At 68.8% G+C, this 56,325-nt stretch carries 54 protein-coding genes and 1 tRNA gene (2 of these 55 running past the window's edge); 30 read left to right on the top strand and 25 right to left on the bottom strand.

Annotation, left to right across the window (positions count from 1 at the left end):
* The 12 genes from ACLM5J_RS02965 to ACLM5J_RS02910 all read right to left on the bottom strand — a co-directional run.
* Positions 1-1,554 carry the 5' portion of a cation acetate symporter gene (locus ACLM5J_RS02965; RefSeq protein ID WP_413654512.1) on the bottom strand. It extends 72 nt beyond the left edge of the window, so the window shows 1,554 of its 1,626 coding nt (coding positions 1-1,554); its start codon is at positions 1,552-1,554; its stop codon lies beyond the left edge, outside the window.
* Position 1,555: 1 nt separating this feature from the next.
* Positions 1,556-1,897, bottom strand: coding sequence for a DUF485 domain-containing protein (locus ACLM5J_RS02960; RefSeq protein WP_413654511.1), 342 nt, complete (start codon positions 1,895-1,897; stop codon positions 1,556-1,558).
* Positions 1,898-2,048: 151 nt separating this feature from the next.
* Complete coding sequence (locus tag ACLM5J_RS02955) at positions 2,049-3,530, bottom strand: hypothetical protein (protein ID WP_413654510.1); 1,482 nt, start codon at positions 3,528-3,530, stop codon at positions 2,049-2,051.
* Positions 3,527-4,231, bottom strand: a complete 705-nt coding sequence (locus tag ACLM5J_RS02950) for a hypothetical protein (RefSeq protein WP_413654509.1) — start codon at positions 4,229-4,231, stop codon at positions 3,527-3,529. The genes ACLM5J_RS02955 and ACLM5J_RS02950 overlap by 4 nt, the downstream gene beginning before the upstream one ends.
* Before the next feature lie 107 nt (positions 4,232-4,338).
* The gene (locus ACLM5J_RS02945; RefSeq protein ID WP_413654508.1) at positions 4,339-5,010 is read right to left on the bottom strand and encodes a response regulator; all 672 of its coding nucleotides are present in this window, start codon (positions 5,008-5,010) and stop codon (positions 4,339-4,341) included.
* The gene (locus ACLM5J_RS02940; RefSeq protein ID WP_413654507.1) at positions 5,007-7,025 is read right to left on the bottom strand and encodes a sensor histidine kinase; all 2,019 of its coding nucleotides are present in this window, start codon (positions 7,023-7,025) and stop codon (positions 5,007-5,009) included. The genes ACLM5J_RS02945 and ACLM5J_RS02940 overlap by 4 nt, the downstream gene beginning before the upstream one ends.
* Positions 7,026-7,086: 61 nt before the next feature.
* Entirely contained in the window at positions 7,087-7,590 is a 504-nt protein-coding gene (locus tag ACLM5J_RS02935) for a hypothetical protein (RefSeq protein ID WP_413654506.1), read from the bottom strand.
* On the bottom strand, positions 7,587-8,870 hold the full coding sequence (locus tag ACLM5J_RS02930) for a hypothetical protein (protein ID WP_413654505.1): 1,284 nt from the start codon (positions 8,868-8,870) through the stop codon (positions 7,587-7,589). The genes ACLM5J_RS02935 and ACLM5J_RS02930 overlap by 4 nt, the downstream gene beginning before the upstream one ends.
* 118 nt (positions 8,871-8,988) lie before the next feature.
* A complete protein-coding gene (locus ACLM5J_RS02925; protein WP_413654504.1) occupies positions 8,989-10,476 on the bottom strand; it encodes a cation acetate symporter in 1,488 nt (495 codons plus the stop codon).
* Positions 10,473-10,847: a hypothetical protein gene (locus tag ACLM5J_RS02920; protein WP_413654503.1), complete on the bottom strand. Its 375-nt coding sequence runs from the start codon at positions 10,845-10,847 to the stop codon at positions 10,473-10,475. Before ACLM5J_RS02920 ends, ACLM5J_RS02925 begins: the two co-directional genes overlap by 4 nt.
* The gene (locus tag ACLM5J_RS02915) at positions 10,844-11,560 is read right to left on the bottom strand and encodes a LytR/AlgR family response regulator transcription factor (protein ID WP_413654502.1); all 717 of its coding nucleotides are present in this window, start codon (positions 11,558-11,560) and stop codon (positions 10,844-10,846) included. Before ACLM5J_RS02915 ends, ACLM5J_RS02920 begins: the two co-directional genes overlap by 4 nt.
* 10 nt (positions 11,561-11,570) lie before the next feature.
* Positions 11,571-12,683: a sensor histidine kinase gene (locus ACLM5J_RS02910; protein WP_413654501.1), complete on the bottom strand. Its 1,113-nt coding sequence runs from the start codon at positions 12,681-12,683 to the stop codon at positions 11,571-11,573.
* Positions 12,684-12,769: 86 nt separating this feature from the next.
* Here ACLM5J_RS02910 and ACLM5J_RS02905 point away from each other — a divergent pair, with 86 nt between their 5' ends.
* Positions 12,770-13,723 carry an EamA family transporter gene (locus tag ACLM5J_RS02905; protein WP_413654500.1) on the top strand — a complete coding sequence of 318 codons (954 nt, stop codon included), beginning with the start codon at positions 12,770-12,772 and terminating at the stop codon, positions 13,721-13,723.
* On the opposite strand, the gene ACLM5J_RS02900 is transcribed toward ACLM5J_RS02905, so the two are convergent.
* Entirely contained in the window at positions 13,694-14,482 is a 789-nt protein-coding gene (locus tag ACLM5J_RS02900; RefSeq protein WP_413654499.1) for a hypothetical protein, read from the bottom strand. The two genes, ACLM5J_RS02905 and ACLM5J_RS02900, sit on opposite strands and share 30 nt — an antisense overlap.
* Positions 14,483-14,599: 117 nt before the next feature.
* On the opposite strand from ACLM5J_RS02900, the gene ACLM5J_RS02895 reads away from it, so the two are divergent.
* Entirely contained in the window at positions 14,600-15,322 is a 723-nt protein-coding gene (locus tag ACLM5J_RS02895; protein WP_413654498.1) for an oxidoreductase, read from the top strand.
* Between the two features lie 307 nt (positions 15,323-15,629).
* Here ACLM5J_RS02895 and ACLM5J_RS02890 read toward each other — a convergent pair whose 3' ends face one another.
* Positions 15,630-16,421 (bottom strand): HAD family hydrolase, encoded by a 792-nt coding sequence (locus ACLM5J_RS02890; RefSeq protein WP_413654497.1) that lies wholly within the window; start codon positions 16,419-16,421, stop codon positions 15,630-15,632.
* Positions 16,422-16,577: 156 nt separating this feature from the next.
* Here ACLM5J_RS02890 and ssd point away from each other — a divergent pair, with 156 nt between their 5' ends.
* The 9 genes from ssd (at position 16,578) to ACLM5J_RS02845 (ending at position 23,027) form a co-directional block, all read left to right on the top strand.
* Positions 16,578-17,627: a septum site-determining protein Ssd gene (gene ssd, locus ACLM5J_RS02885; protein ID WP_413654496.1), complete on the top strand. Its 1,050-nt coding sequence runs from the start codon at positions 16,578-16,580 to the stop codon at positions 17,625-17,627.
* Complete coding sequence (locus ACLM5J_RS02880) at positions 17,611-18,798, top strand: TadA family conjugal transfer-associated ATPase (protein ID WP_413654495.1); 1,188 nt, start codon at positions 17,611-17,613, stop codon at positions 18,796-18,798. The genes ssd and ACLM5J_RS02880 overlap by 17 nt, the downstream gene beginning before the upstream one ends.
* On the top strand, positions 18,798-19,592 hold the full coding sequence (locus ACLM5J_RS02875) for a type II secretion system F family protein (protein WP_413654494.1): 795 nt from the start codon (positions 18,798-18,800) through the stop codon (positions 19,590-19,592). Before ACLM5J_RS02880 ends, ACLM5J_RS02875 begins: the two co-directional genes overlap by 1 nt.
* On the top strand, positions 19,589-20,314 hold the full coding sequence (locus ACLM5J_RS02870) for a type II secretion system F family protein (RefSeq protein WP_413654493.1): 726 nt from the start codon (positions 19,589-19,591) through the stop codon (positions 20,312-20,314). The genes ACLM5J_RS02875 and ACLM5J_RS02870 overlap by 4 nt, the downstream gene beginning before the upstream one ends.
* Before the next feature lie 193 nt (positions 20,315-20,507).
* A complete protein-coding gene (locus ACLM5J_RS02865; protein WP_413654492.1) occupies positions 20,508-20,684 on the top strand; it encodes a DUF4244 domain-containing protein in 177 nt (58 codons plus the stop codon).
* A 92-nt stretch (positions 20,685-20,776) separates the two neighbouring features.
* Positions 20,777-21,100 carry a TadE family type IV pilus minor pilin gene (locus ACLM5J_RS02860; protein ID WP_413654491.1) on the top strand — a complete coding sequence of 108 codons (324 nt, stop codon included), beginning with the start codon at positions 20,777-20,779 and terminating at the stop codon, positions 21,098-21,100.
* A complete protein-coding gene (locus ACLM5J_RS02855; protein ID WP_413654490.1) occupies positions 21,097-21,531 on the top strand; it encodes an Rv3654c family TadE-like protein in 435 nt (144 codons plus the stop codon). The genes ACLM5J_RS02860 and ACLM5J_RS02855 overlap by 4 nt, the downstream gene beginning before the upstream one ends.
* Before the next feature lie 130 nt (positions 21,532-21,661).
* The gene (locus ACLM5J_RS02850; RefSeq protein ID WP_413654489.1) at positions 21,662-22,333 is read left to right on the top strand and encodes a hypothetical protein; all 672 of its coding nucleotides are present in this window, start codon (positions 21,662-21,664) and stop codon (positions 22,331-22,333) included.
* Positions 22,334-22,415: 82 nt separating this feature from the next.
* Positions 22,416-23,027 carry a hypothetical protein gene (locus tag ACLM5J_RS02845; protein WP_413654488.1) on the top strand — a complete coding sequence of 204 codons (612 nt, stop codon included), beginning with the start codon at positions 22,416-22,418 and terminating at the stop codon, positions 23,025-23,027.
* 47 nt (positions 23,028-23,074) lie between these two features.
* Here ACLM5J_RS02845 and ACLM5J_RS02840 read toward each other — a convergent pair whose 3' ends face one another.
* Positions 23,075-23,371, bottom strand: coding sequence for a hypothetical protein (locus tag ACLM5J_RS02840; protein ID WP_413654487.1), 297 nt, complete (start codon positions 23,369-23,371; stop codon positions 23,075-23,077).
* Positions 23,372-23,410: 39 nt separating this feature from the next.
* Positions 23,411-25,765, bottom strand: a complete 2,355-nt coding sequence (locus tag ACLM5J_RS02835) for a DEAD/DEAH box helicase (protein WP_413654486.1) — start codon at positions 25,763-25,765, stop codon at positions 23,411-23,413.
* 226 nt (positions 25,766-25,991) lie between these two features.
* Between ACLM5J_RS02835 and ACLM5J_RS02830 the strand changes: the two genes are divergently transcribed.
* The 5 genes from ACLM5J_RS02830 to ACLM5J_RS02810 all read left to right on the top strand — a co-directional run bounded on the left by ACLM5J_RS02830 (position 25,992) and on the right by ACLM5J_RS02810 (position 31,154).
* On the top strand, positions 25,992-26,327 hold the full coding sequence (locus tag ACLM5J_RS02830; RefSeq protein ID WP_413654485.1) for an anti-sigma factor antagonist: 336 nt from the start codon (positions 25,992-25,994) through the stop codon (positions 26,325-26,327).
* 84 nt (positions 26,328-26,411) lie between these two features.
* A complete protein-coding gene (locus tag ACLM5J_RS02825; protein WP_413654484.1) occupies positions 26,412-26,915 on the top strand; it encodes an RNA polymerase sigma factor in 504 nt (167 codons plus the stop codon).
* On the top strand, positions 26,908-28,122 hold the full coding sequence (locus ACLM5J_RS02820) for a hypothetical protein (RefSeq protein WP_413654483.1): 1,215 nt from the start codon (positions 26,908-26,910) through the stop codon (positions 28,120-28,122). Before ACLM5J_RS02825 ends, ACLM5J_RS02820 begins: the two co-directional genes overlap by 8 nt.
* 42 nt (positions 28,123-28,164) lie before the next feature.
* Complete coding sequence (locus ACLM5J_RS02815; RefSeq protein ID WP_413654482.1) at positions 28,165-29,634, top strand: methyltransferase; 1,470 nt, start codon at positions 28,165-28,167, stop codon at positions 29,632-29,634.
* A 47-nt stretch (positions 29,635-29,681) separates the two neighbouring features.
* A complete protein-coding gene (locus ACLM5J_RS02810; protein ID WP_413654481.1) occupies positions 29,682-31,154 on the top strand; it encodes a DUF2510 domain-containing protein in 1,473 nt (490 codons plus the stop codon).
* A gap of 33 nt (positions 31,155-31,187) precedes the next feature.
* Here the strand turns inward: ACLM5J_RS02810 and ACLM5J_RS02805 are convergent, their stop codons facing one another.
* Positions 31,188-31,532, bottom strand: a complete 345-nt coding sequence (locus tag ACLM5J_RS02805; RefSeq protein WP_413654480.1) for a DUF1330 domain-containing protein — start codon at positions 31,530-31,532, stop codon at positions 31,188-31,190.
* Positions 31,533-31,657: 125 nt separating this feature from the next.
* Here ACLM5J_RS02805 and ACLM5J_RS02800 point away from each other — a divergent pair, with 125 nt between their 5' ends.
* The gene (locus tag ACLM5J_RS02800; protein ID WP_413654479.1) at positions 31,658-32,416 is read left to right on the top strand and encodes a helix-turn-helix domain-containing protein; all 759 of its coding nucleotides are present in this window, start codon (positions 31,658-31,660) and stop codon (positions 32,414-32,416) included.
* A gap of 49 nt (positions 32,417-32,465) precedes the next feature.
* Here the strand turns inward: ACLM5J_RS02800 and ACLM5J_RS02795 are convergent, their stop codons facing one another.
* From ACLM5J_RS02795 to ACLM5J_RS02770, 6 genes are all read right to left on the bottom strand, one after another.
* Positions 32,466-33,071 carry an energy-coupling factor transporter transmembrane component T family protein gene (locus tag ACLM5J_RS02795; RefSeq protein ID WP_413654478.1) on the bottom strand — a complete coding sequence of 202 codons (606 nt, stop codon included), beginning with the start codon at positions 33,069-33,071 and terminating at the stop codon, positions 32,466-32,468.
* The gene (locus ACLM5J_RS02790) at positions 33,068-33,751 is read right to left on the bottom strand and encodes an energy-coupling factor ABC transporter ATP-binding protein (RefSeq protein ID WP_413654477.1); all 684 of its coding nucleotides are present in this window, start codon (positions 33,749-33,751) and stop codon (positions 33,068-33,070) included. Before ACLM5J_RS02790 ends, ACLM5J_RS02795 begins: the two co-directional genes overlap by 4 nt.
* Positions 33,745-34,884, bottom strand: coding sequence for a thiolase family protein (locus tag ACLM5J_RS02785; protein WP_413654476.1), 1,140 nt, complete (start codon positions 34,882-34,884; stop codon positions 33,745-33,747). Before ACLM5J_RS02785 ends, ACLM5J_RS02790 begins: the two co-directional genes overlap by 7 nt.
* The gene (locus ACLM5J_RS02780) at positions 34,881-35,888 is read right to left on the bottom strand and encodes an AMP-binding protein (RefSeq protein WP_413654475.1); all 1,008 of its coding nucleotides are present in this window, start codon (positions 35,886-35,888) and stop codon (positions 34,881-34,883) included. Before ACLM5J_RS02780 ends, ACLM5J_RS02785 begins: the two co-directional genes overlap by 4 nt.
* A gap of 8 nt (positions 35,889-35,896) precedes the next feature.
* Positions 35,897-36,499 (bottom strand): biotin transporter BioY, encoded by a 603-nt coding sequence (locus ACLM5J_RS02775; RefSeq protein WP_413654474.1) that lies wholly within the window; start codon positions 36,497-36,499, stop codon positions 35,897-35,899.
* A 78-nt stretch (positions 36,500-36,577) separates the two neighbouring features.
* Positions 36,578-37,561 (bottom strand): YeiH family protein, encoded by a 984-nt coding sequence (locus tag ACLM5J_RS02770; protein WP_413654473.1) that lies wholly within the window; start codon positions 37,559-37,561, stop codon positions 36,578-36,580.
* A gap of 70 nt (positions 37,562-37,631) precedes the next feature.
* Between ACLM5J_RS02770 and ACLM5J_RS02765 the strand changes: the two genes are divergently transcribed.
* From ACLM5J_RS02765 to ACLM5J_RS02730, 8 genes are all read left to right on the top strand, one after another.
* Positions 37,632-38,546 carry a LysR family transcriptional regulator gene (locus tag ACLM5J_RS02765; RefSeq protein ID WP_413654472.1) on the top strand — a complete coding sequence of 305 codons (915 nt, stop codon included), beginning with the start codon at positions 37,632-37,634 and terminating at the stop codon, positions 38,544-38,546.
* A gap of 172 nt (positions 38,547-38,718) precedes the next feature.
* Positions 38,719-41,484 (top strand): type I DNA topoisomerase, encoded by a 2,766-nt coding sequence (topA, locus tag ACLM5J_RS02760; protein ID WP_413654471.1) that lies wholly within the window; start codon positions 38,719-38,721, stop codon positions 41,482-41,484.
* Between the two features lie 309 nt (positions 41,485-41,793).
* Positions 41,794-42,444 (top strand): dTMP kinase, encoded by a 651-nt coding sequence (gene tmk, locus ACLM5J_RS02755; RefSeq protein WP_413654470.1) that lies wholly within the window; start codon positions 41,794-41,796, stop codon positions 42,442-42,444.
* Positions 42,441-43,589, top strand: a complete 1,149-nt coding sequence (locus tag ACLM5J_RS02750) for a DNA polymerase III subunit delta' (RefSeq protein WP_413654469.1) — start codon at positions 42,441-42,443, stop codon at positions 43,587-43,589. Before tmk ends, ACLM5J_RS02750 begins: the two co-directional genes overlap by 4 nt.
* Positions 43,586-45,187 (top strand): alpha/beta hydrolase, encoded by a 1,602-nt coding sequence (locus ACLM5J_RS02745; RefSeq protein ID WP_413654468.1) that lies wholly within the window; start codon positions 43,586-43,588, stop codon positions 45,185-45,187. Before ACLM5J_RS02750 ends, ACLM5J_RS02745 begins: the two co-directional genes overlap by 4 nt.
* Before the next feature lie 88 nt (positions 45,188-45,275).
* A tRNA-Thr gene (locus ACLM5J_RS02740) sits at positions 45,276-45,351 on the top strand.
* Between the two features lie 951 nt (positions 45,352-46,302).
* On the top strand, positions 46,303-46,533 hold the full coding sequence (locus tag ACLM5J_RS02735) for a hypothetical protein (RefSeq protein WP_413654467.1): 231 nt from the start codon (positions 46,303-46,305) through the stop codon (positions 46,531-46,533).
* On the top strand, positions 46,530-46,925 hold the full coding sequence (locus ACLM5J_RS02730; RefSeq protein ID WP_413654466.1) for a TA system VapC family ribonuclease toxin: 396 nt from the start codon (positions 46,530-46,532) through the stop codon (positions 46,923-46,925). The genes ACLM5J_RS02735 and ACLM5J_RS02730 overlap by 4 nt, the downstream gene beginning before the upstream one ends.
* A gap of 35 nt (positions 46,926-46,960) precedes the next feature.
* Here ACLM5J_RS02730 and ACLM5J_RS02725 read toward each other — a convergent pair whose 3' ends face one another.
* Complete coding sequence (locus ACLM5J_RS02725; RefSeq protein WP_413654465.1) at positions 46,961-47,755, bottom strand: CPBP family intramembrane glutamic endopeptidase; 795 nt, start codon at positions 47,753-47,755, stop codon at positions 46,961-46,963.
* Positions 47,752-48,087, bottom strand: coding sequence for a cupin domain-containing protein (locus ACLM5J_RS02720; protein ID WP_413654464.1), 336 nt, complete (start codon positions 48,085-48,087; stop codon positions 47,752-47,754). Before ACLM5J_RS02720 ends, ACLM5J_RS02725 begins: the two co-directional genes overlap by 4 nt.
* Positions 48,088-48,282: 195 nt before the next feature.
* On the opposite strand from ACLM5J_RS02720, the gene ACLM5J_RS02715 reads away from it, so the two are divergent.
* The 5 genes in view from ACLM5J_RS02715 to ACLM5J_RS02695 are tightly spaced (at most 5 nt apart) and all read left to right on the top strand, a layout consistent with a single transcriptional unit that may run on beyond the window.
* Complete coding sequence (locus tag ACLM5J_RS02715; protein ID WP_413654463.1) at positions 48,283-52,017, top strand: nitrate reductase subunit alpha; 3,735 nt, start codon at positions 48,283-48,285, stop codon at positions 52,015-52,017.
* Positions 52,017-53,711, top strand: a complete 1,695-nt coding sequence (gene narH, locus ACLM5J_RS02710) for a nitrate reductase subunit beta (RefSeq protein WP_413654462.1) — start codon at positions 52,017-52,019, stop codon at positions 53,709-53,711. Before ACLM5J_RS02715 ends, narH begins: the two co-directional genes overlap by 1 nt.
* A gap of 5 nt (positions 53,712-53,716) precedes the next feature.
* Complete coding sequence (narJ, locus tag ACLM5J_RS02705; protein ID WP_413654461.1) at positions 53,717-54,379, top strand: nitrate reductase molybdenum cofactor assembly chaperone; 663 nt, start codon at positions 53,717-53,719, stop codon at positions 54,377-54,379.
* Positions 54,376-55,122: a respiratory nitrate reductase subunit gamma gene (gene narI / locus ACLM5J_RS02700; RefSeq protein ID WP_413654460.1), complete on the top strand. Its 747-nt coding sequence runs from the start codon at positions 54,376-54,378 to the stop codon at positions 55,120-55,122. The genes narJ and narI overlap by 4 nt, the downstream gene beginning before the upstream one ends.
* Positions 55,119-56,325, top strand: the 5' portion of a protein-coding gene (locus tag ACLM5J_RS02695; RefSeq protein WP_413654459.1) for an MFS transporter. It continues 47 nt past the right edge of the window; the window shows 1,207 of its 1,254 coding nt (coding positions 1-1,207); its start codon is at positions 55,119-55,121; its stop codon lies beyond the right edge, outside the window. The genes narI and ACLM5J_RS02695 overlap by 4 nt, the downstream gene beginning before the upstream one ends.

The raw sequence follows: 56,325 nt of genomic DNA, 5'->3' as shown, positions 1-56,325 counted from the left end.
GCTGGCCGGCTCACGCGAGGTGACCGTGCCGAGCCAGCCGAGGAAGAAGGCCAAGGGCACCGAGACGATCGCCGGGTTCTCCAGGGGGAACCAGGAGAAGTCGATCCCCTTGGGGAGCAGGGCCAGGTTCGTGCCGTCGGCGGCGACCTTGCCGGAGACGACCGGCGAGAAGAAGACCAGGCCGACCGACGAGATCAGGCCGCCGTAGATGCTCCAGACCGCGCCGCGGGTGTTGAACCGCTTCCAGAACATGTTGTAGACGATCGAGGGCAGGTTGGCGGAGGCCGCCACCGCGAACGCCAGCGCCACCAGGAAGGCGATGTTGAGGTTGCGGGCCGGGATGGCCAGGGCGATCGCGATCAGGCCGATCACGCCGGCGGAGATCCGAGCGACCTTCAGCTGCTCGGCGTCGGAGGCCTGGCCCTTGCGGAAGACCGAGTTGTAGAGGTCGTGGGCGACCGAGGCGCTCGAGGTCAGGGTGAGACCGGCGACCACCGCCAGGATGGTGGCGAAGGCGACCGCTGCGATCAGGGCCAGCAGGATCGCGCCGCCCGCGCTGCCTTCGCCGCCGCCGACCTCTTCGGCCAGGAGCACCGAGGCGAGGTTGCCGCCGGAGGCGACGACGTCCTGCATCTTGTCGGTGCTCAGCATGGCGGTCGCGCCGAAGCCCAGCACCAGGGTCATCAGGTAGAAGGCGCCGATCAGGCCGATCGCCCAGAGCACCGACTTCCGGGCATCGCGCGAGGTCGGCACGGTGTAGAAGCGGATCAGGATGTGCGGCAGGCCCGCGGTTCCCAGCACCAGCGCCAGGCCGAGGGAGACGAAGTCGATCTTGGAGGTGGTGTCGATGCCGTACTTGCCGCCGGGGTTGAGGAACTCGGGGTTGCCGGAGTTCGAGGCCGCGGTGCCGAGCAGGTCGGAGATGTTGAAGCTGAAGTGGGCGAGCACCAGCAGGATGATCAGCAGTGAGCCGAACATCAGGAGCACGGCCTTGATGATCTGCACCCAGGTGGTGCCCTTCATCCCGCCGACGGTGACGTAGAAGATCATCAGGGCGCCGACCACGAAGATGGTGACGTTCTTGATGAACTCGCTCTCGACACCCAGCAGCAGGTTGACCAGCAGACCGGCGCCGACCATCTGGGCGAGCAGGTAGAAGATCGAGACGACGACCGTCGAGGTGGCCGCCGCCGTCCGGACCGGTCGCTGCTTCATTCGATAGGCGAGTTGGTCGGCCATCGTGTACCGGCCGGAGTTGCGCAACATCTCGGCGACCAGCAGCAGCGCGATCAGCCAGGCGACCAGGAACCCGATCGAGTACAGGAAGCCGTCATACCCGTACATGGCGATCGTGCCGGAGATGCCCAGGAAGGAGGCGGCCGACATGTAGTCGCCGCCGATGGCGAGGCCGTTCTGGAAGCCGGAGAACGATCGGCCTCCGGCGTAGAAGTCGTTGGTTCCGCTGCTGCTTCGGCTGGCCCGGAAGGTGATGAAGATGGTCAGCAGGACGACGGCGAGGAAGAGCCCGCCGGTGAGGAGCTGGTCGGAGTCCATGTCACTTCTCCTGCTCGTAGCGGTCGTTGAGGACCTGGGCCAGTGGGTCGAGCCGCTTGGTCGAGTAGTTGCTGTAGAGCCACGCGATGGCGAAGGTGGTGACGAACTGCAGCAGGCCGAAGACGAGCGCCACGTTGATGTTGCCGATCACCTTGTGCGCCATGAAGTCGCCGGCCCACATCGACAGGACCACGTAGAGCAGGTACCAAGCCAGGAAGGCTGCGGTGGCTGGGAGGACGAAGCCGCGGTACCGCGAGCGGAGCTCGGCGAACTCGGGGCTGGCGTGCAGGTGGTCGTAGACCGGATTGTGCCGGTCGGCCTGGTCGTGGGTTGGAGATGACACCGCAGTCTTCCCTTCGCGTGGAGTGGTTCTTGCACGCTAGAAGTGACGCCCGTCACTTCGGCAGGGGTCGGTGCCGGAAGAGCGCTCAGTGGTGACGACTGCGCGCCGAGCGGTCGCCGAGGCGCGGCGAACGGTCGGCGCGCAGCTGCGCTCAACGTAGGGTGGTCCGGCGCTGCTTCGCGCTCAGGTGCCGGTTCCCGAGATAGCGGATCTGGAGCACTAGGCGTCCGCGCCCTGGCCGGGTCACCTTCACGGTGCCGGTACCGCCGCGCAGGATCGCCCGGCCCACGATCCGCCCGCCCGCCCGGACGACTACCCGGCCGCTGACCTTCGCCGGACCGGTGACCCGGACCCTGAGCTGAGCACTCCGTGCGGTGCCTCTGGTGATCCGCGCAGTGAGGACGGGGCTGGCCTTGGCCACTCGCCCTGTGGTGGCCCGCAGCGTCACAGGGTCGAAGCCGGGACGGCGCACCGTCGCCTGCACGGTGATCCGGGCACCGACGTCCGAGGCCTGCAACTGGTAGCCGGACGCCGTCGCCCCCGGGATCGGTCGCCCGTTGCGGTACCAGCCATAGTCGACCGGATCCGCGCCGCGCACCGCGACGAGATTCTCCGGCGGGACCGGTTCGGCCAGGGTTGGGAGTACCGCGGTGAGGCGACCGCCGACCTGGGCCTTGCCGCGCACCCGCAGCGGCCCTTGAGCCGCATAGGGGCGCGAGACCCTTACCGGGCTGGAGGTCGCCTCCGCGTCCGCGTGGCGATCCAGCCGTCCGACAGCGACGTAATGGATCTCGGCGCCGGAGTCGGCCGGCTGCAGCCGGTAAGTCGGTCCGTTGGCGTCGTCGAGGCGGAAGCCGTCGCGGTACCAGCGGTGCTCGATCGTGCTGGGGGTGGGTGTGAACGCTGTCCCCTCAGCGCGGAGCACCGCACCCACCCGGGGTTCGCCGATGAGACGGGGCGGAGTGCTCACACCCATCGCGCCGGGCCGCACTCGATAGGTGACGAGCTGATTACGTAGGTTGCCGACGTTGTCGCGGGCCTGAACCTGCAGGGCGTAGACGCCCGGCGTGCTGGTGTCGATCAGGCTCCCTAGCGCCTGGTCGCCAATGCAGGAGGCGACGCCGGAGTGGGCGTCACCGCAGGTAAAGCCGACCACGACCTGGGAGTCGAGGGCGAACTCGGCTCCGTTGGTCGCCAACGCGCCGGTGAAGTTCACCGTCGGCCTGGTCCGGTCGACTCCTACCCAGAGCCGCATCGGCGTGTGGTTTCCGTTGCCGTCGTAGGCGGTGAGGTCGATCTGGGTCGACCCTTCCGTGGTGATTGTGAACGAGCCGCGCGTGGTTCCTTCGAGCACACCCTGATCGGTGGTCGCCCCACTGAGCTGGTATTCGATGTGGGAGACCCGCGACGAGACGCCGCCGTTGGTACCGTCGTCGGTGACCACGAAGGAGACGGTGCGGGTGTCGGGGAACCAGCCCTCGAACCCGCCCTCGGGGTAGACGAGGGTGATGACCGGCGGGGTGCGGTCGTACTTCGTCGGGTCGGGCTCCGGTTCTGCGCCGACGGCGTAGCCGGGACCGGGAAGCAGCAACGCGGCGCTGGTGAGACCGGTGAGGAGGTGACGGAACTTCATCGCTCGCCTCCCTGGATCGCGACACTGCGACCGAACGAGAGCCAGATGCCGGCGATGCTGAGGCCGATCATCGAAACGAAGGGGAGCCCGGGGACGCCGGTCACCCCGACCGCGCCGAATGCGGCGATAGCGAAGAGGGCGGCGCAACCGGAGACGCCTCGGGCGACCAATCGCTCGCGGAACCCCATCCAGGCGATGCCGCCCAGCGCGACCGCGACCGGAAGCCAGCCTAGGTAAGGGCTGAAGTCGTTCATCACGTAGTAGGAGTAGAGGCCGGCATCGTCGTAGGTTCCCTCCTCCATTGCGCCGTGTAGGTAGTTGCCAAGGGCGCCCTTCCAGCCATAGGCGAGGGTTAGCGCACCGGCCGCGGCGACCAGGCCGAAGGTCACCACGGGGGCCCCGATCGACCACTTGAAGCGTTGATCCACCCGGCGGTGCCAAACGGCCGCAGCGATCAGAAGGGCCGCCACACAGAGGAATCCGGCGAATCCGCCGATCGGGAATGGCAGGTGGTCGAGCGCAGACATGTCAGCGGCCGAAACCGTGTAGTCGTCGCGGTTCCGCTCGCCTTCGGGACGTCGATCGGTGGCCAGGGTGGCGACGGCACCCAGAAGACCGGCGGCGGTCAGCCACAGGGGCCAGGGGGCCGGGCGCTGGGTGTTGACCTCCTCGGGGGGAGGGGCAAGGTTCGGGAGAGACATTGGCGGTTCACTTTCAACTTGCGACGTAGGACGTCGGTCGCGGCGAAGCGCTCGCGACCGTTCCACCGTCGCGGCGTCGATGGCCCGGGAGGTAGGGACCGGTGACCTCAGTTGGCCGGGCTGTCGCTGCCCACCCCGGCGTCGCGTGCCTTGGCGACGAGAGCCGCACGATCGTTGACGTCGAGCTTGGTGAAGATCGCGTAGACGTAGTTGCGGACCGTCTTGCTGGTCAGTACGAGCATCCGCGCGATGGTCGCGTTGTCGTGTCCACGAGCGACCAGCTCCAAGACGTCGCGCTCGCGGTCGGTCAGTTCGGCGAACGCTCCCGAACGGGCGTTACGCGAGTTGGTCAGAAACTCCATTGCGCGGGGTGCGACCTGGGGGCCGAGCATCACCGCGCCGGAAGCGATCGCGCGGATCGCGCTCTCGATCTCCTCGGGTTCAGCGCCCTTCACCAGATAGCCTCGGGCCCCGGCTCTGAGCGCGCCGAAAAGCGCTTCGTCGTCGCCGAACATGGTGATCACCAGGACGCCGGTGCCGGGGCTCTCGGCGAGGATCGACCGGGTGGTCTCGGTGCCGGACTCGCCGCCGAGATCGAGGTCCATCAGGACGACGTCCGGTCGGCTCAGGGTGACCAGTTCGCGGGCCTCGGCCTGGTCGGCGGCCAGCCCGACGACCTGGAAGTCACCGATCTCATCGAGGAGCGCGGCCATACCGATCCGGAAGACGGGATGGTCATCGACGATCACGATCCGGATCATGGGGTCCTGACTTGTCATCTCAGCTCCATCCGAACTCGGGTTCCCGCGCGATCGGTCGGTGCCTGCACGCTGAGTTGGGCGCCGAGTGCGTCGGCCCGCTCGCGCATCGAGGTGAGCCCGACGCCGCGTCGAGGCGCGGGTGCGATGCCGATCCCATCGTCGTGGATCTCCAGCACCGTTCGGTCCTGGCTCTGACTGACCGCGATCTCGACCCGGGTGGCGCGGGCGTGCCGGTGGGCGTTCATCAGCGCTTCCGAGGCGACGTGGTAGATCGCGATCTGTTCCCGCGTGGTCAGCTGACGATTGGTGGTGATGGCGACGTCGACGCAGAGGCCGGCATTGGTGAAGCGCTCGGCGAGGACCACCAGTGCGCCGTGAAGGTCGGCGTCGTCGAGCTGAGCGGGTAGGAGGGAACGAGCGAGCAGCCGGACGTCCTCAGTACGCCGGTTGACCTCGTGGCGCAGGTCGTCAAGCAGCTGTTCTGCGCCCTCAGGATCGTGTCGAAGTCGGCGTCCGGCGGCCGCCAGGCCCAAGGAGATTCCGGCGAGTGCCGGGCCCATGCCGTCGTGTAGATCCCGGCGCAGCATGCGGCGCTCCTCGTGGCGTACCTCGCCGAGCCTGCACGAGGCGTCGCGGAGCCGTAGCCGGGTCTGTTCCAGGTCGAGGCTGAGGGCTATCACGTCGCTGAGCTGCGCCAACGCGCGCAGGGTGCGCTCGTCGAGCCGCTGCCCTACAGTGGCTTGGGCGCGCATCGTCCCCAGGAGGCGGCTGTCGGTCTTCAGGACGACCTCCGCGCGCTGCGCCGTCCGTGGCTCGGTGAGTGGACGCCCGGCCGCGGCGATGACCTGCGGGGGTTCCGTGGAGCGGACCTCGAGCCATCCGAGGCGGAGGCCGTGGCGCACCTTCGCCAACACTGCTTCGAGCCCGGCCGCCTGGTTCTGCATACCTTGGCCGAGCTCGGCCAGGATCCTGACCGGGTCGGCGGCGTCGCCGTAGACCACGCGATCGACCCGGTCCTGCAACCAGCGCCGCAGCGGATGGGCGAGCAGCGCCACTACCGCGACCATCACCGTGCGGGCGCTCTGGTCGCTGATCGGCAGGAGCACGCCGAGCGCCGTCACGCAAGCTACGTAGATGCCGACCACGATCGATGAGAGCAGGCCGAAGACGACGGCGCGAGGTACCGCACCTGCAATCCGGCGGGGCCCGAGAATGACCACCACCACGCTCAGGGTGAGCAGGAGTTGTGCGGCGACCAGGAGCGCGAGCAGCGCCTGTTCGAGCGTGGCGCGATGCCAGGCGGAGGGCCAGAACTGGAGAGCAGCGGCCACGCCGAAAAGCAGGGTGACGGCGGTCGCCATCACGCCATATGCACGTGCCCGGTCCGGGGGCTCCCGACGCCAGTGCCGGATCACCGAGCCGACGCCGAGCAGCCCGACCAGGCTGTTGAGCAGGAGCATGGGCGAGGCAACAGCCGCGAGCACCTCCAGCACGCTGGCGGCCGGGGCGAACGGATTGGTGGGGCTGTCGGGCTGTTGGTAGGTGAGGCTGATCAGGCCGATCACCACACTGCCCAGCGTGCCGATGATGGCAGCCCCACGCGCGAACCCACGTGGCGACTCGGCGCGAAGCAGCCAGGGTAGGACCGACATTGCGAGGAAGGCGCCGGCGCTGGAGAGGCCCGCGGCCAGGGCGATGCCAGTGCCGATGCCGGGGAGATCGTGGCGCCAACCGAAGAGGGACCAGCCGAGCGCGAACTCCGACCAGGCGAAGCAGAGCGCGATCGCCGCGGTGATCCAGCCGGCGGGGTGGCTGCGCCGGTTGAGAATGACCGCGGAACCGGCGCCCGCGGTCACCGCGATCACCAGGTAGATCAGGTAGAAGTCGCGTTCGGCGTACCAGGGCACCGCGCTGAACTGCGTCGGTGCGGCGACGACGAGGATCAATGAACTCAGCGCCAACGCCCAGGTGGAGCCGCCGATCACCCAGGCGGTGATCGGTCGGCTCCGGGTGCCGCTGGGCTCCTGCTCCATGGCCGCCATTGTGGGCGAACCTTGGCGGAGATGGTCGAGGTTCGCCCAACTACGCGTCCGGTCAGGGGGCAGCAAGGAGGATCCGGTAGCCGCCGTCGCGAGGCTCGATCTCGAAGCCGACGTCGCCTGCGGTGCCGGTGATCACCTCGCGCCCCAGCTCAGCGCGCTCCTCCCGGCTGAACTCGGTTGCTTCGACGCCAGTCAGAGCCGTTGCGTAGTGGTCCAGGACCGTGGTGCTCGGCGTGGCCAGGGCGTACTCGACACTCTGGATGCTGCCTGAGGTGTATCCAGCGTTGCAGAGCACGGCGTCGGCCGGTGGCTGCGGCCAGCCGCTGGGCAGCAGGTCGGCATCGGCCAGGTCGGGTGTGCCCCAGGCATAGGGGAAGACATCGGTGCATTCTGGGGGCAGCCCCGAGCTGACCTGCTCGTCGGCGACGTCGTCCTGGACCTGCTCCAGGTTGTCCTTCGTGCGGGGCGCGTCGGAGTCCGACCCGGAGCACCCCGCCACCAGCGTGAAGGTGGCGACCAGGGCAAGCAGGGTGGAACTGGAGCGGGCGTTACTCATCGACGTACCTTCCGAGTGGCTGGGCTGGTGACGGTGACCGATAGATGTCCGTTCCGGCTGGCGGTGATTCGTAGCTGGATCCGGCAGCCGCGGTCCTTGCGCGTCAGCCGGTAGTTTCGGGTGGTGGCGGAGCGGATGGGGTTGCTGTTGCAGAGCCACCGGTAGCCGATCCGTTGGGCCGACGGCGTGAATAACGGCGATCTCGAGGTGAGCCGGCGCCCGACCCGCGCGGTGCCCTTGACCGTAGGCCGGCCGCTGGCCTCCAGCCGCCGGGGTGCCGGCGCCAGCGGTGCCGCCGACCAGTCCGGTTCGCTGGCGTTGGGGATGATCCGGGTGGGATCGGTGCATGGCTGCGCGGCGGTGGTGGCCCAGATTCCGTCCGGTTCCTGCCAGGCGAAGTGGAGGCTGTCCGGTGCCCAACTCGGCGAGGAGAGCCCATCCAGCGCACTCGTCATGCAGGTCCACACGGGCGGCCCTGGTGGGGCACCCACACGAGGGTCGCCGATCACCTCGTACCAGGTGATCCGGGTGTCATCTCCCCAACCGCGGACCGCAGCAAGGCGGGTTCCGTCCGGAGAGAGCTCAGCATCGGAGAGGTCGGTGGAGGCGCCCGGCGGGACATTGCTGAGTTCGTGATCGTCGAACCAGTGCACGGGCGCGCTTCCGAGGTCCTTCACCATGATCTGGTACAGGTAGCCGCCGGAGGCCAGAAGTCGGGTATTGCTCGCCCAGGAAGGTGACCAGTGCGGCGTGATCCCATAGGTGGTCGCCGGCGTCGGCGTCTCGGCCCGGGTCACCGACGACGCCACACTGGGCCGGCAACCTGGTGTGCCGAGGTCGCACTGGTGGGCGATCAGGCTGTAGGCGATGTGGCGACCGTCAGGGGAGATGGCGACGTCACCGGCCGGGGTGTTCGGTCCACCGACCAACGGTGGCGGGTCGATCGTATTGAGCATGGTGCCGTTCTGGGTCATGCGGATGATCAGGTGTCGACGGCTGACGGCGATCACGCCTGTGTCGGACTGTGACGGAGACCGGTAGGGCGCCGTGGCGGTACCGTCCCGGGTTACCCGATAGGCCCCGGTGCCGTCACCGCGGGCCAGCCAGACGTTGTGGTCGCGGATGAAGACGATGGAGCCTGGGGCGGCGATCGCAGCAGATGCCCGGGGGCCATCTGCGCGCGCTGAGGGACTCGGATCGGCTGCTGCCGGTGCGCTCTGCAGCGTGCCGGCGCAGAGCGCACCGGCCAGAAGGGCAGCGGCGCGTTGACGTGACGACAAGGAACTCTCCTAGGCTCGGACCTTCGATAGGTACAAGCAGCATCGAGTGCACGGCGGCCCGGGCAGCAGGGGCCACCGTCCTTGATCAGCCGGGTCGATCGGTACGCGCGCCTACGGCTCAGCCGCGGTCCAGGACGACCGTCTCCGGGGTGTGCAGCCTGACCATGAACTGGTTGACGGTGGCCGGTCGGCGGCCAGGGGTGGCGCGGCTGAGGAGGATCATCGTCGCGAAGGCCAGCGGTACCGACCAGGCCGCCGGTTGGCTGAGGAGAGCGTGCGGCCAGCCGTCGATCTCGGGCGGGAACATCGCGTACCAGACGCCGACGGCCGATCCGGCGAAACCGGTGAGCAGACCGGCGACGGCGCCGATGTCGGTCAGGCCGCGCCACCAGATCCCCAGCACCAGCAGGGGGCAGAAGGTCGAGGCCGCCACCGCGAAGGCGAGACCGACCGCGCGAGCGATGCCCAGGTCCGGTGCCGCCAGGGCCATCGCGCAGGGCACCAGGACGGCGAGAACGGCGGAGATCCGGAAGGCGGTGACGCCGTTCGGCCGGGCCCGGCCCACCGCGTCCTGGGCGAGCACCCCGGCAACCGCGATGGTGAGCCCGGACGACGTCGACAAGAAGGCGGCGAAGGCGCCGGCGGTGACGATCCCGGTGAGCACGTTGCCCGCGAACCCATCGACCATCAGCCCGGGCAGCTCCAGCACCATCACCTCGGAGTCGGCCGATCCGGCGTAGACCCGACCGAGCGCCGCGTAGATGGGTGGCAGGACGTAGAAGAGCCCGAGCAGGGCGAGGACGACGACGGTGGTCCGGCGGGCGGCGCTGCCGTCGGGGTTGGTGTAGAAGCGGACGACGACGTGGGGCAGGCCCATGGTGCCGAGGAAGGTGGCCAGGATCAGCGAGTAGGTCAGGTACAGCCCGGGGGCACCGCCGTCGGCCACCGGGAAGGACCAGTTGGTGTCGCCGCCGGCAGCGGGTCGGGGAGCACCGTCGTCGAGCCAGACCACGAGGAGGATCGCGGCCGGGATCAGCATGGCACTGAGTTTGAGCCAGTACTGGAACGCCTGGACGAAGGTGACGCTGCGCATCCCGCCGGTGAGGACGTTGACCAGCACGATCGCCCCGACCACCAGCGCACCCGCCCAGCGCGGTGCGCCGATCGCTGCCTCCAGGGTGAGTCCGGCACCTTGGAACTGCGGCAGCAGATAGAGCCAACCGATCGCGACCACCAACACCGAACAGGTGGCCCGGGCGAGCGGAGATCCCAAGCGGGCTTCGGCGAAGTCGGGAAGGGTGTAGGCGCCGGAGCGGCGCAGGGGTGCGGCGATCAGCACCAGCAACATCAGATAGCCCGCGGTCCATCCGACCGGGTACCACATCATGTCCGCGCCGAAGATCAGAACCAGCCCGGCCACGCCCAGGAAGGAGGCGGCGGAGAGGTATTCGCCGCCGATCGCGGAGGCGTTGAGTCCGGGCCGCACCGAGCGCGAGGCAACGAAGAAGTCACTGGTGGTGCGGGAGAACCGCAAGCCCCACATGCCGATCGCCAACGTGGCCACGGTGACCGCGACCACGGCGATCAGGCCGGGCGCCGAGGTCATGGCCCCTCCGCGACGTCGAGGAGTTCGGTGAAGTCGCGCTCATTGGCCTCGGCGCGCCGCACGTAGAGCCAACCCAGCACGATCAGGACCGGATAGATCGCGAAGCCGAGCAGCAGCCAGGCGACAGGAACGCGCAGCACCTCCTGGGTCGCCCAGTCGGGCCACAGCTGGAAGGCGAGCGGAACGCCGACCATGAACGCCACCACGGGGGCCAGGGTCCACGCCGCCAACCGCAGTTGACTGCTCATCAAGGAGCTCATCAGCACCGAGCCGAGAGCGGTCTGATCGTCGATCTCGCGGGTCCGGGCGCGGACCTTGGTCGGGCGTCGCGGCGGTCCGGTGACCCGGACCCGCTCCGGGACGTCGGTCATGGTCGACCCCGGTTGAGCAACTCCCGCAGGGCCCGGGTGTGCCGCCGGCTGACCTGGAGGTCGGTGCCGGCCACCCGGACGGTGTACCGGCCGGCCTCCATCCGGACCTCGGTGATGTGGTGCAGCGCGATCAGCAGCGACCGGTGGATCCGCACGAATCCCGCCGCTGCCCACTGCTCCTCGAGTTGGGTCAGCGGGATCCGGACCAGGTGTGAGTCCTGGGCGGTGTGCAGCCGGGCGTAGTCGCCCTGCGCCTCGACGTAGCGGATGTCGGAGCGGTTGATGAAGCGGGTCACGCCCCCGCGTTCGACCGCGATCTGTTCGTCGCTGGACTCCGCCGGACGGCCACTGCCGTCGACGACGCGGCGCACCGCTTCGGCCAACCGTTCGGCCCGGACCGGCTTCAGCACGTAGTCGGCGGCGCGGAGATCGAACGCCTCGACGGCGTGCTGTTCGTAGGCGGTGACGAAGACGATCGGCGGAGGCTCCTTGAAACGGGCCAGTACCTGGGCCAGTTCGACACCGGTCAACCCGGGCATCTGCACGTCCAGGAAGAGCGCGTCGACGTCGATCTCCTGCAGCATGCGCAGGGCTTCGGTGGCGGAGTCGCAGCTCAACACCTCGCCGATCCGCGGGTCCCGGCCCAACAGCCACGCCAGCTCGTCGAGGGCGGGCCGTTCGTCGTCGACCACCAGGACCCGTAGACCGCTCATCCGACCCTCCTCATGCGTGCACACCCGGCGAGAACTTCGGCACCCGGACGATCACCTTGGTCCCGGCGCCCGGTGCGGTCTCGACGACCAGACCGTACTGGTCGCCGAAGGTACGACGCAGCCTGACGTCGACGTTGCCGAGACCGGTGGAGTCGAGTTCGGTGTCCCCGGCGAGGGCACGTCGGACCCGTTCTGGGTCTTCGCCGACGCCGTCGTCCTCGACCTCGATCAGGCACTCCTGGCCGGCGTCGCGGGCGACGATGGTGATCTGGCCGCGGCCCTGGTTGGCGACGCCGTGCCGGACCGCGTTCTCCACCAGCGGCTGGATGCAGAGGAACGGGACCGCGACCGGCAGCACCTCGGGCGCGATCCGCAGCGTGACGCCGAGACGGTCGCCGAACCGGGCCTGCTCCAGCAGCAGGTACCGCTCGATCGAGCGGAGCTCCTCGGCGAGCGTGGTGAAGTCGCCGTGGCGCCGGAACGAGTAACGGGTGAAGTCGGCGAACTCGAGCAGCAGTTCGCGGGCCCGGTCCGGGTCGGTCCGTACGAAGGAGGCGATCGCGCCGAGAGAGTTGTAGATGAAGTGCGGGCTGATCTGGGCGCGCAGGGCACGGACCTCGGCCTCCATCAACCGGGTCCGCGACGCATCGAGTTCCGCCAACTCCAGTTGCGTGGATACCCAACTGGCGACCTCGTCGCAGGCACGGACCAGGCTGGCAGTGGCGACGTCGGTGAACGCCTGCAACGTGCCGACCACGTTGCCCTCCACCACCAGCGGGCTGATCACCACCTGGCGCAGCGGGCAGTTCGCCGTCAGACAGCGGATCTCCTCGGCCGCGGCGACCCGGGTGTTGCCCTGCTCGATGGTGGTCGCCGCGAGCGGCGCGGCATGGACGCCGTGGTGGTCGCCGATCCCGTCCCAGGCCAGCAGCCCCACACTGTCGGTAACCGCGACTGCGGGCGTACCCAGCAGGGCCCGCAGATGCTTCACGCTGCGTGCGGCACTGCGTTCGGTCAACCCTTCACGGAGGGCGGGTGAAGCCAGGGAAGCGGTGTGCAGGGTGCGGAAGGTGGCGCGGTCGGCCTGGGTGCCGAGGTGGGTGCGCCGCCAGCGGAGAGCCATGGCCTCAGCGTAGTGCCGCCACGGCGCGAGGATCGGCGACGCAACGGTGATCGCGACGAGACCGGGAACGGGCCTAGGGTTCGCACATGTCCACTTCGCTCGCCACGCCGCAACGCTTCGGCAGTGGGTTGGCGTTCGCCCTCTTCTCGGCGCTCTGCTTCGGGCTCTCGGGGGTCTTGGCCAGTGGACTGATCTCGAACGGATGGTCGCCCGCCGCGGTGGTCACGGTCCGCGTCGTGGTGGCGGCGCTGGCGTTGGCGGTGCCGACGATGCTCGCACTGCGCGGGCGTTGGTATCTGGTCAAGCGCAACGTCGCGCTGATCGTGGCCTACGGCGTGATCGCGGTGGCCGGTGTGCAGTTCGCCTACTTCAGCGCGATCGCGCATATGGATGTGGCGGTCGCCCTGTTGATCGAGTACACCGCACCGGTCGCCGTGGTGGGCTGGATCTGGCTGCGCTACGGGCATCGGCCGAACGGCTGGGTAGGTCTGGGTGCGCTGATCGCCGCCGTCGGGCTGGCCCTCGTCCTCCAGGTCGGCACCCGCGCCGAGATCAGCGGGGTGGGTCTGGTCTGGGCGCTGATCGCGATGGTCGGGGTCGCCGGATACTTCATCCTCTCGGCACAGGAAGGCAACGGTCTGCCGCCGATCGCCCTGGCTGGTTGCGGTCTGGCGGTTGCCGCGGTCTTCCTGACGGCGGCCTGCCTGGTCGGCCTGATCGATTGGCAGCGCGGCGAGGCCGAGGGGATCTACCGGGGCCACGAGGTGGCGGCCTGGCTGCCGTTGTTGACCCTCGGCGTGGTCAGCGGAGCCTTGGCCTACGCCAGCGGGATCGCGGCCGGACGTCGGCTCGGTGCCCGGATGGCTTCATTCGTGGCGCTCAGCGAGGTGCTCGCCGCGGTGATCGCGTCCTGGCTGGTGTTGGGTCAGGTGCCCGGGACGGGGCAGTTCCTCGGCGGGTTCGCGATCCTCGCCGGTGTCGTGGTGGTCAAGCTCGGTGAGCCGACGCCGTCAGCGAAAGTCGATCAGGAGCAGGTCTGAGCCGTCGCTGCTGGGGGCGCTGAAGATCGGCCGGGCGGCCTCGGAGATCACCGGCGCGGGCGCGGCGGCGGGTTCACTCGCCGACTCTTCCTCGGACCGGGCCAACGCGATCGGCACCGTCGGTTCGTCGATGCCGCGTGGGCTGCTCCATGCCGACTCCAGAACGGTCGCCTTCCAACAGGCGCTTACCCACGGCAACTGCATGCCGTCGTTGCCGCGTCCGTAGTCGGCGTACAGCTCGAGCGCGGCGGCCAATCGCTGCTCGACGTCGTCGTGGTGGCCGAACTCGTGGCGGATCAGCTCGGCCAGTGACTCGTGGTTGACCTGCTGCCAGTGCCGGAAGAGGTCGTCGCTGACGAACCCGAAGAGCCCCGAGCAGGCGAGGGCCTCGGCCGGGTCGGAGAGGTAGTCGGCGCCCAGGGCCACATCGAGCTTGCGGGCCCAGGGGATGCGTCGGTCGCGCTGGTGCGAGAGCACCGCCAGCTGCCCTCCTGGTCGCAGTGCGCGCGCGTAGCTCTCCAGACTCTGCGGAAGCTGGTGCAGCACCAGGACGTCGACGGAGCGCGCATCGAGTTCGATGGCGCCGTCCGCGCCGAGGGTGGCCTCGACGATCTCGTGGTCACAGGCCGCGAAGGAGGCGGAGACAGCGGCGGCGAAGGGGCCGGGCGCGACTGCGACCGTTCGTGCCTCGTCGCCGCACAACCAACCCACCGCTGCACTCGGCAGAACGGGCCCGGGAGAGTCGAAGTGCTGGTCCATCAGGGTCGAGGTTACTTCGGTCGGACCACCCGTTCGCGGCCGCCGCACCGACGCCGGGCATTTTCTGGCGTCACCGGCACTGAGCAGCCCCGGCACCGCCACGTAGGCTCGGGGGCTATGAGTGCGGACCCGTTGGCCTCCCTGGCCTCGATGGAAGGCGTGCCGTCGGCTTTCGCGGCCACCCGTGACGGCATCGACGCGTTGCTGCGCGACCGTGGGTTGCGGCGCACGGAGCCTGCGTTCACCACCGAGTCCTTGCTGCGTGGGGCGATCGCGAGTGCGCGCCTGGAGGGTTCGACCTCGACCGCGGAGGAGATGCGCGAGGGCACCGGCGACGGGATCGTTCAGTCGGCGCTCCGGGTCTCCACCGAGGTGCTGAGCTTGGTGCCGACGGTCCGCGCGACGCCGTTGCAGGCGTTCGCCCGGCTCCACGCCGTCGCGGCAACCGGGGTGTTGGAGCCTGAGGAGTTGGGCCGCCCGCGCGACGCCGAGTCCGCGGAACGCCTGCGGGTATTGGCCTCCCGGCTGACGGCGCCGACGACGGCCCCGGCGATGTTGGTGGCGGCGATCGTGCATGCGGAGCTGATCAGCGCCGCGCCGTTCGCCTCGCACAACGGCATCGTGGCGCGGGCCGCCGAGCGGTTGGTGCTGGTGGCCCGTGGCGTCGACGAGAAGTCGTTGCTGGTGCCGGAGGGTGCCCACGCCCGACTGCAGGCTCAGTACGAGTCGAACCTGCGCGCCTATGCGCAGGCGAGTGGCACCAGCGGCGTGCACTCCTGGCTGCTCTACGCCGCCGAGGCCTACGCGGTTGCGGGTGAGCTCTCTCCGCTTCGCGGCTGAGTGTCGCGGCATCGCTGCGCCCGAACGTGCTCAGGACGCGCGAACGGCACCCGAACATCAAGAACGGGTGCCGCCGCTTTACACAAGAGCCTGGCTACCAGGCGTGCAACTCTTAATTGCTGCCACGGGTCGTAACCCGGGGAATCAGCGCCCTGTCAGAAGGGTAGATCGCCGCGTGGGTACCTGGCCCTCGTGCACGCTGTGAAGTTCTGACTCCATGCTTACGCCTCTTGGCGAGGCAGTTCAAGGGTTGACTTCCAAGCGGGTGCGTGCTGCCCGAAGTGCCTGCTGGAGCACGGGTGCAGGGTCAGGCGGAGGAACCGCGACGCCGGTTCAGCACGATCGCGCCGCCGACCACGGCGAGGCCGCCGACGGCCAACGCGGCCAAGGTCGGCTTCGCCGGCGGGAGCTTCACGGGCGACCCCAACGCCACCGGACGACTGAAGACCAGGACCGGCCAGCCCGAGCTCGCGGCGACCTTGCGGAGCTCCTTGTCGGGGTTGACGGCGTACGGGTTGCCGACCGCCTCCAGCATCGGGACGTCGGTGACCGAGTCGGAGTAGGCGTAGCAACGGCTCAGGTCGTAGCCGCGCTGCTCGGCGAGTTCGCGGATCGCGACCGCCTTGTTCTCGGCGTAGGCGTAGAAGTCGAACTCGCCGGTGTACTTGCCGTCGACGATCTCCAACCGGGTGGCGACGACGTGGTCGGCACCGAGCATCGCGCCGATCGGTTCCACCACCTCGGAGCCGGAGGTGGAGACGATGATGACGTCGCGACCGGCGGCGTGATGCTCCTCGATCAGCCGTACTGCTTCGGCGTAGACGATCGGGTCGACGATGTTGTGCAGGGTGTCGGCAACGATCTCGCGCACGGTCGCCACGTCCCAACCGGCGCAGAGCTGCGACATGAACTGGCGCAGCTTCTCCATCTGGTCGTGGTCGGCACCGCCGACGAGGTAGACGAACTGGGCGTAGGCCGAGCGGAGCACCGCGCGCCGCGAGATCAGGCCGCCGGCCTGGAACGGCTTGCTGAACGCGAGCGCGCTCGACTTGGCGATGATCGTCTTGTCGAGGTCGAAGAACGCTGCAGTGCGTCGCATGTCGGCCATCCTAGTGTCGGGTGCGGCGCGGACGGCGGTGCCTCGCTGGGGCAGGGCTGAGCCCGGGTTTCTTCCACAGCCGGCCGCACCGGGACTTTCTCCCCAGGTCGCCTCCGCGCCCTGGGGCGCCCGCTCGCGGCGGACCAGGGTGACGGCATGGACAAGCCGCTCATCCTCACCCGTGATCCTCAGCTCCTCGACCACCTGCACCAACTGAGTGCGGCAGCCGGAGCGACGCCGAACGTGCACACAGACCCACGTGGCGCGCTCGCCGCGTGGGCGACGTCGCACCTGGTGCTGGTGGGCGTGGACCTGCTCGGCGAGCTCCAAGCATTGGCCCCGAACCGACGACCGGGCGTCTATCTGGTCTCGATGGAGCATCTGCCCGACCGGGCCTTCCGCGAGGCCGTCGGCGTCGGGATCGACGGTGTCGCGGAGCTTCCCCGCAGTGACAGCTGGCTGATGGAGCTGCTTGCCGACGTCGGCGAGTTCCGCAGCAAAGGGGTCTCGATCGGGGTGGTGGCCGGCTCCGGCGGGGCGGGCGCCAGCACCTTCGCCTGTGCCCTCGCCGTGCAGGCCGCGACCCGGACCGATGCCGCCCTGCTCGACATCGATCCGTACGGTCCGGGCATCGACATGATCTCCGGCTTCGACCAGCTCGACGGCCTGCGCTGGGAGGGGCTGGGGCAGACGACCGGTCGGCTCAGCGCGCGCGTGTTACGTGAGTCCCTGCCGCGCAAGGGCCGGCTCGGCGTGCTGAGTTGGGCCGATCCACGGCGCGGCCTGGTCCCGTTCGCCGTCCGGGAGGCGATGTCGGCCTCGGTGCGCGGTCACGACATCACCGTCCTCGACCTGCCACGGACCCCGGACCCGGTGGTGGACGAGGTGGCCGCTCGGTGCACCCACCTGGTGGTCGTGGTCCGGACCGATGTCGCGGGGATCTCCGCGGCCGGTCGGCTCCTGGAGCGGATCCTGCCCGCGGGACCGGCCTCGGTGCTGGTCCGTGGCGGTGCCGCCGACCTCACTGCGATCGAGCGGGTCCTGGACGTCCCGGTGATTGCGGCGATGCCCGATCAACGTGGCCTCAACGAAGCGATCGACCTCGGGCTCGGGCCGATCCACTCACGTCGTTCCGTGCTGGCTCGGGCCGCCAAGGTGACCTTGCGACACTTCGGGTTGGAGCCGGCTCGTGGTCGTGCGGCGTGAACCGACGGTCGAGTCGGGTTCGGCGATCGAGCTGGCAGCACGGGTCCGTGATCGCCTCGCGCATGCAGGCGGTCGGATCACGCCGCAGATGGTCGCGGAGGCACTGCGCGAGAGTGGCACCGTCGTCGGCGACGCCGCGGTGCTTGAGGTGTTGCGGATCCTCAGGGCCGAGGCGCTCGGGGCCGGTGTCCTCGATCCGCTGCTCCGCGAGGCGGGGGTGACCGATGTCCTGGTCAACGGCGCTGACGCCGTCTGGGTGGACCGGGGCCGTGGCCTGGAGCGTGAAGGTTTGCGCTTCGCCGACGAAGCCGCGGTCCGTCGGTTGGCGCAACGCCTTGCTGCACTGGGCGGACGACGCCTCGACGACGCCGCGCCCCATGTCGACGTCAGACTTCCCGACGGCACGCGCTGCCACGCCGTGCTCTTTCCGGTGGCGCGCCCGGGGACCGCCATCTCCTTGCGCGTGCCGCGGGCCGCGGGCTGGTCGTTGGCTGAGTTGTCACAGGGCGGCACCTTCTCCGCTGAGGGTGCCGCGCTCCTGGCCCGGATCGTGGCGGCCAGAGCGGCGTTCCTGGTCTCGGGCGGAACCGGCGTCGGGAAGACCGCGTTGCTCTCTGCGCTGCTCGCTCGGGTGGCCGCGCAGGAGCGGATCGTGGTGGTCGAGGACTCCGGTGAGCTGGCGCCCAGACATCCGCACGTGGTGGCGCTGGAGGCGCGGACCACCAACGTCGAGGGCGGTGGGGAGATCTCGCTGCGGCAGTTGGTCCGTCAGGCGCTGCGGATGCGGCCCGATCGGTTGGTGATCGGCGAGGTCCGAGGGGTGGAGGTGGTCGACCTGTTGGCGGCGTTGAACACCGGCCACCAGGGTGGGTGCGGGACGGTCCACGCGAACTCAGCGGCTGCCGTCCCGACCCGCCTCGAAGCATTGGCGATGCCGGCCGGTATCTCCCGTGCCGCCCTGCACAGTCAGGTGTCGTCAGCCCTCGATGTGGTGATCCATCTCGGGCGCACCCGGACCGGTGAGCGACGACTGCAGGAGATCGCGGTGCTACGCCGGGACACCGAAGGGTTGGTCGCCACGGTGCCCGCGGTCAGCTTCACCGACGCGGGCGAGCTCGTCGAGGAGCGCGGGGTCGCCGCCTTGATCGAGCTCCTTGGCCCGAGTGTGTGATGAGTGCGGCGATGATCGCGGCCGGAAGCCTCGTCGCTCTCGCCTACCTGTTCTGTTCGCCGGTCCGTGGCCCCTTGGCGTGGTGGTTGCTGGTGCCCCTCTGCTCGGCGCTGCCCTGGCTCGTCTGGCCCGGAGCGGTCGGCGGTGGAGTCGCCGACGGTGCTCGGATCGGGTGGCGGGCGGGGGTCGTCGCGGTGTTGCTGGCGGTGCTCGGGCTCGCGGTGATCGGGCTGCGGCGGCGCCAACGAGCGCGGGCGCTCGCTCGTGAGCGAGCCGCTCGGGTTCGCGAGGTGTGCGACCTGTTGGCAGCCGATCTGGCCGCCGGACTCCCCACCGGTTCGGCACTGGCAGCCGCGGTCGAGGTGTGGCCGGCGTGGGAGGCGGTCGCGCAGAGCGATCGGCTCGGCGGTTCGGCGGCTGAGGCGATGCGCGAACTCGCTCACCAGGACGGGGCTGGAGATCTGATCCAGGTCGCTGCCGCCTGGCAGCTCTCGCAACGCTCGGGTGCCGCGCTGACCGCTGCCTTGGCCGAGGTCGCCCGAGGGTTGGCCGATGCGGAGCAGACCCGACGGGTGGTCCGCTCGGAGTTGGCCTCGGCGCGGGCGACGGCGCGGCTGGTGGCAGGGCTGCCGATCGCGACCTTGGCGATGGGCTCAGGGATGGGGGACCCGGTCGGCTTCCTGGTGACGACCCCGCTCGGTTGGGTCTGCCTGTTCGGCGGCGTGGCGCTCATCGTGGCCGGGCTCGCCTGGCTGGAGCAGATCGCGGCCCACGTGGAGGGGGAGGCGGCGTGATCGTGCTGGCGACGGCGCTGGTGGTCGTGGCGGTGCTACTCGCTGCGCCGGCTCGGGGTCCACTGTTGATGTCGGTGCGCGGTGGCCCCGATCCCGGACGTCGGGCGTCGGGTGTTGCTCCGAGCTCCAGCGGTCGTCGGCTGGTCCTTGCCGTGCTGGCGGGTAGCGGCACTGTCGTCATGCTCGGTGGCGTATTCGGTACGGCTGTAGGAGCGGCGGTCGCGACGATGGTGTGGACCCTGGCCGGACGGATGGAGACGCCGGAGGAACGCCGTCTGCGTGAACAACGGGAGCGCCAGCTGCCCGACGTCGTGGCGCTGCTGGGGATGGCGTTACGGAGCGGAGCCCCGGTGGCCAGTGCCATGGCGCAGGTCCGCGAGGTCCGCCCGGGCCCGGTAGCGGATGCACTCGCCCAGGTGGCTCAGGCCCTGGCTCGGGGAGTCGGACCGCGACAGGCCTGGTCGGTGGTGTTGGCCGATCCGGCGCTGGCCCGGTTGGCTCGCGGCCTGCTCAGGGCCGCGGAGTCCGGCGCGCCGGCCGCAGATGCGGTTGCGCGGATCAGCGCCGAGCTCGCGGCCGAACGCCGGATGGCGGTTGCGGACCGAGCTCGGACCGTCGGGGTCAAGGCTGCGCTCCCGCTGGGGATCTGCCTCCTCCCCGCCTTCCTGTTGCTCGGCATCGTGCCGCTGGTGGCGGCCTCGTTGGCCACGCTGCCGTGGTGAGGCTGCGGTGGATGAGGTTGCTGTGCTGAAGGGCGCACGCGGCAGACCCGCTCTTTCTCCACAGCGGTCGTCACTCGAACAGGAACCACAGCCGGCCAGGAGGTGGCTGCGCCGAGCCTGCCGAGGACGGACGGTGGAGGTCGGGCCACGGCCTAGCGACAGTTCGCACACACCACCCACAAGGAGTTTGACGATGGACCAACGACGGCTCACTGACGAACGCGGCATCACCACAGCCGAGTACGCGGTCGGTACCGCGGCGGGCGCGGGGCTTGCCGGGGTGCTTTACAAGCTGCTCACCGGTGGCTTCGGCGACCGGATGCTGCGTGGCATGTTCGACCACGTGCTGGGCATGCTCGGGATCGGCTGACGGCGGTGGACGCGACCTGCCGACGTTCTCGACACGCGTGCTCGGGAGCGCGACCGAAGTGTGAGCGCGGCGCGATCACGGCCGAGCTGGTCATGGCGCTCCCCGTCCTGGTGGTGCTGACCACGGCGATGGTCTGGCTGATCGCCTTCGGAGTCGGGCAGGTCCGGTCGGTCGACGCTGCCCGCGAGGCGGCGCGGGCTCTGGCCCGTGGCGAGTCGGAGGCGGTTGCGCGCGAGTTGGTGCAGCAGGTCGACCCTGGCGCGCAGGTGCGGATCAGTCGCTCGGGCGGCCGGGTCACGGTGGTAGTAGCGCAGACCGTGGCGGGGCCGGCCGGTGCCTTCAGCGGCCTGGGTGGGCGGACTCGGGGCGAAGCCGTTGCCGCGCTGGAAGAGACCGATCAGGGGGAGGCCCGGTGAGTAGATCGTTGAACGCCGAGGCTGAACGTGGTGCTGTGACCCTCCTGGTCGTGATGATGAGTGCGGTGCTCACCCTCTGCGGCGTGGCCGGCGCCTACGTCGCCGCCGTGACTAGCGCACACCGTGCCGCCCAATCGGCTGCTGATCTCAGCGCCTTGGCCGCTGCTGTCGCGCTCAGCGAAGGAGCAGATCCGTGCGCCGAGGCCGCCGCGATCGCGGTCCGCAACAGAGCCCACCTGACGGCGTGCCGACGGAAAGGAGAGGAGGTGTGGGTAGAGGTCGGTGTCACCATCCCGGCATGGGGTCGGGGTGGTGGCACCGCAATCGGTCGCGCTCGTGCCGGCCCGGCTGAGCCGCGTCCGTCACCTCGGAAGAAAGTGATTGCTGCAGCAGCAATAGCTGATTTCGGGGCAGGGAAAGCTTGGTTCTAGCAATAGTTTCTTTGTCACGGGGGTGACAAAAAGGCGACGATTCTTCCAAAATTGCTCACTCTCAGAAAGTTCCTTCTTGAGTTTGTTCGAATTTTGTGTGAGCGTGCGAGGTCAATCGATAGGGGCGGTTATGAACCAACGAACGTGGCGTCAAGTCTCCTGGCGAAGTCTGTGGGCGTTGATCGGTGCATCAGTGATGGTGGCTTCATGGATGGCCGAGTTTCCAGTGGCCGCGGAGCCGGTCAATGATGGAATCGTGCCGACGGCGAACTACAGCCCCCAGTGCATGGCGTGGACGTACACCTATCAGCAGAACTGCAGGGCCGACAACGCCACGCACAGCTACTACATGGACAGCAACGCGGCGATGGAGCTTGAAACGCCCGATCGGGCAGAGGTGAATGCAGCCATGAGTCGATGGGATGACAACACCGACGTGGATGTGGTCTACGACTCTTCGCCCGTATTTTCGGGGGCCGGAGAGACCGATGTCATCGTACAAGAGGGAAGTTTCGGGGCGCCTGACGACATTAGTGGGGTTACGTGGTGTGAAGACCCGCAGGACGATGCGACGTACCTGTGCGACCAGCACTACATCCGTATGCGTGGCGCTGGGACGATTACCGAAACTGTTTCTGGGCACGAAATTGGGCACACGCTCGGGTTTGTTCATCCGTGGAATTGGGCGCCTAGCAGGACGGCATGCGATGCAATCACAGGGATCATGCGGTCGTCGGCGTCATGTGGAGGCGGCGCAGCGCTCGGAGACGCCGTGAAGAACAACGCAAACTGGGTCTACTAGGAAGGTGAATGTGATGCGGGGAGTTGTGGCGGCATCGGTTGTTGGCTCAGTGCTGGCGTTGCTGGGGCAAGGGTGTTCGGCGGTGGCCAACGATCCAAAGGCCAAGTCGAAACCGACCGCGGAGCCCAGCGTCGTTCTTCTCGATGCGATGGAGGCCTATCCTTCGCGGACCTTCGAGGACTGGCGTGCTCACGCCGACGCGGTGGTGCTGGCCGAGGTGGTCTCCGAGCGAAGGGTTGAACCGTTGGAGGACGCGACTGCACCGAAGCGGTTCCCGGTCTCGCGGAAGATCGCCATCAAGGTGAGCGACGTCTATTGGGAGCGTCCCGGGGCGAACCCTCCCGCTGAGTTCGAGATGGAGGCGTTCGGCTGGATGACGTTGGAGAACGACGAGGAGGTGCCGATGGTGGCTCCCGACGCATCGCGACTCGAGGTCGGGCATCGCTACCTGCTCGCGGTGCATGACATCGAGAGGGCGACTCGCGCAGGCGACGTCGTCCGGTGGACGGTGCTCGGCTCCGGCGGCGCTCTGCCTGCCGACGCGCAGATCGGGGTCGGGGAGCTGGAGGCCCGCAAGGTGGCCGCACCCGAGCAGCGCAGCGCCGAGAGCGAGGTCGTCGCCGACGCGTTGGCCGGGTTGAGCTTGAGGGAGGCCGAGGAGGTCATCCGACAGAGTCTGCGCAGCACCCGCTGACGGCGGAGCGTCGCTGCGCTTACGCCTGTCCCATCAAGGCGACTGAATCAGGGCCGGGCGGGCGGATCGGCCGGGGGAGTAGTCGGCGGTGCCGTTGGTTCGTGGCGCTCCTGCTGAGCCAGCTTGCGGTGTTCGCGACGGACCCGGACCTCCCGTTTCGTACCGGCGAGGATCAGCCGTAGCGAGACCAACGCCAGCACGCCACAGGCCAGACCGACGCTGAAGAGGGCCATCGCGGACATATCGATGCCGTAGAGGGCGACGTTGTCGCCGTCGCTGACCAGGATGCCGCCGACGGTGGCAACGGCAACGGCTGCCAGGAGCAGGAATCCGAGTGCCAACATAGATCCACCGTAGGGCACCGACGGTGATCCGCCCGGTAGTCAGCGCCCGCCAGTCGGCGTCTCGCCGGTCGGTGCCGAACGGAGCAACAGATCAAGCAGGCGGACCGCCTCGGCCTTGTCGAGCGGATTGTTGCCGTTGCCGCATTTCGGCGACTGCACGCACGACGGGCACCCCTCGCTGCACCGGCACGAGGCGATCGCCTCCCGGGTGGCGCGCAACCACTCGGCCGCCACTCGGAAGCCGCGCTCCGAGAACCCGGCACCGCCCGGGTGGCCGTCGTAGACGAAGACCGTCAACTGACCGGTGTCCGGATGGAGCGCGGTGGAGACTCCGCCGATGTCCCAGCGATCGCAGGTGGCGAAGAGCGGCAGCAGACCGATCGCGGCATGCTCCGCCGCGTGCGCGGCACCCGGCAGGTCCGCCTCGGCCAGCCCCGCATCGGCCAACAGTCCGGCCGGGACCGTCCACCACACGGATGCGGTGTGCAGGGTCCGTGCCGGTAGGTCGAGCGGCTCTTCACCGATCACCTCGCCGCTGGGCACCCGCCGCTTGAGGAAGGCGACCACCTGATGGGAGACCTCGACCTCGCCGAAGCTCAACCGGCAGTCGCCCCAGGCGGTATGTTCGCGCTCGGCGCGGATGGTGATGTCGACGATCTCGCGCGCGGACGTCGAGTAGCCGGGGTCGGCGCGCTCCATCACGGCGACGTCGGCGTCCAGGTCGAGATCGTGGACCAGCCACGTCTCGCCGAGATGCAGGTAGACCGCCCCGGCATGAGCGGTGCCATGCGCCGAACCGCCGTCGACGGTGCCGACCACGCGACCGCTGGAGCCCTCGATCAAGGAGACCGGCGAGCCGCCGGTGGAGCGGATGTCGGCCAGGTCGCTGGCGCGGCGGCGGTCCGTCCAGAACCAACGTTCGCCACGCCGTCGCAACAACCCGGCGTCGGCCAACGCGTCCGCAGCTACCCGGGCACCCGGACCGAACAACTCCAGGGCCGCCGGAGTCAGCGGTGCCTCCTCGGCAGCTGCGCACAGGTGTGGGCCCAGGACATGAGGGTTGGCCGGGTCGAAGACCGACGCCTCCACCGGCTTGCCGAGCAGCGCCTCGGGATGGCTGACCAGATAGGTGTCGAGCGGATCGTCGCGCGCCACCATGATCCCGAGCGCATCCTGGCCGTCACGCCCGGCCCGGCCGAGTTGTTGCCACATCGCGGCCCGGGTGCCGGGGAAGCCGGCCAGCAGGACGGCGTCCAGGCCGCTGATGTCGATGCCGAGCTCCAAGGCGTTGGTGGCCGCGATCCCGAGCAGGTCGCCGGAGCGCAGGCGCTGCTCCAACGCCCGTCGCTCCTCGGGCAGGTACCCGCCTCGATAGGGAGCGACTCGCGCCGGGAGGGAGGCGTCCACCTCGGCCAGGTGGTCGGCGACGGTCGCCGCGACCGTCTCGACGCCTCGGCGAGACCGGACGAAAGCCAGCGACCGGACTCCCTGCACCACCAGGTCGGTCAACAGGTCGGCCACCTCGGCGCCGGCCGAGCGCCGCACCGGGGCGCCGTTCTCTCCGAGATGCGAGGTGAACGGCGGCTCCCACAACGCCAGAGTGAGCCGCCCGCGGGGCGACCGGTCGTCGGTGACGGCGTCGAACTCGAGGCCCGTCAGCCGGTGGCCGAGGGCGTCCGGATCGGCCACGGTGGCGGAGGCGAGCACGAAGGTGGGGGAGGCGCCGTACATCGCGCAGACCCGGCGCAGTCGGCGCATCACGTGCGAGACATGCGCCCCGAAGACGCCGCGGTAGTGGTGAACCTCGTCGATCACCACGTAGCGCAACGAGCCGAAGAACTTCGCCCAGCGGGCGTGCCCGGGGAGCAAGGAACGGTGCAGCATGTCCGGATTGGTCAGGATGTACTCGCCGTGGGTGCGGGCCCAATCCCGTTGCTCGCGGCTGCTATCACCGTCGTGGGTGGTGGCCCGGACGCCGAGGCCCAGTGCCAGGACCGCTGCCAGCTGGTCGTTGGCCAGGGCCTTGGTCGGTGCGATGTAGAGGGTGCTGGCGCCGCGCTCGCCGCGTGGGCCGCGTTCGGCGAGGGCATCGGAGAGGGCAGGCACCTGGTAGGCGTGAGACTTCCCCGAACCGGTCCCGGTCGCGATCACGACGTGGCGCCCGGCGTGGGCCGCCTCGGCCGCCTCGACCTGGTGGGCCCAGGGCCGCTCGACGCCCCGCGCCGTGAAGGCGGCGACAACGTCGTTCCGCACCCAGGTGGGCCAGTCGGCGTGCTCGGCCCGGCGGGGCGGCAGCACGTCGAGGTGGGTCAAGCGGTCCGCACGGTCCGGGGTGACCAGGTGGTCGACGAGATCACGGCCGGGGCGAGCAGGAGAGGCGAGCGGGGGTGTCACCACTCCAGTGTGGCAACCACCCCCGACAATCCACAGCGGGCACCGCCTCCGCGCCGAAGGTGTCTTCGGTGGTACCCGGATTCAGCTCGGGTGCGCACAGCTGATTAACAGCGGATCGGGTGGTGACAATGCGCAGGTAAGGGCAGGCATGGTTTGATAAGCGGACGGAAACAGAGCAGATCGGGGGCTCTGTACTGACCTGAGGCGTAAAGCCAGAGGGAGTGACGTGGACCTGAGTCTCAAGATCCGCGAACAGGGTGGGGCCACCATCGTTGCTGTCGCGGGTGAGATCGACGTCTACACCGCGCCCAAATTGCGCGACCAGATCACGGATCTTGTGGGCGGCGGTCAGTACCGGCTGATCATCGACATGGAAGCGGTCGAGTTTCTTGACTCCACAGGTCTCGGCGTCCTGGTGGGCGGCCTGAAGAAGGTACGCGCCCACGACGGCTCCTTGGAGCTGGTCTGCACCCAGGAGCGTCTGCTCAAGATCTTCCGGATCACCGGCCTCGCCAAGGTCTTCGCGATCCACAGCTCCGCCGACGAGGCCGTCGCCTCCTGAGTCGACGCCAGACGGTCGTCCGTCTGGTGCAACGTTTTCCGGACTCCCTGCGTAACAGGGGGCGTGGGAACAGAATCGGTGCTCATGGAGCAGAGAACGCCCGTCGCCTTCGACGACTGGGTCCGAGTCCGCTCTGCCGCGCTCCAACGCTTCGCCTATCTGATCACCGGCGACGCGGCAGAGGCTCCTGACCTGGTTCAGGAGGCGCTGGCGAGCGCCTGGCCGCGGTGGTCGGAGCTGGTCGCACGCGGCACCGTCGAGGCCTACCTGCGGCGCAGCATCGTGAACGCCAGCATCTCGCGGTGGCGCAAAGAGGGGCGCCGGGTCGTCCATGAGGACCCGGCCGCACTCGCCGAGGTCACGACGCCGGGCGCCGACACGGGAATCGGTGACGCCGACGCCGCCTGGCGGCTCTGCGCCACGCTGCCTCCAGCACAACGGGCCGCCGTCGTACTCCGCTTCTACGAGGACCTGGCCTTCAGCGAGATCGGTCGGATCCTCGACTGCACCGAAGCCACGGCGCGTTCCCACGTCCATCGTGCGCTGCGTTCGCTGCGCACCCGATTGGGAGAGATGAGCGATGACTGACGACGCGATGGAGCCGACCGGACCCGACCTCGGCGACGCAGGCCCCGGCCGCGGCGACGACCCGGCAGGCGACGGGCCTGGCCGCGACGACCTGGCGGGTGAGGCGTTCCGTGCTGCGTTCGCCAGAGAGGCGCACACGTTTCAACCGACGTCTGCTGACGACCTCCTGGCTTCCTTGCCGACGGTGCGCCGCCGTCCGCTGCGTCGCTGGGCAGCCCCACTGGCGGCGGCGGTTGCGGTCGGGATGATCGGCGTCGGGGTAGCGGCGGTGATCGGATCCGACGAGTCGACGTCGAACCCGGACGCCTCTGTCGCCGACCGCACCACCTCGGGCGGGGATTGGCGCTACGAGTCGATCGGTGACGTGTCGATCAAGGTCCCTGAGGCTTGGCCGTACCTCTCGCCGCCAGGTGACCAGTGGTGTGTCAATGAGAAGGCGGCCAAGGCAACGACCGCCGAACCGTATGTCGGGCTGAGCAGTGGATTCAGCACGCTCGTTCTGTGCACCAACGAGGAAGCCCCCAGTCCGATCTTCGGGGACCTGCCGGCACGCTTCTGGAGCACCCACATCGAGCTCGGATTCGTGACTCCCGAAGCGTTGCCCGAGGGGGAGACCGCGGCCGACGGCTGGACCAGAATCGTGCAACGCGCGGGTGAGGTGCAGCTGACCGGCTATGCCGATGCTGAGCACCTGGAGCTGATCCGGAAGGTCCTTGCATCGGTCAGGGTCGCTGAGGCCGACCCGCTCGGCTGCCCGGCTACCGCGCCGACGTCGGTGCGGCCGCCCGCTGCCTTCGACGTGGAGACGGTGAAGGTGAGTCGGGTGGTGATCTGCCAGTACTACGCCGACGGCTTGGTGGGGCCGCAGGTGCGGACGACGTCATGGCCCTTGCAGGCTTCGCGGGAGATCCCTGACCCCGAGGCGCTGCTTGCAGCGATCCAGTCCGCGAGGCCCGGCGGAGGTCCGGATCGTCCGAAGACCTGCATCGAGACCGAACAACGTGGACCGGATTTCGTGCTCCGCCTCGAGACCGCCGAGGGGCTCCGGGAGATCTGGGGCCGTGCGGGCAACTGCCGCTACAACGGTCTGGACGACGGGACGACGGTCCGAGAAATCACCACAGCGAACTGCGCCCCGCTGTGGGGAGGCCGGGTCCGGTTGTGGGTAGGAAGCAGCGCCGTCATGGAACGCTGCCAACCAAGCTGAGGCGTGGCCTCGCCTCCGGGCGAGGCCACGTAGCCTTGACCCGTGAGCAACGACTTCGTGCCCGCGCTGCGGGAGGCACTGGACAACGCCGGTTACACCTACGACGGGGTGGCCGACCTGCTGGGCGAGACCGCTCACTCCGCGCTGTCACGCAACGAGACGGTGCCCGGCCTGCGCCGCACTCGCGGTGGTTCGCCGATCGAGACGCTCACCCGACTCTTCCTGCTGCAGACGCCGGTCACCGGCGACGAGGCGGACGCCGCCCTGCCCGGCCTGGTCGACCGACTCTGCAACGAGGGCATGCTGGAGCAGAGCATCGGTGAGGTCGCGGCCCGGATGGACATCCGGCCCTACGCCACCGAGGACGACGACCTCTGGGTGGTCAGCGACCTCACCCCCGGCCTGGACGGCACGCCGAACAAGGTCGGCGCCGACCACGTGCTTGGCATCTCCAGTGCCGCCACTTCGCTGGCCCAGATGACGATCCGCGACGAGGTCACCCGCTCCCTGGACCTCGGCACCGGCTGCGGCGTGCAGGCGCTGCACCTGGCCCAGCACTCGCAGCAGGTCGTCGCAACCGACATCAACAAGCGCGCGCTCTGGATGACCGAGCTCAACGCCCGCCTGAACGGCGTGCCGACCGGGCGGATCGACGTCCGCGAGGGCTCGTTCTTCGAGCCGGTGCGCGGCGAGACCTTCGACCTGATCGCCACCAACCCGCCGTTCGTGATCTCGCCGGCCACCGATGAGCGCCTGGTCTACCGCGACTCCGGCCTGCCGGGCGACCGCGTCGTCGAGGACATCGTCCGGGCCGCCCCGCGGTTGCTCAACCCCGGTGGCTGGTGCCAGATCCTGGCCAACTGGGTGATTCCGGCGGACCGCGACTGGACCGAGCGCCTCGGCGAGTGGATCGACGAGTGCGACGCCTGGGTGGTTCAGCGCGAGGTGATCGACCCGGCCGGCTACGTCGAACTCTGGCTCAAGGACGCCGGCCTCCAGGGCAGCCCGGACTACGTGCGTCGCTACGACACCTGGCTGGCCTGGTTCGAGCAACAGGGCATCGAGGGTGTCGGCTTCGGCTGGATCAACCTGCGCCGCACCGACGCCACGCCCACCCTCCGTCTGGAGGAGTGGCCCTACGACGTAGAGCAGCCGATCGCGCCCACCTTCACGGCCTGGTCGCGGGCGATCGACTCCCTGGCGGAGTTGGACGACGACGCGCTGCTCGCCGCACGACCGGTGGTCCGCTCCGACGTCCAGCAGGAGACCTTCGGCGCCCCGGGCGCGGAGGACCCGGCCACTGTGGTGTTGCGTCAGCAGCGTGGCCTGCGCCGCGCGCGACAGGCCGACACGGTCGAGGCGGCACTGGTCGGTGCCTGCGACGGCGAGCTGACCGTCGGCCAGATCCTCAGCGCGCTGGCCTCCTTGCTCGACCTCGACGCCGCGACGTTGGCGGGAGAACGGCTGGCCGCGGTGCGGGAGCTGTTGGTGGAGGGCTTCCTCGAGATCTGACGTGGCGACCGCCCACAGCCATACCCGGTACTGGTTAGGCTGTGGGCGTGTCGAGCCCAGGTTGGTACCCAGATCCGTCCGGTCAGCCCCAGTCGTTCCGTTACTGGGACGGTCAGACGTGGAGCGAGCAGACCACCAGTAACCCTTACTCCCCGGCGCCGGGCGGTGCCGGGGCGAGCGAGCCCGCGCCGAGCGATCCTGCTCCGCAGGTGCAGTTCGGCCAGGGTGAGCCGGTCGCCGACCCGGCATCGACCGGCGAGGTTCCGACCGCTGAGACCTGGGTGCAGCCGCCGGCTGCGGAGCAGCCCGCTCAGTCGACTGCGGACTCCTGGGGACAGCAGCCTGCCGAGCAGCCGCCCGTTGAGCAGCCTCCCGCCGAGCAGTGGGGGCAGCAGCCGGGCTACGGCGAGGGCGCGCCCTACAGCACCGGTCAGCAGAGCTATGGGCAGCCCGAGTACGGCCAGCAGCCGCCGGCGGACCAGTGGGGCCAGCAGCCCGCCGCTGACCAGTGGGGCCAGCAGCCCGGCTACCCCCAGCAGGAGTACGGCCAGCAGCCGGGCTATGCCCAACAAGGCGGCTATGGCCAGCAGCCCGGCTACGGCGAGCAGCCCACCAGCCAGTTCGCTGCCCAGCAGTCGAGCTACGAGCAGTGGGGCGACCAGCCCGGCGGTTCCGGCTTCGGCACCCCGCCGCCCAACCAGTGGGCGCCGATGCCCGGTGGCGGCGACGGCGGCAACGGCGGCGGACGCAAGCTCGGCCTGCTGATCGGTGGGATCGTGCTGGCGCTGGTCCTCGTGGTCGGCATCGTGGTCGCGGCGATCACCATGACCGGCGACGACAGCGACGAAGCCAAGGGCGGTGACGAGACCTCGGCGACCAACGAGCCTACGGACGAACCGACCGACGAACCCACCGAGAGCACCGAATCGCCGACGGAGTCGACCGAGTCGCCGACGGACGAGCCGACCACCGGTGCGCCGAGCGAGCTCTGCATGAGCGGTCAGCCGACCATGCGCGAGGCGCACCCCGAGGACGGTCGCCTGCACGGCGGCGGCCTCAGCGTCGACAAGCCCAAGGGCTACCAGCTGGGTGCCTTCGAGTCGGCCTTCACCTTCGCCAGTGACGTGGTCACCGTCTACCGCGAGATCGAGGCGAAGTGGGTCGCCGTGCACGCACTCGGCTCGGTCTCCCGTGCCGCTGCCGGTGACGACCTCGAGTCGGCGACCCGCGCGGTGATGGCCTGCATCGCCGAGTCGGACGCCTTCTACACCAACGTCACCGACACCAAGGAGTTGGAGAGCAAGGCGTTCGAGGTCGGCGGCAAGAGCGGCTGGCTGGTGCGCCAGCAGATCCTGATCGACGACCCGGCCATCGAGGCCGAGGGCGACGAGCTGGTCGTCGTTCTCGTCGACACCGGAGATCCGGAGAGCTACGCCTTCTACAACGGCGGCTCCACCATCGGCGACAAGGTCTCGACCGCTCGTCTGGAGGAGACGCTGAAGAACCTCAGCGTCGACTGAGCTGTATCACCCTTTCCGCTGCTGCCCGCCGAGTCACCGACCGGTGGGCAGCAGTGTCTTCAGCTTGTCGACAGCGCGGTATCCCTCCGGCACTCCCGTGACCAGGGCCGCGATGCTCTCGGAGTTGTCGGTACGGAACGGCAGGATCGCCTGGTAGCCGGGGGAGAAGTACCACTCCCGGGCCGCGTCCTGGCTGGGGAACTCAACGATGATGACGTCGCCGTCCCAGGTGCCCTCGGCCGGTGTCAGCTTGCCGCCGTGCACCAGGAAATGGCCGCCGAACGGGGCAAGGGTCTCGTCGATCCGCTCGATGTACTCGATGATCTGGTCATTGACGTCGACGTCGCGCAGGTAGGCGATCGCATAAGCCTTGGTCATGGGTTCCTCCTTCGTGGGTGGTGCCCAGCGGCACCGGGTCACACCAGCCAACCCGTTGCCCGTCGTCGCGTCGATTACCCGTCAGGTCATGGCGAGGGTGCCGGTCGCGGCCCTAGGGTTTCGGCATGCAGCGCAGCGAAGCGGGGAACCTACTGCGTGACTGGCGGCGTCGTCGTCGGCTCTCGCAACTCGAGTTGGCCAGCCGGGCGGGCGTCTCGGCGCGGCATGTCAGCTTCGTGGAGAACGGGCGCTCCAAGCCGACCAGCGCGATGATCCTGCGGCTCTGTGACCAGTTGGCGGTGCCCTTGCGCGAGCAGAATCGATTGCTGCTCGCGGCAGGGTTCGCTCCCGCCCACGCCCAGCACGACCTCCGGGAGCCGTCGATGAGCCAGGCCCAGCAGGCGATCCAGGCGATCCTCACCGGCCACCTCCCGCATCCTGCGCTGGTGATCGACAGTGGGTGGGACATCGTCGACGCGAACGCGGCGGCGTGGGCGTGGCTGGCCGAGGTGGACCAGGCTCTCCTGGAGCCACCGGTCAACGTGATGCGACTCAGCCTGCACCCGTCCGGGCTGGCGCCGATGATCCGCAACTTCGAGGCCTGGAAGGAACATCTGCTGCGTCGGCTGCACCGGCAGTTCGACCTGACCGCCGATCCGAAGCTTGCCGAGTTGATGGAGGAGTTCGGTGCTCCTGGCGAGCCGATCGCGGACGAGACGCCGGCCCTGGTGGTTCCGCTCGAGCTCACCTTCGACGGCGTCGAGCTATCGCTGATCTCGACGACCACAGTCTTCGGGACGCCGTTGGAGGTCACTTTGTCGGAGCTGGCGATCGAGGCGTTCTATCCGGCGAACGAGGCCACCCGCGCCTTCCTCTCAATGTGACCTGACGGTCGTCGTCAGCAGGAATTCGCAGCGCTGAGGTCACATTGAGCTAGTCGTCGAAGCCGCGGGCAGCCAGGGCGTCACCGAGTTCGTCGGCCCGTCGGAGGGCGCCGACCACGAACGGCACCGCCATCGCCCGAACGCTGATCCTCAGGCCGCGGGCCTGCTGCGCCTCGGTGATCTGGCCAGCCAACTCGGCCATCAGCGGGACGGCGCGGATCGCGAGGTTCAGCAGCAGCCCGACCCGCTCGGGGTTGACTCCGATCATCCGGAGCGGGCCGCAGACCCGAACCACGACGTCGATCAGGTCGGTGGTCTTCGTGGTCAGCGTGACCAGATTCGCCAACAGCACAAGGGCGACGATGACGCCGGTGATCACCACAGCGCGTTGCCAGCCGACCACGATCGTCTGGAAGACGCTGAGCGGAACGACCACCCACAGCAGGGGCCGGATCGAGGCGAGGAGCACCGACGCCGGGATCCGGGCCACCGCATAGCCGAGCAGTACGACAACCAGGACGACGACCGTTTGGATCGGGGTGTCGACGAAGATCGAACCGATGCCGGCGCCGAGCAGGAGGAGCAGCTTCAACCCTGCCGGGCTCCGATGGAACGGAGAGCTCCCGGGCCGGTAGAGGCCGATCGTGGTGCTCACTCCATCAGCCCGAGATAGTGCTCGATCGCCTTGTCCGGAAGGCCGTCGAAAACCAGGCGCGACTCATCGAAGACCAGCACCCGTTCGAAGTCGGCGAGCAGGTCGAGGTGGTGCGTCACCAGGATGACGTTTTGCCGCATCGCGTTGATCGCCGCCACCACCCGACGGGTGTTGCGCAGGTCGAGCAGGGTGGTGGGCTCGTCCATCACCAGGATCTCAGGGTCCGTGACCAGGATGGAGCTCAAGGCCAGCATCTGCTTCTGGCCGGCCGACAACAGGTGGGCGGGGTGCTCCTCGTACCCCTGGAGCCCGTGCGCGGTGAGGATCGCGGTCACCCGGCTGGCGATCTCTGCCTTCGACAGGCCGCGGCGGCGCAACCCGAACGCCACATCCTCGGCGACGGTCGGCATCACGATCTGCGAGTCGGGGTCGGTGAAACAGAAGCCGACCTGACGCCGCACCTCTCGACCGTCGCCGGCGGTCTCCAGGCCGTTGATGGTGACGGTCCCCTGGGAAGGCACGATCAAGCCGTTGAGCATCCGGGCGAAGGTCGACTTGCCGGAACCGTTGGCACCGATCACGCCGATCCGGTCCTCGGTCAGGCTGAGGTCGAGGTCGCGCACCACGGGCGTCGTGCTCCCGGCGTAGTGGTGGGAGACACCGGTGAACCGGATCAGCATGCCTCGACCACCATCGCCACGCCCATGCCGCCACCGGCGGCGATCGCGGCGAGGCCGTAGCGGCCGCCCGGCTGGGTGATGAGTTGGCTGAAGAGGCGGACCGCCAACACGGCACCTGAGGCGCCCCACGGATGGCCGAGGGCGAGCGCGCCGCCCTGCCGGCAGACCCGGTCCGAGTCGAGCCCGAGTTCGTCGCAGCAGGCGAGCACCTGGCCGGCGAACGCCTCGTTGAACTCGATCACGTCGACCTCGTCCAGGGTGATTCCCGCTCGCTTCAACGCCGTCTGCGAGGCAGGAACCAGGCCGCGACCGGGCCGGGACGGTTCGACGCCGGAGGTCGCGGTGCTCAGGATCCGCAGCCCGGGCAGGCCGAGTCGGGCCTGGAGTTCCGGGCTGACGACGGCGACCGCGGCCGCGCCGTCGCTGATGCCGCAGGAGTTGCCCGCGGTGACGCTGCCGCCGGGACGGAAGGCTGCCGGGAGCCGGGCGAGCCGTTCGGGGCTGAGCCGGGGGCGTGGTCGGTCGTCGCGGACCACCTCGCCGATGGCGACCAGTTCGGCGTCGTAGTGCCCCGCCTCCCGGGCGCTGATCGCCAACGCGTGCGAGCGCGCGGCGTAGGCGTCCTGGCGTTCGCGGGTGACGCCGGCCTCGGTGGCGAAGAGGTCGTTGGCCAACCCCATCTCCAGATCCTCGAGGGAAGCGGGGGTGAAGGGCGCGCGCTCGTAACGCACCGGTTCGTCGCTCTCCGCAGTCGGCGGCCAGAACCGCCACGGCGCGGTGCTCGGCGACTCGACGCCGCCGGCGAAGATCAACTCGGCTCCACCGCGCACTGCCTGGGCGGCCAGGTCGATCGCGGCGAGCCCGCTGGCGCACTGTCGGTCGACGCTCAGACCTGGGACGCTCTCACCGAGGCCCGCGACCAAGGCACTGACCCGGGCCGGGTTTCCGCCGGGCCCCATGCAGTTGCCCAGGACGACGTCGTCGGGGACGGCGTTGGTCGCGAGCCGTTCGCGCAACGAACGGAGTACCGGCGCGGCAAGCTCATCGATGGGTCGCCGGGCGAGGGAGTGTCCGGTGGTTCCGATCGGGGTACGGGCCGCGGCGACGATCACCGGCGACGCATTCGCAGTCAAGACAGGCTCCTCGCCACTTCCACGGCAACAGCGGCTCGATCGATCTTCCCACCTGGCGTCAGTGGAAGGGTCGCCAGGTGCACCCAGCGGCGTGGCTGTTGGGCGGGGGGCAGGGATCGCCGCGACACCTCGTGCAGGTGGGCGACGTCGTCGGGGTGCGTCACCGCTGCGGCGACGATCTGCCCCACTTGGGTGTGGTCGAGCCCGAGCACGACGACGTCGCCGCGGGCCTCGGGCTGCAGGACGGACTCGATCTCGCTGATCCGTACCGTCGCTCCAGCGGTGGTGATCGCGCCGTCGCGACCGTCGATCCGGACCTGGCCGTCGCGCACCTGACCACGGTCGCCGACGGTGACCCAGCCGGCGTCGTCGCGGCGCAACGTGTGCTCGGGCGCGAGGTAGCCCTGACAGAGATACGGCGAGCGGACCCAGATCTCGCCGTCCCGGTCGACGACGTCGACGCCGGGGAAGGGTCGGAGTGCGTCGGCGTGCTCACCCCAGGCTACGAAGGAGAGTTCGGCTGCGCCGTAGTAGTGGTAGAGCGTGACCCCGGCGGCGACGGCGTCGGCGTGGACACGGCGGGTGAGCCGGTCACCGGCGGTGATCACGTGGACGCCGCGGAGCGCGGCGGGCTCCTGGGCGAGCAGCCGGGCCAGCGTGGACGGCGTCAGGTGGGCGTGGGTGGCGCCGTTCAGCTCGGTGCTGCGTTCGGCCCCGGCCCAGCGTGCGTGGACGGCGCCGAACAGGTTCATCGTGGCGGTGACCGGGCCCGGGATCCAGACCTTGCTGGCGGTGTCGATCCTGGCCAGTTCGCTGAGGTGACCGAAGGAGTCGAGCCACGAGTCCGTCGTCCGCACGATGCTCCGCGGCGCGGAGGAGGTGCCCGAGGTGCTGAGCGCGAGCAGGCGCCCTTCGTGGTGGGCGGTGAAGAAGGCGGCGACCGGGTCCGGGCTGGCCAGGAGGTCGAGTGGGGCGTCGGCCGACTGGGGCCCGGGTCCGGTCATCGGGGTGCTCAGACCGAGGTGGACTCGGCGAGCGGCTGCTTGCTGCGGCGGTTCGGGAGCAGGCCCGGGTAGGCAGCGTGGACGCCGCGCGCGACGATCGCGCACAGGACCGCCTTGGCGGTGTCGCCGGGGACGAACGCCCAGGCGACCTTGGTGGCGGCGCTGAAGCTGATGTCGAGCCGCTCCATCATGCCGACGATGCCGATCAGGTTGAGCAGGGCGACGCCGATGATCAGGTTGATCGCGATGCCCCAGGTGAGGCGGTACGGGGCGCCGACCGCGTAGACCAGGGCGCCGATCAGGAAGGCCGCGATCGGGAAGCCGATCAGGTAGCCGACCGAGGGGCCGCTGAAGACGCCGAGTCCGCCGCGGCCGCCGGCCAGGAGGGGGAGGCCGAGGGCGACCAGGGCGAGGAAGACGACGACGGCGAGCCCGCCGCGCTTGGGGCCGAGGATGGCGCCGGCCAGCATGATGCCCAGGGACTGGGCGGTGATCGGGACCGAGCTGCCGAAGCCGGAGAAGGCGGGGATGAGGCCGAGGGCGGCGATCATGCCAGCGAAGATGGCGATCATCGCGAGATCGCGGCTGGGCGTGGAGTTCTGACGGTTCATGATCACTTCCTGAGGTGACGGGGGCATCACGGAAGGACCATTCTTACCGGAACTGAACAGTGTTCGGTAATTGCGGTTTCAGAGCGCTTTGTTAACGACCAGTAGAGCCAGCGGGACCAGGGTCACCGTCGCGGTCGCTACCAGGGAGAGGGTCACCGCGCGGGCCGGGACCGGCCACAGATCGCGTACCGCGATCCCGAGGCCGAGGCCGAACATGCCGGCGGCGAGCAGGATGCTGCTCGCGTCGCTCGCCAGATCGAGCGCGACCGGGGGTAGGATTCCGGTCGCCCGGAGCGCGACGGCGCCGATGAAGGCGGTCAGGAACCACGGCACCTCGCGGAGCGAGAAGCCGCCGCCGGCGTGGTGGGAGCGGGCCACGGCATGGTGGACCGGAGCCAGCATCAGGACTCGGCCGAGCTTGATGCTCATCGCGATCGCGAGCGCCCCAGGACCGATCAGCGCCGCGGCCGCCGCGACCTGGGCGACCTCATGGATGCTGGCGCCTGCCCACAGCGCGGTGGTTCGCTCGTCGAAGCCGAGCAGGTCGCCGAGCAGGGGGATCGCGGCCAGCATGACGGTGCCGTGGATCGTGACCAGGGCAAGTGCCAGGCCGACGTTCTTCTCCTTCGCCTTCGCCGAGTCCTGGACCGCGGCGATCGCCGCCGCGCCGCAGACCGCGAAGCCGGAGGCGAGCAGGCTGACCAGTTCCTGCTCGAGCTGCATCCGGCGTCCGACCCACCGGGTCAGGTAGAAGGTGCTGGCCACGGTGGCGACGATCAGCAGCAGTCCGAAGAGCCCGAGTTGGGCGATGTCGGAGAGGGCGAGCCGCAGGCCGAGCAGGGCGACGCCGAGCCGGAGCATGAACTTGGCGGCGCTGGCGCAGCCATCGAACAGGCGGGCCTTTGCGAGGCGGGAGTTGGCCACCGCTGCGCCGAGGGCGAGCGCCAGGATCAGCGGGCTGACCAAGGGGAAGAACTGGCTGACGCACCAGGCGCCGAGGGCGACGGCGAGCGGCGCCTGCCAGCGGCGGACTGCGGTCTGCGGCAGCGTGCTGGAGGACATGATCCGACCCTCTCCGGGCTGGAGCGCACCCGGTAGACGCCGGTTTGACGGCAACTCATAACCTTCAGTTATGAGCACCTGGCCCGACCTGGAGAGCCTCCGGCTGCTGGTCGCCATCGCGGACCTCGGCAGCATCGGGGCGGCCGCCCGCGACGAGGGGATCACCCAACCTGCGGCCAGCAAACGGATCCGTGCCCTGGAGGCCCGATGGCGGCTCCGCCTGCTGGAGCGGTCGAAGCGCGGCTCGGTGCTGACCGACGACGGTGCCGCCGTCGTCTCCTGGGCCCGCCAGGTGCTGCACGAGATGGAGGTCATGCAGACCGGAATCGAGGCACTCAGCGCGGAACGGCGCTCCGGTTTGTCGGTCGCAGCCAGCCTGACCGTCGCCGAGTTCATGCTGCCGCGCTGGATCGGCGAACTGCGGATGCAGGAGGCGTCGCTGCAACCGCTGCTGCGGGTCGTCAACAGCGAACACGTGGCCGAGTTGGTCCGCTCCGGCGAGGCCGACATCGGCTTCATCGAGACCGCCGTGCTGCCGCGCGATCTCTCCGTGGTCCGCCTCGGCGTCGACGCACTCTCCATCGTCACGTTGCCGAACCACCCCTGGGCGTTGCGGACGACGCCGGTCCCACGGGAGGCGCTGATCGAGGCCGAGTACGTGTTGCGCGAACGCGGCAGCGGAACCCGGAGCACCTTCGAGAGCGCGCTCCGCGTCGAACCCCGGCTCGCTCTCGAAGCCGGCTCGACCAGCGCCCTGGTCGGCGCCGCCCTCGCCGGCCTGGGCCCGGCCGTCGTCTCCAGTCGGGCGGTGGCCCACTACGTGGAGACCGGGCGCCTGGTGGAGATCCCGCACGAGCTCTATCTGTGGCGGCCGATCTCCGCGGTCACCGATCCCCAACGCCGGTTCAACGAGCACGCCGAGGCGCTGACCAAGATCGCACAGCGGGCGGTGCGCCGCGACCGCGCGGAGTTCCCGGAGGGCTGAGGCTCGCCGGCTTGGAGCGAGCGGCGAGCGCCGCCGTCGAGGTGTACGGGGCAGGGCCGCCAGGACCACGAACGGGTGCACCGCAGGCGGAAGATGGCGACACGCGCTACCGTAATCGGCCGTGAGACCCTTCCGATGTCGGATCGGGGTCACTGAGAGGGAAGAAGAGTCCGTGGCGCACAAGCTGGTCATCGTGGAGTCCCCGGCCAAGGCCCGCACCATCGCGGGGTACCTGGGCAAGGGGTACGTCGTCGAGTCTTCGATCGGCCACATCCGTGACCTGCCGCAGAGCGCTGCGGATATCCCGGCCAAGATCAAGGACAAGTCCTGGGGCCGGTTCGGAGTCGACGTCGAGAACGGCTTCACCCCCTACTACGTGGTGCCGCGCGACAAGAAGAGTCACATCACCAAGCTCAAGGGTCTGTTGAAGGACGCCGACGAGCTCTACCTCGCCACCGATGAGGACCGCGAGGGAGAGGCGATCGCCTGGCACCTCCTGGACGAGCTCAAGCCCAAGAACATCCCGGTGCACCGGATGGTCTTCCACGAGATCACCAAGCCCGCGATTCAGGCCGCCGTCGAGAACCCGCGTGAACTCGCGATGGATCTCGTCGAGGCCCAGGAGACCCGCCGCATCCTCGACCGTCTCTACGGCTACGAGGTCTCGCCGGTGCTCTGGCGCAAGGTGATGAGCGGCCTCTCCGCCGGCCGCGTGCAGTCGGTGGCGACCCGCCTGGTGGTCGACCGCGAGCGCGAGCGGATGGCCTTCAAGATGGCCTCCTACTGGGACCTCGAGGGCTCCTTCGACGCCGGCAGCGGTAAGGACCACCGGATCTTCCCGGCCAAGCTGCACAGCGTCGACGACGTCCGGGTGGCCCGCGGTAGCGACTTCGGCCAGGACGGTCAGCTGAAGGCGGGCTCGCAGGGCAAGGTCGTCCACCTGGACCGGAGCCGTGCCGAGGCGCTCGTCGAGGCACTGGACGCCGCCAGCTACGACGTCCGTTCCGTCGAGGCCAAGCCGTACAAGCGTTCCCCGTACGCGCCGTTCCGCACCACCACCCTCCAGCAGGAGGCAAGCCGCAAGCTCGGGATGAGCTCATCGGTGACGATGTCGGTGGCGCAGCGGCTCTACGAGAACGGCTATATCACCTACATGCGTACCGACTCGACCACGCTGTCGGAGTCGGCGATCGGTGCCGCCCGCGAGCAGGTGCGCGAGCTCTACGGTGCCGAGTACCTGCCCGAGAAGCCACGCGTCTACGCCTCCAAGGTGAAGAACGCGCAGGAGGCGCACGAGGCGATCCGTCCCGCCGGCGACACTTTCCGCACCCCGGCGCAGACCGGCCTGACCGGTGACCAGTTCCGGCTCTACGAGCTGATCTGGATGCGGACCGTCGCATCCCAGATGCGTGACGCCGAGGGCCGCTCGGTCACCATCCGCTTCGGTGCACAGGCCGCCACCGGTGAGGACGCCGTCTTCTCCTCCAGCGGCCGCGTGATCACCTTCCACGGCTTCCTCAAGGCCTACGTCGAAGGCACCGACGACAACGCCGCCAGCGACGACGCTGAGACCCGGCTGCCGAACCTGGCCGAGGGCGACCGCCTCTCCGCGGCCTCGCTACAGGCCAGCGGCCACGAGACGAAGCCCCCTGCGCGCTACACCGAAGCGACGCTGATCAAGGAGTTGGAAGAGCGCGAGATCGGCCGCCCGTCGACCTACGCCTCGATCATTGGCACCATCCTGAACCGTGGCTACGTCTACAAGAAGGGCACCGCTCTGGTGCCGGCCTGGATCGCCTTCTCGGTGGTGCGGCTGCTGGTGGAGCACTTCCCGCGGCTGATCTCGTATGAGTTCACCGCCGGTATGGAGGATGTCCTCGACGACATCGCCGCCGGGCGCCGCGACCGGGTCACCGAGCTCGCCGAGTTCTACTACGGCTCGGACCGGGTGCAGGGCCTGCAGCCGTTGGTCAACGGCCTCGGCGACATCGACGCCAAGGAGCTGGCGACCTTCCCGATCGGTGCACCCGAGGACGGCATCAACCTCCGGGTCGGCCGCTACGGCCCTTATATCGAGGTCGCCGGTGACGGCGAGGACGGCGACGGCAGCGAGGCGCCCAAGCGTGCCAACGTCCCGGACGACCTGCCGCCCGACGAGCTGACCCTGGAGAAGGCACGCGAGCTGCTGGCCAACCCGGCCGGCGAAGAGATCGTGCTCGGGGCGGACCCGGAGAGCGGTCTACAGATCGTGGCCAAGAACGGTCGCTTCGGTCCGTACGTCACCGAGGTCCTGCCGGAGGACGCCCCGAAGTCCGCGAAGCCGCGGACCGGTTCGCTCTTCAAGTCGATGTCCCTGGACTCGATCACGCTGGAGGATGCGCTCAAGCTGCTCTCGCTGCCGCGCGTCGTCGGTAAGGACGCGGACGGTGAGGAGATCACCGCACAGAACGGTCGCTACGGGCCGTACCTGAAGCGGGGGACCGATTCGCGCTCGTTGACCACTGAGGACCAGCTCTTCACGATCACGCTCGACGAGGCGCTGGCGATCTACGCCCAGCCCAAGCAGCGGGGTCGCGCGGCTGCGGCACCGCCGCTCAAGGAGCTCGGCCCGGACCCGGTCTCGGGCCAGCCGATGGTGGTCAAGGCGGGCCGCTTCGGTGAGTACGTCACCGATGGCGAGTACAACGCCACGCTGCGCAAGGACGACTCGATCGAGGAGTTGACCGCCGAGCGCGCGGCCGAACTGCTCGCTGAGCGTCGGGCCAAGGGGCCGGCCAAGAAGGCCGCGAAGAAGGGCGCCAAGAAGGCCGCCGCCAAGAAGGCTCCGGCGAAGGCTGCGGCCACCAAGACCGCCGCTAAGAAGACGGCCGCGAAGAAGACCGCGACCAAGACAGCGGCGAAGAAGACGACGGCCAAGAAGGCCGCCAAGAAGGCGTGATCCGCCGCCCTCGTTGGTCGAGCGTCGTCTCGTTGGTCGAGCGTCGTCCCGTTGGTCGAGCGTCGTCCCGTTGGTCGGACGTCGTCCCGTTGGTCGGACGTCGTCCCGTTGGTCGAGCTTGTCGAGACCAGGTGATCTCGACAAGCTCGATCACCGGGACAGGCTCGATCACCGGGGACGGACTCGATCGCCGGGGACAGGCTCGATCACCAGGGACAGGCTCGATCACAGGAACGCCGTTGGTCGAGCTTGTCGAGACCCGGGGACCGCCGTCCGGCCGCAGTAGGACCCGTGCTCTAGGGTCGGGTCGTGAGTTCGACGGGCCTCTATACCGACACCGGCGTCTTCGTCTGCTTCGAGGGCGGCGAGGGCGGTGGCAAGTCCACCCAGTCGCAGCTCCTCCACGACTGGTTGACCGCCGAGGGCTACTCCGTGGTGCTCACCCGGCAGCCGGGAGGTACCGAAGTCGGCAAGCAGGTGCGCCAGATCGTGCTGTCGCCCGAGACCGGCGAGCTCAGCCACCGCACCGAGGCACTGCTCTACGCCGCCGACAAGGCGGAGCACGTCGACACGGTGTTGCTGCCCGCGCTCCGGGCCGGGCAGGTCGTGGTCACCGACCGCTATGTCGACTCCGCGATCGCCTATCAGGGCTCCGGACGCGATCTCGACGCCGCTGAGGTCACCTGGGTGAACCGGTGGGCCACCGGTGACCTGCGTCCGCACCTGACGGTCCTCCTCGACCTCGAACCGCAGCAGGGTCTGGGCCGCTTCGCCGAACGGGACCGGATCGAGGCCGAGGGTGTGGAGTTCCACCAGCGGGTCCGGGAGGCGTTCCAGGCGCTCGCCGCTGCTGACCCCGACCACTATCTGGTCCTCGACGCCCGCGCCACGATCCCCGAGATCGCCGCCGCGATCCAGGCCCGGCTGACGCCGTTGCTGGTCCAGGCGGCCCGGCGATGACAGTCTGGGACACGCTTGTCGGCCAGCGGCCGATGATCGCCAACCTGCAACAGGCCGCGGCCGGCCACGGGATGAGCCACGCGTTCCTCTTCGTCGGGCCGCCCGGCTCGGGACGTTCCAACGCCGCCCAGGCGTTCGCAGCCGCGCTGCAGTGCCCCGACCAGGGCTGCGGCGTCTGCCACTCCTGCACGACGGCGCTGGCCGGATCGCATGCCGACATCTCGCTGGTCCGCACCGAGAAACTGTCGATCGGCGTCGACGAGGTGCGGGCGTTGGTGCGTACCGCCGCGCTCGCGCCTGCTGGTGCCCGTTGGCAGATCCTGATCATCGAGGACGCCGACCGGCTGACCGACCAGGCCTGCAACGCGTTGCTGAAATCGATCGAGGAGCCGAGCGAGCGGACCGTCTGGATCCTCTGTGCGCCGACCGTCGAGGACGTGCTGCAGACGATCCGTTCGCGATGCCGCCTGGTCACCCTCTCGACGCCCGGACCGGCCGACGTTGCGGCGTACCTGGAGCGGAGCCTCGGGGTTCCGGGCGACCTCGCCTCCTATGCGGCGCGAGCGAGCCAGGGCCACATCGGGCGGGCCAAGGCGCTGGCGCGTGACGAGGAGACCCGCAACCGGCGCCGCGAGATCGTCGGTTGGCCGGTGAAGCTGACCGGGCTCCGCCACTGCATGGACGCCGCGGCTCGGGTGCTGGCGGCGGCCAAGGAGGAGGCCGAATCGATCACCAGCGAGCTGGACGAGCGCGAGAAGCGGGATCTCGACGCCGCCTACGGCGTGGTCGAGCGCGGACGGCGTCCGCGGGAGTACGGCCCGGCGCTGAGTGCGCTGGAGAAGGGCCAGAAGACGCGGGCGAAGCGGCGCATCCTCGACGTCGTCGACCGTGGGCTGATGGATCTCGCCTCGGTCTACCGCGACGCGATCGTGTTGAGCAGTGGTGCGACGAGCGAGCTGGTCAACGAGGAGTTGCGGGGCGATCTGCAACGGCTGGTCCGGGTCACGTCGCCCGAGTCGAACCTGAACCGGATCGAGGCGATCTTCACGGCGCGCGAGCAGATGCTGGAGTTCAACGTGCCGGCCGCTTTGGCGCTGGAATCCATGATGGTGTCGTTGCGTTTGCCTGAAGGGAGTCGTCCGTGAAGCGAGTGGTCGTGCTGGTGATGGTGGCTGCTCTGGTCCTTGCCGCGGCCGGCACCACGATCGCGGTCCTGCTGAGCGCCGGCACCGACGAGCCGTCCGGCACGATGCGCCGGGGCGGCGCGACCGACGGCTCCGAGCCCGACCCGCAGCCCGCGCCGTCGAGTGATGTTCCGGAACGCAAAGCGGAGGCCCGTAAGGCACCGGTCGCCGGGCTCCAGACCTACTACGACCAGACGATCTCCTGGGAGGCGTGCGGTCGTAACCAGTGCGCCTGGGTGGAGGTTCCGTTGGACTACGCGAAGCCGCAGGGTGAGCGGATCAAGCTGCGGATGATCAAGATCGCTGCCGGGGAGCCGAGTCGACGGATCGGGTCGATGGTGATCAACCCGGGCGGCCCCGGCGGGTCGGGCGTGGAGTATGCCAAGCAGGCTGACTACGCCTTCGGAAAGGTGGTCCGCGACCGTTACGACATCGTCGGTTTCGATCCGCGCGGGGTGGGTGCGAGTGCGCCGATCGACTGCCTCACCGATGCGGAGTTGGACGCGTGGTACGCGAAGGACCCGACGCCCGACACCCCGGCCGAGGTGGCCGAGGCCCAGCGGTGGAGTGACCGGTTCGGTGCCGGGTGCGTGGAGCATTCCGGTGCTCTGGCTGCGCACGTCTCCACGGTCGAGGCGGCACGCGACCTCGACGTGATCCGGGCAGTGCTGGACGAGTCCACGTTGACCTACTTCGGTGCCTCGTACGGCACGAAGTTGGGCGCTACCTATGCGGACCTCTTCCCCAAGCGGTCGGGTCGGCTGGTGCTCGACGGCGCGGTCGACGTCTCGTTGACCGCGCGCGAGGCGAGTCTCGGTCAGGCCGGTGGTTTCGAGATCGCGCTACGGGCATATGTCGACAATTGCGTGAAGGCTGGCTCCTGTTTCCTGGGCGCGGACCGCGAGGCGGCGCTGGATCGGATCACCGCGTTGCTGGCGGAGCTGGAGGCGGAGCCGATCAAGGTCGGCGACCGTGAGCTGACGGCGGGCAACGCCTTCTACGGCATCGCGCTGCCGCTCTACAACCGTGACTACTGGGTGCTGCTCGACGAGGCGCTGCGCGACGTCCTGGACGGCGATGGCGCGGCGTTGCTGACGCTCTTCGACTACTACGCGGCGCGCGAGGGCGACGGGTACGCCGATAACAGCTCGGAGGCGATCTGGGCGATCAACTGCCTCGACGACTCCTCGTCGATCCCGGCGCGCAAGGTGAAGAAGGCGCTGCCCGAGTTCGAGAAGGCGTCGCCGACCTTCGGTGACATCTTCGCCTGGGACCTGGTCAGCTGCCACGGGCTGGCGGTGCCGGAGGCCGCGAAGCGTCCTCCGCTGACGGCGGCCGGTGCCCAGCCCCTGCTGGTGATCGGCACCACCCGCGACCCGGCGACCCCCTACGCCTGGGCCCAGGCGCTCGCCAAGCAACTGGACCCGGCGATCCTGGTGACCCGCGACGGCGACGGCCACACCGGCTACAACATGGGCAACGACTGCGTCGACGACGTCGTCGAGAACTACCTGATCGGTGGCACCGTCCCGAGTGCCGACGTCACCTGCCCCGCCTGAGCCGAGCCAGCAGGAGCCCGGTTTCGCGGCACGCCCCGTGAGTCGGTATGCTTCGACGCGCTGACTTTGACACGCTCAACGCCAGCATGCCGCCTTAGCTCAGTCGGTAGAGCGAATCACTCGTAATGATTAGGTCGTCGGTTCAATTCCGACAGGCGGCTCCAGTAAGTCAGGCCCGGTTGCCCTCCTTTGAGGGGCCGGGCCTGCTGCGTTCTGGGCGCTGTGGCGACCGATCTCCGGGGGTGCTGGGTAGGCTCCAGCTTCGGCACCTGGGTCACCCGCACGGTTCCGTGTGCAGGTCGGACGTGGTGAGGAGAGCGGTTCGCAGTGGGTGCTGAACCAGGGTCGGCCGCGGGCCGCGGAACGCAACTGACGAGTTTCTCTCGCGGTGCCTGCTACTGGGTTCTGGTGGCCGCGGCGTCTGCCTCGTACACACTTGCTTTTGAGGTTGGGCCGCGGGAGAGAGGCCAGCTTCTGCTGTCTGGCGTGTTGGCTCTGTTCGTGATTGCGGGGCTGGTGTTGATGGTGGCGACGAGGCCCCGTGAGAGACGGCGGAGGTCGCGAAAGTAGAGGGCATCGCCACCGTGGTCGGTACAGGTTGCCGCGTGGGGCGGCCAGATGAGGGGTGGTTGCGCGCTTCCTTGTTGACGGGTTAGCCCTGGTCGCCTTGATCTACACGATCTTCGTGTCGCGGAAGAAGGTCACGCGACGGGCGATACCCGGACTGGCGCTGGCGTTCGCTGGTCCGCTCGCGTCATACCTTCTCGCCGCAGGCGCGGGCTATCGCGAACAGATCTCGCTGGACCTTGCTTACGCGGCGGTGGTGGCAGCCACTCTGATTCACACCGCGGGTAGGCCGTGGCTGGTTCTTCCGGAGAGTTACCGACAGCCCTCGGCCAACGAAGGAACTGGCCATCGCCCGTGGGGACTCGCAACCATGGTCCTGGCTCTGCTGCTTTACGGAGCACTCGAGTACTTCGTCGGGAATGGGCTCCTCTAGCCAGGCAAGGTCAGGTGGTTGTCGTGTCGTTCGTGTCGCACAGATTGCCTGAGGGTTGGCGGCGGATCTCTGTCGTGGGCTTGTCGCATCGATTTGATGCAGTCATGATGCAGGTATGCGGACCACAGTCGACCTGCCACCCTCGGTGCATCGCCGAGCGAGTGAGCTCGCCAAGGCGCGGCACCAGTCCTTGTCTGCCGTTGTCGCTGAGCTGACGATCCGCGGCCTCGCTGCGCTTGACGAGCCGGTTGAGGTGACGATCGACCCGAGGAGCGGATTCCCGACGATCACCCTCGGGCGTGTGGTCACCTCGGCCGAGGTCGCTGATCTCCTGGATGACGAGTGACGCCGTACCTGCTCGACGCGAACGTTCTGATCGCGTTGGTCATCACCGATCACGAGCACCATGGGAGGGCAACCGACTGGCTCGAGCTGGTCGACCAGGTAGCGCTCTGCCCGATCGTCGAGGGGGCGTTGTTCCGTTTCCTCATCCGGGTCGGCGAAAGCAAAGCAACCGCGCGAGTGATCCTCGATGGGTTGTATGACTCGCCGAGATGCGTGTTCTGGGAGGACTCGCTCTCCTATGCGGACGTCGCTCTCGATCATGTGACGGGACACCGCCAAGTCACCGACGCCTACCTGGCCTCGCTTGCACACCGGAACGGCGCCCGGCTGGCGACGTTCGACCAGGGGCTGGCTCAAGCTCTCCCCGGACGGGTCGAGTTGATCGGCTCGTGAAACCGGGCTTGCTGCCCGCCTGATGTCGTCGCGGCCTAAACGCTGACGGCAGGCTCGATCCGACGTCGTCGCACCAGAATCAGAATTCCGCAGATCAGGTAGGCCAGGATCGCGGCGCCGGCGCCGACGTAGGCCTTCTGGTCGACGAGGATCGCGGTGCTGGTGAGGATGGAGAAGTCGAAGAGGCCGTGGATCACCGAGTTGAGCCAGTTGCTCTGGGCGGCGCGGCGGATCAGGTAGAAGAAGTAGCCGGCGAAGCTGACGGCGATCGCCTGCTGCACCGCTTCTGCACCGCGCGAACCGACGGCGTTGGTCAGGTGCACTGCGCCGAAGACGATGCTCGACCAGAGCGCGACCTTGCCCTCGGTCAGGCCGTGGTCGCGGAGCGTCACCACGCCGATCCCGCGGAACATGCCTTCCTCGCCCCAACCGACCATCTGGGTGGCGATCACCAACACCAGGATGAAGCCGAGGTTCTTGTCGCCGAGCGCGGAGTAGTTGATCGCCAGGGCGATACAGATCAAGAAGATCACCGGGATCGCCCACACCCACCGTTGGACGGGCCTCGCGTCATGGAAGACCTCGCGCCACCAGCCGAGCGCGGCGATCGCGCCGTAGGTGAAGATCAGCGCCAGACCGAGCGGGATCCACAGGGTCAACAGGACGCCGCGGGTGGTGGTCAGCGGATCGTCCCCGACGTCGACCAGGTGCGGCAGCAGCAGCCCGACACCTTGGATGATCGCCAAGTAGATAAGGACGATGAGCGCGAACGCGCGGTACGAGAGCGCGCGCCGTTGCTCAGGGCGGCGCGCCGTAGCGACCTCGCTCATGCGGGGTGCGCTGCCACGCTGAGCAGCACCACTGCGTCGCTCGACGCTGCCAGGTTGTGCCGCTCGGCCGGGATGATCAGGTAGTCGCCGCTTGCGCCTTCCCAAGCCTCGTTCGCGGTCGCCAGCCGTACGCGTCCGGTCAGCACCTGGAGGGTGGCTTCACCGGGGCTCTCATGTTCGCCCAACTCCTGGCCGTCGGCCAAGGCGATCACCGTCTGGCGCAGCGCGAAGTGGTGGTCGGCGTGGATGGAACGCGCTGCTCTCCCCGCGCTTGCGCTGCGGGCGGTTTCCAACAGCTCGTTCGCGAGCTGTTCGAGGTTCACGGACTCCATCGCTGACTCCCTTGTTCGGCAGGCCTGCAGGCGACTATCTGCCACGAGCATGGCACGCCGACGACCGAATGCCGAGAGCGGTCGCGACCGGATTTTCCGCACATGATCAGGACCTTCGGCCTATCGACAACCGGTTCACGACCGCTATGTTGAGGTGACTAGCCATCCACCCCACGCTCGGAGCGAGGTGTGCACGTGCCGGATCCGTCGCCTAATTCAGCAGGCCTGGACGGGCCTGCATCTGATGCGCTGCTCGGCCTCGGCCGCTTCTTCAGCCGCTGGGATGAGACTGCTGACAACCGTGCGGTCTTCCGCGAAGGTGGGCGTGCTGGAGATGTCTTCTACCGAGATCGGTGGAGCCACGACAAGGTGGTGCGATCCACCCACGGGGTGAACTGCACCGGGTCCTGTTCGTGGAAGGTCTACGTCAAAGACGGAATCATCACCTGGGAGGCGCAGCAGACCGACTATCCCTCAGTCGGCCCCGACCGCCCCGAGTACGAGCCCCGTGGATGTCCACGGGGCGCTGCTTTTTCTTGGTACACCTACTCCCCGACGCGGGTCCGTTATCCCTACGTACGTGGGGTTCTGCTGGAGATGTACCGCGAGGCACGGTCCCGGCTCGGCGACCCGGTGCTGGCCTGGGCGGAGATCACCGGCGACCCGGCGAAACGGCGTCGCTATCAACAGGCCCGCGGCAAAGGCGGCCTGGTCCGTTCCACCTGGGACGAAGCGTTGGAGATCACCGCCGCCGCCCACGTCCACACCATCAAGACCTACGGTCCGGACCGGGTCGCCGGCTTCTCGCCGATCCCCGCTATGTCGATGGTGTCGCACTGCGTCGGGACCCGCTTCATCCAACTGATCGGCGGGGTGATGACCTCGTTCTACGACTGGTACGCCGATCTCCCGGTCGCCAGTCCCCAGGTCTTCGGCGATCAGACCGACGTCCCTGAGTCCGGAGACTGGTGGGACGCCACCTACCTGATGATGTGGGGCTCCAACGTCCCCGTCACCCGGACGCCGGACGCGCACTGGATGGCCGAGGTGCGCTACCGCGGCACGAAGGTCGTCACGGTCAGCCCCGACTACGCCGACAACACCAAATTCGCCGACGAGTGGATGCCTGCCCAGGCAGGGACCGACGCCGCGCTGGGGATGGCGATGGGCCATGTCGTGCTGAAGGAACACTTCGTTGACCGGCAGACGCCGTTCTTCCACGACTACGTACGCAGCTACACCGACCTCCCGTTCCTGATCCAACTCGAGGAGCACCAGAGTGGGGACGGACCCGCGACCTTCGTCCCCGGCAAGTTCCTCACCGCCGCCGACCTCGGCAGCACCGCCGACGAGGACGCCTGGAAGACCGTCATCCTCGACGACGCCACCGGCGAACCAGTGGTGCCCAACGGATCTCTCGGATTCCGCTACGCCGAGTCCGGGGTGGGCCGGTGGAACCTCGACCTGGAAGGCGTGGTGCCGGCGCTGACGATGCTGGGCGACGGCGCCGAAGCCGTCGAACTTCTGCTTCCCGCCTTCGTCGAGGCGGACGGCTCCGGGTCGGTGCTGCGCCGTGGCGTTCCCGCACGCCGGGTCGGCGGTCGGTTGGTGACCACGGTGCTCGACCTGATGCTCGCCCAGTACGGCGTCGGCCGCGACCTCGACGGCGTCCCGTTGCCGGGGGAGTGGGCGGCGGGCTACGACGACGCGACGACGCCGTACACGCCGGCCTGGCAGGAGGAGATCACCAGCGTCCCCGCCGAGCAGTGCCTGCGAGTGGCGCGGGAGTTCGCGACCAACGCGGAGGAGTCCGGCGGACGCTCGATGATCATAATGGGCGCCGGTATCTGCCAGTGGTTCCACGGCGACGCGACCTACCGCTCGATCCTCGCCCTGCTGATGCTCACCGGCTGTCTGGGGCGCAACGGTGGTGGCTGGGCGCACTACGTGGGGCAGGAGAAGTGCCGCCCGATCACCGGTTGGCTCTCGCTGGCAAACGCCCTGGACTGGTCGCGCCCGCCGCGGACGATGCCGGGCACCTCGTACTGGTACATGCACACCGGCCAGTGGCGCAACGACGGCTACTCGGCCGACTCGCTCGCCTCGCCGCTGGCCCAGGGGCACCTGACGGGCAAGCACACCGCCGACACGATCGCCGAGTCGGCGCGGATGGGGTGGATGCCGTTTTACCCGCAGTTCTCCGCCAACCCGCTCGACGTCGCTGAGCAGGCCGACGAGGCCGTCTCGTCAGGTGCGGCCGCCGACGTGGGGTCGTACGTCGCCCAGCGGCTCCACGACGGCTCCCTCGAACCCGCCATCGCCGACGTCGACGCTCCGCAGAACTGGCCGCGCACGTTGATGCTGTGGCGCTCCAACCTGATGGGCTCCTCCGCGAAGGGTAACGAGTACTTCCTCAAACATCTGCTCGGCACCCACTCGAACGTGATGGGGAGCGAGAACCCCAACGCCCCCAGGCCGGGTGAGGTCCGCTGGCACGAGGAGGCACCCGAGGGGAAGCTGGATCTGCTGGTCTCCGCCGACTTCCGGATGACCTCCACGACCCTGCTCTCCGACGTCGTCCTGCCCGCTGCCACCTGGTACGAGAAGCACGATCTCTCCTCCACCGACATGCATCCGTTCGTGCACGCCTTCACCCCGGCGATCGACCCGCCCTGGCAGGCGAAGACGGACTTCGAACTCTTTCACCAGTTGGCGAAACGGCTCTCGGCGATGGCTGTCGAACACCTCGGGGTGCGCCGCGATCTGGTCAGTGTCCCGATGCAGCACGACACCCCCGGCCAGACCGCCCAGCCTGCTGGCCGGGTGATGGATTGGAAGGTCACCGAGAAGCCTGGCGTCCCAGGCCGGAACTCTCCTGTCTTCTCCGTCGTCGAGCGCGACTACACCGCGATCGCCGACAAGCTGGCCACCGTCGGTCCGCTCGCGGACTCGGCCGGTTTCACGATCAAGAACGTGACCTACCGCCTGGAAGAACAGGTGGATCGCCTTGCTGCGAAGAACGGCGTGATGCTCGGCGGCGCCGGCGACGGCCGCCCTGCGCTCGACACCGACGCCAAGCTCGCCGAAGCGATCCTGATGTTCTCCGGCACCACCAACGGAGAGCTCGCCGTGCAAGGGTTCCGGACCTTGGAGAAACGGGTCGGCCGCCGGTTGGCCGACCTGGCCGAAGGTTCGGAGGAGAAGCGGATCACCTTCGCCGACACCCAGCAGGCACCGGTCCCGGTGATCACCTCGCCGGAGTGGTCGGGCTCGGAGACCGGCGGACGCCGGTACGCCCCGTTCACGGTCAACATCGAACGCCTCAAACCGTTCCACACCCTCACCGGGCGGATGCACTTCTTCCTCGACCACGACTGGATGTCGGATCTGGGAGAAGGACTCCCGACTTACCGGCCACCGCTCGACATGCATCGGCTCTTCGGGGAGCCCCGGTTCGGCCCGGACGGCGCCGCCCAGGTGACGGTGCGCTATCTGACCCCGCACTCCAAGTGGTCGATCCACTCCGAGTACCAGGACAACCTCCTGATGCTGTCGCTCTCCCGCGGTGGGCCGACGGTCTGGATGAGCCCGATCGACGCGGACGCGATCGAGGTCAAGGACAACGACTGGGTGGAGTGCGTGAACGCCAACGGTGTGCTGGTCGCCCGCGCGATCGTCACCCACCGGATGCCTGCCGGCGTCGTCTACGTACACCATGCGCAGGAACGCACGATCGACGTCCCGAAGTCGGAGGCGACCGGGCGGCGCGGTGGGATCCACAACTCGGTGACCCGGCTACTGGTCAAGCCGAGCCACTTGATCGGTGGCTACGGACAGCTCAGCTACGCCTTCAACTATCTCGGGCCGACCGGAAACCAACGCGACATGGTGGCCACGGTGCGGCGGCGTTCCCAGGAGGTGCAGTACTGATGGCGACTCCTACCCGGATCATGGCGCAGGTCGCGATGGTGATGAACCTCGACAAGTGCATCGGTTGCCAGACCTGCTCGGTGACCTGCAAGCAGGCCTGGACCAACCGGGCCGGTACTGAGTACATCTGGTTCAACAACGTGGAGACCCGGCCCGGCCAGGGCTATCCCCGGCGCTACGAGGACCAGGACCGTTGGCGGGGAGGGTGGGAACTCAACAACAGCGGACGTCTCAAGCTCAAGGCGGGCGGACGGCTCCGCAAACTGTTCGGCATCTTCGCGAGCCCGGTGCAGCCCGAGCTCTCCGACTACTACGAGCCCTGGACCTACGACTACCGGACGCTGGTCGACGCCCCGCTCGGCGACGACTTCCCGGTGGCCCGGCCCAAGTCGTTGATCACCGGCAAGGACACCAAGGTGACCTGGTCGGCCAACTGGGACGACAACCTGGCCGGCGCCCCCGAGTACGGACACCTCGATCCGATCGTGGAGAAGGTGCGCCGTGACTCGGAGGAGAAGATCAAGTTCGAGCTCGAGAAGACCTTCATGTTCTACCTGCCTCGGATCTGCGAGCACTGCCTCAATCCGTCCTGCATGGCTTCGTGCCCTTCGGGGGCGATCTACAAGCGCTCGGAGGACGGCATCGTCCTCGTCGACCAGGACCGGTGCCGGGGATGGCGCCAGTGCATCACGGGTTGTCCGTACAAGAAGATCTACTTCAACCACAAGTCAGGCAAGGCAGAGAAATGCACCTTCTGCTATCCGCGGGTCGAGGTGGGCCTGCCGACCGTCTGCGCGGAGACCTGTGTCGGTCGGCTCCGCTACATCGGAGTGGTCCTCTACGACGCTGACGCCGTCACCGCAGCGGCGGCGACCGCCGACGAGAAGCAGCTCTACCAGGCGCAGCTCGACCTGATGCTCGACCCGAACGACCCCGGCGTGATCGCGGCGGCCCGAGCTGCCGGTATCCCCGACGACTGGATGACAGCGGCCCGTCGTTCGCCGGTCTACGCGTTGGCGAAGACCTACGGCGTGGCGCTCCCGTTGCATCCGGAGTACCGGACGATGCCCATGGTCTGGTACGTCCCGCCGCTCTCGCCGGTGGTGGATCTCCTTACCGAGCAGGGACATGACGCTGAGGCGGCCGGGAACCTCTTCGGTGCGATCGAAGCGCTGCGGATCCCGGTCGAGTATCTCGCCGAGCTCTTCACCGCCGGCGACACCGCGATCGTCACCGACGTACTCCGCAAGCTCGCCGCGATGCGCTCCTACCTGCGAGGCATCAACCTCGGGCGTGAACCTGATGCCTCCATCCCAGCCAGCGTGGGGATGAGCGAGGAGGCGCTCTACGAGATGTATCGGTTGATGGCGATCGCCAAGTACGAGGACCGCTACGTGATCCCCACCGCCCACGTCGAGGACGCGCACCGCCTGGAGGAGATCGGCTGTTCCCTCGATTTCGACGAAGGCCCTGGGATGTACGAGTCCGGGCCGTTCGGTGAGGCGAGTGGGGGCCCGGTGCCGGTCGCAGTGGAGACCTTCACCGCGCTGCGGCAACGGCAGACGGGGGACGACGCCGCGTCGACCGAGGAACTGCGGGCTCGCGTCAACCTCCTGAACTGGGACGGCAACGGCAGCCCACCGGGTCTCTTCCCGCAACGCACCGACGACTCCCGTCCGGCCCAGGAGGGGTGAAGGCGATGCGCGCCCGTTCTCAACGTCTCCGTGCCGAGCGTCGTCAGCAGAACCGGGTGCTGCATCAGGTCGCGGCGTGGTGCCTGAGTTACCCCGACGAGCAACTCCTCGACCAGCTCCCGTTACTGCAAGCCGCTCTCGGGGAGATCGCGGTCGACGACCGCGGTCTGAGTGACCTTCTCGAACTGCTGGGACGGCGCCCGCTCGAGGATTCCCAACGTGCCTACGTCGAACTGTTCGACCTGGACCGCAAGCACGCGCTGCACCTCTCCTACTGGACCGACGGCGACACCCGGAGGCGCGGCGAGGCGCTGGCCGGCTTCAAGAGCGTCTACCGCGACTCCGGGTTCCTGGTCCGCACCGGCGGCGAGCTGCCCGACCACCTGTGCCTGGTCCTGGAGTTCGCAGCCGTGGTCGATCCTGAGGCCGGTAGTGCTCTGCTCCAGCAGTACCGGGCCAGCCTGGAGCTGCTGCGGTTGGGCCTGATCGAGGCCGGATCTCCTTACGCGGCAGCACTCTCCGCCGTCTGCTCGACGTTGCCGGGCGCGTCGCCGACAGACCGGGCGGCGGCGATGGCGCTGCACGGTCCGCCGCCTACCGAGACGGTCGGCCTGGAGCCCTTCGACCCGCGGTTGCTCCCGATGCTGGATACGGAGGTGCGCTCGTGAACACCGTGCTCTGGGGTGTCCTGCCCTATCTGTCGTTGGCGATCCTCGTCGGCGGCACGATCTGGCGCTATCGCTACGACAAGTTCGGCTGGACCACCCGCTCCTCACAGCTGTACGAGTCGCGGTTGCTGCGGATCGGATCGCCGATGTTCCACATCGGCATCCTAGTGGTCTTCATCGGGCACGTCGGTGGTCTGGTGATCCCCGAGTCGTGGACCGAAGCGGTCGGGATCAGCGAGGGGATCTACCACTTCAACGCCTTGTTCTTCGGGGGGATCGCCGGCGTCCTCACCCTGGGCGGCCTGCTGATCCTGATCTACCGGCGCCGCACCACCGGACCGGTCTTCATGGCGACCACCCGCAACGACAAGTTGATGTACGTCCTCCTGGTCTCCGCGATCGCCTTGGGGCTATGGACCACTCTGGTCGCCGTCGGTGCGGGCCACGAGGCCCACAACTACCGGGAGACGGTCTCGCCCTGGTTCCGGTCGCTCTTCACACTGCGCCCCGACGTCGAGGCGATGGCAGCCGCTCCGGTGCAGTTCCATCTGCACGTGTTGATCGCGTTGACGCTCTTCGCCGTCTGGCCGTTCACCCGGCTGGTGCACGCCTTCACCGCACCGGTCCACTACCTCTTCCGTCCCTACATCGTCTATCGAAGCCGCGATCGCCGCCAGGGCAGTCGCCCCACCCCGTCCGGGTGGAGCCCGGTCGGCACGAGTGACAGGGAGCGCAGGCCATGACCCGAACACCGACAGAGACCGAAGGGCTCGCCCCGGCGTCGCTCCACGGCGGAGGCAAGAACCTGGCGCTGGCCACACTCGCCTTCACGGTCAGCTTCTGGGCATGGAACGTGATCGGCCCGCTCGGCGTCCGGTACGCCGCCGACCTCGACCTCACCAGCAACGAGAAGTCCCTGCTCGTCGCGATACCGGTCCTCGTCGGCTCGCTCGGCAGGATCCTCGCCGGTGCCCTTACCGACCGACTCGGCGGCCGGTTGATGTTCCCGATCCTGCTGGTGCTCTCGGCGCCGTTCGTGTTGCTGGTCGCGATCGCGGGCCGCAACGACTCTTATCCTCTGCTGCTGATCTTCGGCTTCTTCCTCGGCATCGCCGGAACCACCTTCGCGGTCGGTATCCCGTTCGTGAACGCCTGGTACGAGGCGAACCGTCGCGGCTTCGCGACCGGTGTCTTCGGAGCCGGCATGGGCGGGACGGCGTTGTCGGCCTTCTTCACTCCACGCTTCGTGGACTGGTTCGGTTACCTGGCCACCCACATCATCGTCGCGGTGGGCCTGCTGGTCACGGCGGCGATCTGTTGGGTGGCGATGCGTGACTCGCCGCGCTGGAGCGCGAACCACGATCCGGTGGCGCCGAAGCTGATGGCTGCGCTCCGGTTACCGGTGACCTGGAAGATGTCCTTCCTCTACGCGGTCGCCTTCGGCGGGTTCGTCGCCTTCTCGACCTACCTACCGACCTATCTCAAGGACATCTACGAGTTCGACCTGACCGGGGCGGGTACCCGCACCGCCGGCTTCGCACTGGCTGCGGTGCTGGCGCGGCCGTTGGGCGGCGTCTTCGCGGACCGGATCGGCCCGCGCAACGTCGTCGCCATCTCCTTGGCCGGGACGATGGTGCTCGCGGTGGTGGTCGCCTTCGAGCCGCCGATCGAGGTGCCGGCCGGTGCCGCCTTCATCGCTCTCGCCTTCTTCCTCGGCCTCGGTACCGGCGGCGTCTTCGCCTGGGTCGCGGCGCTGGCGCCGCCGGAGCGGGTCGGCGCGGTGACCGGTCTGGTCGGTGCCGCCGGTGGTTTGGGGGGCTTCTTCCCGCCGCTGGTGATGGGCGCGACCTACCAGGTGGCGTTCGACGGCTACGGCCTCGGACTCGCCCTGCTCGCCGTCGTCGCGGCCGGAGCACTCGCCTTCGCCTGGTTCGCAGTGGAGGCGG

The organism is Nocardioides sp. Bht2, assembly GCF_047308515.1.
Classification (GTDB): Bacteria; Actinomycetota; Actinomycetes; order Propionibacteriales; family Nocardioidaceae; genus Nocardioides.
Note: the sequence above shows the minus strand (reverse complement) of the source record. Positions and strands in the feature narration are given on the sequence as shown.

What these genes read in the sequence shown, in the direction of transcription:
- ACLM5J_RS02955 (WP_413654510.1), bottom strand. Translation starts at nt 3,530, where the DNA reads ATGAAGTTCCGTCACCTCCTCACCGGTCTCACCAGCGCCGCGTTGCTG.
- ACLM5J_RS02950 (WP_413654509.1), bottom strand. Translation starts at nt 4,231, where the DNA reads ATGTCTCTCCCGAACCTTGCCCCTCCCCCCGAGGAGGTCAACACCCAG.
- ACLM5J_RS02945 (WP_413654508.1), bottom strand. Translation starts at nt 5,010, where the DNA reads ATGACAAGTCAGGACCCCATGATCCGGATCGTGATCGTCGATGACCAT.
- ACLM5J_RS02940 (WP_413654507.1), bottom strand. Translation starts at nt 7,025, where the DNA reads ATGGAGCAGGAGCCCAGCGGCACCCGGAGCCGACCGATCACCGCCTGG.
- ACLM5J_RS02935 (WP_413654506.1), bottom strand. Translation starts at nt 7,590, where the DNA reads ATGAGTAACGCCCGCTCCAGTTCCACCCTGCTTGCCCTGGTCGCCACC.
- ACLM5J_RS02925 (WP_413654504.1), bottom strand. Translation starts at nt 10,476, where the DNA reads ATGACCTCGGCGCCCGGCCTGATCGCCGTGGTCGCGGTCACCGTGGCC.
- ACLM5J_RS02920 (WP_413654503.1), bottom strand. Translation starts at nt 10,847, where the DNA reads ATGACCGACGTCCCGGAGCGGGTCCGGGTCACCGGACCGCCGCGACGC.
- ACLM5J_RS02915 (WP_413654502.1), bottom strand. Translation starts at nt 11,560, where the DNA reads ATGAGCGGTCTACGGGTCCTGGTGGTCGACGACGAACGGCCCGCCCTC.
- ACLM5J_RS02910 (WP_413654501.1), bottom strand. Translation starts at nt 12,683, where the DNA reads ATGGCTCTCCGCTGGCGGCGCACCCACCTCGGCACCCAGGCCGACCGC.
- ACLM5J_RS02905 (WP_413654500.1), top strand. Translation starts at nt 12,770, where the DNA reads ATGTCCACTTCGCTCGCCACGCCGCAACGCTTCGGCAGTGGGTTGGCG.
- ACLM5J_RS02900 (WP_413654499.1), bottom strand. Translation starts at nt 14,482, where the DNA reads ATGGACCAGCACTTCGACTCTCCCGGGCCCGTTCTGCCGAGTGCAGCG.
- ACLM5J_RS02895 (WP_413654498.1), top strand. Translation starts at nt 14,600, where the DNA reads ATGAGTGCGGACCCGTTGGCCTCCCTGGCCTCGATGGAAGGCGTGCCG.
- ACLM5J_RS02890 (WP_413654497.1), bottom strand. Translation starts at nt 16,421, where the DNA reads ATGCGACGCACTGCAGCGTTCTTCGACCTCGACAAGACGATCATCGCC.
- ssd (WP_413654496.1), top strand. Translation starts at nt 16,578, where the DNA reads ATGGACAAGCCGCTCATCCTCACCCGTGATCCTCAGCTCCTCGACCAC.
- ACLM5J_RS02875 (WP_413654494.1), top strand. Translation starts at nt 18,798, where the DNA reads ATGAGTGCGGCGATGATCGCGGCCGGAAGCCTCGTCGCTCTCGCCTAC.
- ACLM5J_RS02865 (WP_413654492.1), top strand. Translation starts at nt 20,508, where the DNA reads ATGGACCAACGACGGCTCACTGACGAACGCGGCATCACCACAGCCGAG.
- ACLM5J_RS02860 (WP_413654491.1), top strand. Translation starts at nt 20,777, where the DNA reads ATGGCGCTCCCCGTCCTGGTGGTGCTGACCACGGCGATGGTCTGGCTG.
- ACLM5J_RS02850 (WP_413654489.1), top strand. Translation starts at nt 21,662, where the DNA reads ATGAACCAACGAACGTGGCGTCAAGTCTCCTGGCGAAGTCTGTGGGCG.
- ACLM5J_RS02840 (WP_413654487.1), bottom strand. Translation starts at nt 23,371, where the DNA reads ATGTTGGCACTCGGATTCCTGCTCCTGGCAGCCGTTGCCGTTGCCACC.
- ACLM5J_RS02825 (WP_413654484.1), top strand. Translation starts at nt 26,412, where the DNA reads ATGGAGCAGAGAACGCCCGTCGCCTTCGACGACTGGGTCCGAGTCCGC.
- ACLM5J_RS02820 (WP_413654483.1), top strand. Translation starts at nt 26,908, where the DNA reads ATGACTGACGACGCGATGGAGCCGACCGGACCCGACCTCGGCGACGCA.
- ACLM5J_RS02805 (WP_413654480.1), bottom strand. Translation starts at nt 31,532, where the DNA reads ATGACCAAGGCTTATGCGATCGCCTACCTGCGCGACGTCGACGTCAAT.
- ACLM5J_RS02800 (WP_413654479.1), top strand. Translation starts at nt 31,658, where the DNA reads ATGCAGCGCAGCGAAGCGGGGAACCTACTGCGTGACTGGCGGCGTCGT.
- ACLM5J_RS02790 (WP_413654477.1), bottom strand. Translation starts at nt 33,751, where the DNA reads ATGCTGATCCGGTTCACCGGTGTCTCCCACCACTACGCCGGGAGCACG.
- ACLM5J_RS02780 (WP_413654475.1), bottom strand. Translation starts at nt 35,888, where the DNA reads ATGACCGGACCCGGGCCCCAGTCGGCCGACGCCCCACTCGACCTCCTG.
- ACLM5J_RS02775 (WP_413654474.1), bottom strand. Translation starts at nt 36,499, where the DNA reads ATGAACCGTCAGAACTCCACGCCCAGCCGCGATCTCGCGATGATCGCC.
- ACLM5J_RS02770 (WP_413654473.1), bottom strand. Translation starts at nt 37,561, where the DNA reads ATGTCCTCCAGCACGCTGCCGCAGACCGCAGTCCGCCGCTGGCAGGCG.
- ACLM5J_RS02765 (WP_413654472.1), top strand. Translation starts at nt 37,632, where the DNA reads ATGAGCACCTGGCCCGACCTGGAGAGCCTCCGGCTGCTGGTCGCCATC.
- ACLM5J_RS02750 (WP_413654469.1), top strand. Translation starts at nt 42,441, where the DNA reads ATGACAGTCTGGGACACGCTTGTCGGCCAGCGGCCGATGATCGCCAAC.
- ACLM5J_RS02735 (WP_413654467.1), top strand. Translation starts at nt 46,303, where the DNA reads ATGCGGACCACAGTCGACCTGCCACCCTCGGTGCATCGCCGAGCGAGT.
- ACLM5J_RS02725 (WP_413654465.1), bottom strand. Translation starts at nt 47,755, where the DNA reads ATGAGCGAGGTCGCTACGGCGCGCCGCCCTGAGCAACGGCGCGCGCTC.
- ACLM5J_RS02720 (WP_413654464.1), bottom strand. Translation starts at nt 48,087, where the DNA reads ATGGAGTCCGTGAACCTCGAACAGCTCGCGAACGAGCTGTTGGAAACC.
- narH (WP_413654462.1), top strand. Translation starts at nt 52,017, where the DNA reads ATGGCGACTCCTACCCGGATCATGGCGCAGGTCGCGATGGTGATGAAC.
- narJ (WP_413654461.1), top strand. Translation starts at nt 53,717, where the DNA reads ATGCGCGCCCGTTCTCAACGTCTCCGTGCCGAGCGTCGTCAGCAGAAC.